The 56933-nt window shown below is 68.6% G+C and carries 50 protein-coding genes (2 of these 50 running past the window's edge); 22 read left to right on the plus strand and 28 right to left on the minus strand.

What is annotated here, in order from left to right; genetic code table 11:
* Positions 1–43, minus strand: the beginning of a protein-coding gene (locus CBM2588_RS27620; protein WP_115683428.1) for a DUF3300 domain-containing protein. The gene continues 1292 nt to the left of window position 1, outside the view; the window shows 43 of its 1335 coding nt (coding positions 1–43); the start codon lies at positions 41–43; its stop codon lies off the left edge, out of view.
* Positions 44–381: 338 nt separating this feature from the next.
* Here CBM2588_RS27620 and ppk2 point away from each other — a divergent pair, with 338 nt between their 5' ends.
* On the plus strand, positions 382–1293 hold the full coding sequence (gene ppk2, locus CBM2588_RS27625) for a polyphosphate kinase 2 (protein WP_115683429.1): 912 nt from the start codon (positions 382–384) through the stop codon (positions 1291–1293).
* A 33-nt stretch (positions 1294–1326) separates the two neighbouring features.
* On the opposite strand, the gene CBM2588_RS27630 is transcribed toward ppk2, so the two are convergent.
* Both CBM2588_RS27630 and CBM2588_RS27635 read right to left on the minus strand, forming a co-directional pair.
* Positions 1327–1713, minus strand: coding sequence for a hypothetical protein (locus tag CBM2588_RS27630; protein WP_115683430.1), 387 nt, complete (start codon positions 1711–1713; stop codon positions 1327–1329).
* 9 nt (positions 1714–1722) lie between these two features.
* Positions 1723–2097, minus strand: a complete 375-nt coding sequence (locus CBM2588_RS27635) for a hypothetical protein (RefSeq protein ID WP_439897470.1) — start codon at positions 2095–2097, stop codon at positions 1723–1725.
* 174 nt (positions 2098–2271) lie between these two features.
* Between CBM2588_RS27635 and CBM2588_RS27640 the strand changes: the two genes are divergently transcribed.
* The gene (locus tag CBM2588_RS27640) at positions 2272–3303 is read left to right on the plus strand and encodes a hypothetical protein (RefSeq protein ID WP_115683432.1); all 1032 of its coding nucleotides are present in this window, start codon (positions 2272–2274) and stop codon (positions 3301–3303) included.
* Between the two features lie 33 nt (positions 3304–3336).
* Here the strand turns inward: CBM2588_RS27640 and CBM2588_RS27645 are convergent, their stop codons facing one another.
* From CBM2588_RS27645 to CBM2588_RS27655, 3 genes are all read right to left on the minus strand, one after another.
* Positions 3337–3849, minus strand: a complete 513-nt coding sequence (locus CBM2588_RS27645; RefSeq protein ID WP_115683433.1) for a GAF domain-containing protein — start codon at positions 3847–3849, stop codon at positions 3337–3339.
* Between the two features lies 1 nt (position 3850).
* The gene (locus tag CBM2588_RS27650; RefSeq protein ID WP_439897375.1) at positions 3851–4819 is read right to left on the minus strand and encodes a Bug family tripartite tricarboxylate transporter substrate binding protein; all 969 of its coding nucleotides are present in this window, start codon (positions 4817–4819) and stop codon (positions 3851–3853) included.
* A 66-nt stretch (positions 4820–4885) separates the two neighbouring features.
* Positions 4886–6715 carry a gamma-glutamyltransferase family protein gene (locus CBM2588_RS27655; RefSeq protein ID WP_115683435.1) on the minus strand — a complete coding sequence of 610 codons (1830 nt, stop codon included), beginning with the start codon at positions 6713–6715 and terminating at the stop codon, positions 4886–4888.
* Positions 6716–6841: 126 nt separating this feature from the next.
* On the opposite strand from CBM2588_RS27655, the gene CBM2588_RS27660 reads away from it, so the two are divergent.
* A complete protein-coding gene (locus tag CBM2588_RS27660; protein ID WP_115683436.1) occupies positions 6842–7792 on the plus strand; it encodes a LysR family transcriptional regulator in 951 nt (316 codons plus the stop codon).
* A 48-nt stretch (positions 7793–7840) separates the two neighbouring features.
* Here CBM2588_RS27660 and CBM2588_RS27665 read toward each other — a convergent pair whose 3' ends face one another.
* Together CBM2588_RS27665 and CBM2588_RS27670 are read right to left on the minus strand one after the other, a co-directional pair.
* Entirely contained in the window at positions 7841–10051 is a 2211-nt protein-coding gene (locus CBM2588_RS27665; protein WP_115683437.1) for an amylo-alpha-1,6-glucosidase, read from the minus strand.
* A 32-nt stretch (positions 10052–10083) separates the two neighbouring features.
* A complete protein-coding gene (locus tag CBM2588_RS27670) occupies positions 10084–11163 on the minus strand; it encodes a glycosyltransferase family 4 protein (protein WP_115683438.1) in 1080 nt (359 codons plus the stop codon).
* 617 nt (positions 11164–11780) lie between these two features.
* Between CBM2588_RS27670 and CBM2588_RS27675 the strand changes: the two genes are divergently transcribed.
* The 5 genes from CBM2588_RS27675 (at position 11781) to CBM2588_RS27695 (ending at position 16433) form a co-directional block, all read left to right on the plus strand.
* The gene (locus CBM2588_RS27675; RefSeq protein WP_111516884.1) at positions 11781–12644 is read left to right on the plus strand and encodes a branched-chain amino acid ABC transporter permease; all 864 of its coding nucleotides are present in this window, start codon (positions 11781–11783) and stop codon (positions 12642–12644) included.
* 10 nt (positions 12645–12654) lie between these two features.
* Entirely contained in the window at positions 12655–13686 is a 1032-nt protein-coding gene (locus tag CBM2588_RS27680) for a branched-chain amino acid ABC transporter permease (protein ID WP_115683439.1), read from the plus strand.
* Entirely contained in the window at positions 13679–14443 is a 765-nt protein-coding gene (locus tag CBM2588_RS27685; RefSeq protein WP_012356559.1) for an ABC transporter ATP-binding protein, read from the plus strand. Before CBM2588_RS27680 ends, CBM2588_RS27685 begins: the two co-directional genes overlap by 8 nt.
* Positions 14430–15137: an ABC transporter ATP-binding protein gene (locus CBM2588_RS27690; RefSeq protein ID WP_115683440.1), complete on the plus strand. Its 708-nt coding sequence runs from the start codon at positions 14430–14432 to the stop codon at positions 15135–15137. Before CBM2588_RS27685 ends, CBM2588_RS27690 begins: the two co-directional genes overlap by 14 nt.
* Positions 15138–15260: 123 nt before the next feature.
* On the plus strand, positions 15261–16433 hold the full coding sequence (locus CBM2588_RS27695; protein WP_115683441.1) for an ABC transporter substrate-binding protein: 1173 nt from the start codon (positions 15261–15263) through the stop codon (positions 16431–16433).
* Between the two features lie 94 nt (positions 16434–16527).
* On the opposite strand, the gene CBM2588_RS27700 is transcribed toward CBM2588_RS27695, so the two are convergent.
* Together CBM2588_RS27700 and CBM2588_RS27705 are read right to left on the minus strand one after the other, a co-directional pair.
* Positions 16528–19197 carry a DUF6600 domain-containing protein gene (locus tag CBM2588_RS27700; protein ID WP_115683442.1) on the minus strand — a complete coding sequence of 890 codons (2670 nt, stop codon included), beginning with the start codon at positions 19195–19197 and terminating at the stop codon, positions 16528–16530.
* 286 nt (positions 19198–19483) lie between these two features.
* Complete coding sequence (locus tag CBM2588_RS27705; protein WP_115683443.1) at positions 19484–20812, minus strand: putative bifunctional diguanylate cyclase/phosphodiesterase; 1329 nt, start codon at positions 20810–20812, stop codon at positions 19484–19486.
* Between the two features lie 237 nt (positions 20813–21049).
* On the opposite strand from CBM2588_RS27705, the gene CBM2588_RS27710 reads away from it, so the two are divergent.
* From CBM2588_RS27710 to CBM2588_RS27745, 8 genes are all read left to right on the plus strand, one after another.
* The gene (locus CBM2588_RS27710) at positions 21050–22702 is read left to right on the plus strand and encodes a HAMP domain-containing methyl-accepting chemotaxis protein (protein WP_115683444.1); all 1653 of its coding nucleotides are present in this window, start codon (positions 21050–21052) and stop codon (positions 22700–22702) included.
* 39 nt (positions 22703–22741) lie between these two features.
* Complete coding sequence (locus tag CBM2588_RS27715) at positions 22742–23215, plus strand: chemotaxis protein CheW (RefSeq protein WP_115683445.1); 474 nt, start codon at positions 22742–22744, stop codon at positions 23213–23215.
* A complete protein-coding gene (locus tag CBM2588_RS27720) occupies positions 23212–24507 on the plus strand; it encodes a CheR family methyltransferase (RefSeq protein WP_115683446.1) in 1296 nt (431 codons plus the stop codon). The genes CBM2588_RS27715 and CBM2588_RS27720 overlap by 4 nt, the downstream gene beginning before the upstream one ends.
* Positions 24500–25210, plus strand: a complete 711-nt coding sequence (locus tag CBM2588_RS27725) for a chemotaxis protein CheW (protein ID WP_115683447.1) — start codon at positions 24500–24502, stop codon at positions 25208–25210. The genes CBM2588_RS27720 and CBM2588_RS27725 overlap by 8 nt, the downstream gene beginning before the upstream one ends.
* Positions 25207–27528 (plus strand): hybrid sensor histidine kinase/response regulator, encoded by a 2322-nt coding sequence (locus tag CBM2588_RS27730; protein ID WP_115683448.1) that lies wholly within the window; start codon positions 25207–25209, stop codon positions 27526–27528. The genes CBM2588_RS27725 and CBM2588_RS27730 overlap by 4 nt, the downstream gene beginning before the upstream one ends.
* Complete coding sequence (locus CBM2588_RS27735) at positions 27525–28562, plus strand: chemotaxis response regulator protein-glutamate methylesterase (RefSeq protein ID WP_115683449.1); 1038 nt, start codon at positions 27525–27527, stop codon at positions 28560–28562. The genes CBM2588_RS27730 and CBM2588_RS27735 overlap by 4 nt, the downstream gene beginning before the upstream one ends.
* Before the next feature lie 53 nt (positions 28563–28615).
* Positions 28616–29641 carry a diguanylate cyclase gene (locus CBM2588_RS27740; RefSeq protein WP_269462446.1) on the plus strand — a complete coding sequence of 342 codons (1026 nt, stop codon included), beginning with the start codon at positions 28616–28618 and terminating at the stop codon, positions 29639–29641.
* Positions 29642–29978: 337 nt separating this feature from the next.
* Positions 29979–30761 (plus strand): DUF4397 domain-containing protein, encoded by a 783-nt coding sequence (locus tag CBM2588_RS27745; protein ID WP_115683450.1) that lies wholly within the window; start codon positions 29979–29981, stop codon positions 30759–30761.
* 72 nt (positions 30762–30833) lie between these two features.
* Here CBM2588_RS27745 and CBM2588_RS27750 read toward each other — a convergent pair whose 3' ends face one another.
* From CBM2588_RS27750 to CBM2588_RS27765, 4 genes are all read right to left on the minus strand, one after another.
* The gene (locus CBM2588_RS27750) at positions 30834–31160 is read right to left on the minus strand and encodes a helix-turn-helix transcriptional regulator (protein WP_115683451.1); all 327 of its coding nucleotides are present in this window, start codon (positions 31158–31160) and stop codon (positions 30834–30836) included.
* 220 nt (positions 31161–31380) lie between these two features.
* Positions 31381–32883, minus strand: a complete 1503-nt coding sequence (locus tag CBM2588_RS27755) for a tripartite tricarboxylate transporter permease (protein ID WP_115683452.1) — start codon at positions 32881–32883, stop codon at positions 31381–31383.
* Positions 32884–32896: 13 nt separating this feature from the next.
* A complete protein-coding gene (locus tag CBM2588_RS27760) occupies positions 32897–33358 on the minus strand; it encodes a tripartite tricarboxylate transporter TctB family protein (protein WP_025585326.1) in 462 nt (153 codons plus the stop codon).
* 434 nt (positions 33359–33792) lie between these two features.
* Positions 33793–35283: an MATE family efflux transporter gene (locus CBM2588_RS27765; RefSeq protein ID WP_115683453.1), complete on the minus strand. Its 1491-nt coding sequence runs from the start codon at positions 35281–35283 to the stop codon at positions 33793–33795.
* Positions 35284–35665: 382 nt separating this feature from the next.
* Between CBM2588_RS27765 and CBM2588_RS27770 the strand changes: the two genes are divergently transcribed.
* Complete coding sequence (locus CBM2588_RS27770) at positions 35666–36460, plus strand: MHYT domain-containing protein (protein WP_115683454.1); 795 nt, start codon at positions 35666–35668, stop codon at positions 36458–36460.
* A gap of 138 nt (positions 36461–36598) precedes the next feature.
* Complete coding sequence (locus CBM2588_RS27775; RefSeq protein WP_115683455.1) at positions 36599–38026, plus strand: NAD-dependent succinate-semialdehyde dehydrogenase; 1428 nt, start codon at positions 36599–36601, stop codon at positions 38024–38026.
* A 66-nt stretch (positions 38027–38092) separates the two neighbouring features.
* On the opposite strand, the gene CBM2588_RS27780 is transcribed toward CBM2588_RS27775, so the two are convergent.
* The 6 genes from CBM2588_RS27780 to CBM2588_RS27805 all read right to left on the minus strand — a co-directional run bounded on the left by CBM2588_RS27780 (position 38093) and on the right by CBM2588_RS27805 (position 43696).
* Entirely contained in the window at positions 38093–38467 is a 375-nt protein-coding gene (locus CBM2588_RS27780; protein ID WP_111516868.1) for a cytochrome C oxidase subunit IV family protein, read from the minus strand.
* A gap of 8 nt (positions 38468–38475) precedes the next feature.
* Positions 38476–39183, minus strand: a complete 708-nt coding sequence (locus CBM2588_RS27785) for a heme-copper oxidase subunit III family protein (RefSeq protein ID WP_115683456.1) — start codon at positions 39181–39183, stop codon at positions 38476–38478.
* A 23-nt stretch (positions 39184–39206) separates the two neighbouring features.
* Positions 39207–39854 carry a bb3-type cytochrome oxidase subunit III gene (locus CBM2588_RS27790; RefSeq protein ID WP_115683457.1) on the minus strand — a complete coding sequence of 216 codons (648 nt, stop codon included), beginning with the start codon at positions 39852–39854 and terminating at the stop codon, positions 39207–39209.
* Positions 39851–41608 carry a cytochrome c oxidase subunit I gene (ctaD, locus tag CBM2588_RS27795; protein ID WP_115683458.1) on the minus strand — a complete coding sequence of 586 codons (1758 nt, stop codon included), beginning with the start codon at positions 41606–41608 and terminating at the stop codon, positions 39851–39853. Before ctaD ends, CBM2588_RS27790 begins: the two co-directional genes overlap by 4 nt.
* A gap of 10 nt (positions 41609–41618) precedes the next feature.
* Positions 41619–42977: a cytochrome c oxidase subunit II gene (locus CBM2588_RS27800; RefSeq protein ID WP_115683459.1), complete on the minus strand. Its 1359-nt coding sequence runs from the start codon at positions 42975–42977 to the stop codon at positions 41619–41621.
* Between the two features lie 215 nt (positions 42978–43192).
* A complete protein-coding gene (locus CBM2588_RS27805) occupies positions 43193–43696 on the minus strand; it encodes a hypothetical protein (RefSeq protein WP_111516864.1) in 504 nt (167 codons plus the stop codon).
* Positions 43697–43977: 281 nt separating this feature from the next.
* Between CBM2588_RS27805 and CBM2588_RS27810 the strand changes: the two genes are divergently transcribed.
* The 3 genes from CBM2588_RS27810 (at position 43978) to CBM2588_RS27820 (ending at position 45864) form a co-directional block, all read left to right on the plus strand.
* Entirely contained in the window at positions 43978–44157 is a 180-nt protein-coding gene (locus tag CBM2588_RS27810; protein WP_041228702.1) for a hypothetical protein, read from the plus strand.
* 44 nt (positions 44158–44201) lie between these two features.
* Positions 44202–44366 (plus strand): hypothetical protein, encoded by a 165-nt coding sequence (locus CBM2588_RS27815; RefSeq protein WP_172583678.1) that lies wholly within the window; start codon positions 44202–44204, stop codon positions 44364–44366.
* Positions 44367–44490: 124 nt separating this feature from the next.
* Positions 44491–45864: a Fic family protein gene (locus CBM2588_RS27820; protein WP_115683460.1), complete on the plus strand. Its 1374-nt coding sequence runs from the start codon at positions 44491–44493 to the stop codon at positions 45862–45864.
* Between the two features lie 15 nt (positions 45865–45879).
* Here the strand turns inward: CBM2588_RS27820 and CBM2588_RS27825 are convergent, their stop codons facing one another.
* Both CBM2588_RS27825 and CBM2588_RS27830 read right to left on the minus strand, forming a co-directional pair.
* Complete coding sequence (locus tag CBM2588_RS27825; RefSeq protein ID WP_018008339.1) at positions 45880–46077, minus strand: rubredoxin; 198 nt, start codon at positions 46075–46077, stop codon at positions 45880–45882.
* 106 nt (positions 46078–46183) lie between these two features.
* Positions 46184–50170: a DUF748 domain-containing protein gene (locus tag CBM2588_RS27830; RefSeq protein WP_172583679.1), complete on the minus strand. Its 3987-nt coding sequence runs from the start codon at positions 50168–50170 to the stop codon at positions 46184–46186.
* A 344-nt stretch (positions 50171–50514) separates the two neighbouring features.
* Here CBM2588_RS27830 and CBM2588_RS27835 point away from each other — a divergent pair, with 344 nt between their 5' ends.
* Positions 50515–51825 (plus strand): MFS transporter, encoded by a 1311-nt coding sequence (locus CBM2588_RS27835; protein WP_115683462.1) that lies wholly within the window; start codon positions 50515–50517, stop codon positions 51823–51825.
* 80 nt (positions 51826–51905) lie between these two features.
* Here CBM2588_RS27835 and aac(3) read toward each other — a convergent pair whose 3' ends face one another.
* The 6 genes from aac(3) to CBM2588_RS27865 all read right to left on the minus strand — a co-directional run.
* A complete protein-coding gene (gene aac(3) / locus CBM2588_RS27840) occupies positions 51906–52733 on the minus strand; it encodes an aminoglycoside 3-N-acetyltransferase (protein WP_115683463.1) in 828 nt (275 codons plus the stop codon).
* A gap of 72 nt (positions 52734–52805) precedes the next feature.
* Entirely contained in the window at positions 52806–53894 is a 1089-nt protein-coding gene (locus tag CBM2588_RS27845) for an extracellular catalytic domain type 1 short-chain-length polyhydroxyalkanoate depolymerase (protein ID WP_115683464.1), read from the minus strand.
* Between the two features lie 176 nt (positions 53895–54070).
* Positions 54071–54949 carry a DUF2950 domain-containing protein gene (locus CBM2588_RS27850; protein ID WP_172583680.1) on the minus strand — a complete coding sequence of 293 codons (879 nt, stop codon included), beginning with the start codon at positions 54947–54949 and terminating at the stop codon, positions 54071–54073.
* A gap of 3 nt (positions 54950–54952) precedes the next feature.
* The gene (locus CBM2588_RS27855) at positions 54953–56299 is read right to left on the minus strand and encodes a DUF3300 domain-containing protein (RefSeq protein ID WP_115683465.1); all 1347 of its coding nucleotides are present in this window, start codon (positions 56297–56299) and stop codon (positions 54953–54955) included.
* A gap of 52 nt (positions 56300–56351) precedes the next feature.
* Positions 56352–56744, minus strand: coding sequence for a hypothetical protein (locus tag CBM2588_RS27860; RefSeq protein ID WP_231942298.1), 393 nt, complete (start codon positions 56742–56744; stop codon positions 56352–56354).
* A gap of 67 nt (positions 56745–56811) precedes the next feature.
* Positions 56812–56933: the end of a transposase gene (locus CBM2588_RS27865; RefSeq protein WP_172583681.1), read on the minus strand. The gene runs 169 nt beyond the window's last position; the window shows 122 of its 291 coding nt (coding positions 170–291); its start codon lies beyond the right edge, outside the window; it ends in the stop codon at positions 56812–56814.

Raw genomic sequence — 56933 nt, forward strand, 5'->3', positions numbered from 1 at the left:
ATGCCCGGCCGGACCCAAGCAGCCGTTTCACCAGAAAGGCCATATTCCCTCCTCGCGACCGGGTGCGGCGCTTGTGCGGCATGGGCGTGCGGCGCATGCCGTTGTCGAATGCGATGGGTGCGGGCTACCGCTGCGCGCCGATTCGACGCGCGCGTTCATGCTGAATACGCGATATGAAGGTAGTACGACATTTATGGGATTTCAACCGATTTACGGCGCACACCGCCACTACCGGAAATTTGTACATAAAATTGATTCGCGTCAGATTCCGTTGACGCCTGGCTTCCATTGCGAAAACGATCCGCCATTCCGCGCCGGATGACTGCGCGCGCGGCGGCACGGCGGAAACAGAAAGCAGCATTGCAAGGCGGAGGAAAAACCATGGCCAAAGGCAAGGGCAAGGGCAAGCACCACGACAAGCACGACATCGACGAGCCGTTGCGCGAGACCGATAGGCACAACCCCGAGACCGGCGCAAACGAGGCCACGGACGAGCCTGCCGAGCCCGGCAAGGAGGCCGGGCGGCTGTCCGAGAAGCAATACCGCAAGGAGTTGTTTGCGCTGCATGTCGAGCTGGTCAAGCTGCAACAGTGGGTGCAGGCGCGCGGCATCAAGGTGTGCATCGTGTTCGAAGGGCGCGATGGTGCCGGCAAGGGCGGCACCATCAAGGCGCTCACGGAGCGCGTCAGCCCGCGCGTGTTCCGCGTGGTCGCCCTGCCCGCGCCTACCGAGCGCGAGAAGACCCAGATGTATGTACAACGCTATCTGCCTTACTTGCCCGCGGCCGGCGAGGTCGTGATCTTCGACCGCAGCTGGTACAACCGCGCCGGCGTCGAGCGCGTGATGGGTTTCTGCACCGAAACCCAGGCCGAGGAATTCTTGCGCGCCGTGCCACTGGTCGAGCGCGCGATCGTGAATTCCGGCGTCATCCTGATCAAGTACTGGCTCGAGGTCAGCCAGGAGGAGCAGACGCGCCGGCTACAGGCGCGCATCCACGACGGGCGCAAGCTGTGGAAGCTCACCGATATGGACCTGCGCTCGTACAGCCGCTGGTACGACTATTCGCGCGCGCGCGACGCCATGTTTGCCGCCACCGATACCGACTACGCGCCGTGGCACGTGGCCAATTCCAATGACAAGCGGCGCGCCCGGCTGAACCTCATCACACACTTGCTGGCGCAGATCCCGTACGAGCAGATCCCGCGCAAGGCGGTCAAGCTGCCTGCCAGGCAGAAAGCCGGCGGCTACCGCGAGCCGAACTACCCATACCGCTACGTGGAGGAACGCTACTAGCCACGCGCACCCCCGCGCCTGACCCGCCCAGCGCTAGTCCGGCAGCTTGCGCGACTTCCAGCCGCCCTGTTCCTTGCAGTACCAACCGGTCCACGATTCGGACTGCCCGGCGCGGCGGAACTCGCTGCGCACCTGGCGACAGGCGTCGCCGCGATCCGTGCGCGTCTGCAACGGCGTGAACGATCCTTCCACCGCGCGGTGCCGCTGGTCGGCCGGCAAGCTGAACGCAACGCTTGCGCCGTCGGCGGCCTCGTCCATGGTCTTGCCAAAGACGCCCCACGCGGAATTCAATTGGGCCTGGCCCAGCGTGCCGACGATGGTGCCTGCCAGGTAGTGGTCAAAGTAGCCCCAGGCCGGCCACGCCGACACGGCCGCGGCAAGCCCGGCGGCGGCGGCTACGCGCCGGCAGCGCATGGCCATGGCGCCTCCTTACTCGAAGCGCTCGGCCAGCACCATGGCGTCGACCTTGCGCTGCTTCCAGAAAATATGGTTGATACGCGGCACCAATCCGCGCAACGTGCCGGCATCGACTTCGTTGAAATGCAGCCTCACGGCCGGCCGCGAGCCATCGCCCTCGACGCGGGTGATGTCGTCGAATGCCGGCAGTCCGTAGCGCACCAGAAAGTCGCGGATTTCGTCATCGGTGGTCCCCGCGTCGATATTCACCAGCATCATTGAACTCATGGCCTTCTCCTTGGCGTTGCGCAACCGCTGCCGCGCCGGTCTGCCCGACGATATGCCGGGACGGATCGGCCGGCGCACATTGATGCGTGAAAAACCAGAGCCGTGCGTACGCATCGTCATCAAAGTCCTGGCGCACTGCGTCAATGAATCATAGATTGAACAGGCAATCAAGGCACGGCATCGCCGCATAACCCCCTGCCAACGGAGGGGTACCTGCGGCTGCCACGACGTATTGGCCAACCGGACCGCCAGCACAGAACCGCGCAAGCGGCATGGGCGGGACAATGCAGGAGCATGCTGATGGGCTTCCTGGGGTGGATGCGCCGGCGCAAAACGCAGGTCCCCGCACGCGAATCGCGGGAGCTTGCCGAACTGACGGAACGCGTCACCCGTCTCAGTCCGCGCCTGCGGCTGGTGCCGCGCTACCAACAGCGAATCCGGCCCGCGCTGGAACAGGCACTCGATTATGTGCAGGGACTCGTCCGGCAACTTCCCGCCGCGCGCGACGCCAGCAAGGAAGCCTGGGCCAGCGACCCGTATATTCACGCCTTTTTCGGCACGCCCCATGACGTGGAACTGGGCTTCAGCCGGTCTCCCGAATTGCGCGAGTTCTTTGCGCAGTCGGCCGATTCGGCGCAGGCCTATGCTGTGCTCGGCATGGCAATGGCCGAGCGGCGCACGCTAGGCGTGGCGCTGGAAGGCGATGTCATGCGCGCGGACGTGCCCCAGACCGTGATCAGTTTCAGCGATCACAAGGTCAGGATCATTGCCCGCACCGAAGCGGCCCTGCGCGAGGAAATCGTGCGGCGGCTGTTCGACCAGTTGACCCTGGAGAGCCTGGCCCGCGTCGCAGCCGGCAAGTCGCGCCGCAACGTGCTCGAGCGCGAACAGGCGCTGCTCGTGGCGCGCCTGCGCCTGCTCGAGCGGCAAGGCACCGGCATGCGCTCGGTGCTCGGCGGCGATGGCAATGGCGACGGCGGACCTGGCGAGCAAGCCACGCTGCGCGCACAGGTCGCGCAAAACGACCGGGAACTGGCGCAGCTCGGCAAGGATGCCGGCGCGCTTGAACGCCAGCTGGAATGCCTGGCCGAGGTACTGACGAACGCGCGCGACTTCCTGTCCATTGAGTCGAGACACCTGCGGCTCAGCGCAATGAACGTGCTGCTGGCACCGGAAAGCACGGCGCCGGCGCACGAGATCGAGCTGCTTACCGCACGCATCCCGGGCGATCCGCCGCTGGTGCGATCCTTTGCGCTGGTGCGCTTCGACCGTGGCGAGATGCTGTCATCGGGCGCCCTGCTCGATGAGGCGGCACGGCTGCTCTGAAGGCGGGGAAGCGCGTGGATCAGATGGCCGCGTTCATGCCCGCGCCTCCAGGCAGTCCCGCACGGCGGACCCGGCCAGCGCCGCCAGCACCCGCAGCGCTGCCAGTTCGGCCGGCGACCATGCGAAGCGATCTGCCAGATAGTTGAAGGTCCCTATGACGCGCGACTGGCAGCACAGCGGCACATTGACCACCGCCGTGCAGCCAAGCGCGCGGATGGCCTGCACGTCATCGAACACCGCCGCCAGCGCGGCATCGCCCTCGCCGACAAAGACCTCGCCGCGCTCGAGCAACTGGCGCCGCCACCGGCTGTCGCCCTTCTGCTTGCGTCCGCCGACCGGATAAGCGGATGGGTGCGACGACCACAGCCGTTCGATCTGGGCCGGCCCGGCATGCCAGGCGTTGATGGTCAGCAGGCCGGGGCCCAGCGCCTGCAGGGTGGCGGCGCCGATCGCGTCGAACGCGGCGCCGGGATCGCGGGCCTGCTGCAGCTGGTCGCACAGCACATTGGCCGCCGCCACCAGCGAGGCGGTGCGCAGCAGGCTCATGTCATTCCCCCTTGATGCCGAGTTCGCGGATCAGCTTGCCGTAGCGGTCGGCATCGCGCTGCAGGATGGCGCCGAACTGCTGCGGCGTGGAGGTCGCGGTCTCGACGCCGATGGCGTTCATCTTGGACTTGACCTCGGGCAGCGACATCACCGCGTTGATCTCGCGGTTCAGGCGCGCGGCCAGCTCTGCCGGCATGCCCTTAGGACCGAAGGCACCGTACCAGACCGCCAGTTCATAGCCGGGCACGGTTTCGGCCACGGTCGGCACATTGGGCAGCAACGGCGAGCGCTTGCCCTCGGTGACGGCCAGCAGGCGCAGCTTGCCGCCCTTCACGTGCGGCAGCGTCTGGGTGCCGGCCGAGAACAGCAGCTGGGTCTGGCCGGCCACGGTGTCGACCACGGCGGGCGCGCCGCCCTTGTACGGCACGTGCAGCATCTGCACGCCGGCCATCTTCTCGAACAGCACCGCGCTCAGGTGGTTGGTCGAGCCCGGGCCGGCGCTGGCATAGGCCAGCTTGCCCGGATTGGCCCTGGCGTAGGCGATCAGCTCCCTGACGTTCTGCGCCGGCACCGACGGATGCACCACCAGCGTGTTGGTGACGTAGGCCAGCAGGCCCAGCGGCGTGAAATCCTCCACACCGCGGAACGGCATGTTCGGCATCAGCGCCGGGTTCATCGCGTGCGTGCTCATCGAGCCGACCAGCAGCGTATAGCCGTCGGGCCTGGCACGCGCCACCATGGCCGAGCCGATATTGCCGGAGGCCCCGGGCTTGTTGTCGACGATCACCGGCTGGCCGAGCGAGCGGGTCAGGTGTTCTGACAGCACGCGCGCCAGGATATCGGTCGAGCCGCCGGCGGCCCACGGCACGATCAGCGTGATGGGCTTCTGCGGCCAGCTGTCCGCGGCGCGTGCGGCGCCGCCCAGGCACATCGCCAGCGCGGCCATGCCGCCCAGCAGGGTCTTGGTCATCCATCGCATGGTGTTACTCCTCCGTCGTCGTTGCTGTCTGTCTATTGGGTGGAACCGGTTGGATCGTCAGCGTCCGGCGGCATAGCCTTGCATGCCGCGCGGATTGGCGCCGGCGCGCAGCACCAGCCGGCCGCGGGCGTCGAACTGGCGCGAGCAGGCCGACATGCGGCCCTCGGACCATGGCTCGCCCACGCGCACGTCGTGGCCGCGCTCGCGCAGTGCCGCCAGCGTGCTGTCGGGGAAGCGCGATTCGACGCTGATGCGGTTGAGCACGGTCTGGCGCGGCCAGAACGAAGCCGGGAAGTGGTCGACATGCCAGGCCGGCGCGTCGATCGCCTCCTGCAGGTTCATGCCATGCACGGCATGGCGCAGGAAGAATGCCAGCGACCACTGGTCCTGCTGGTCGCCGCCGGGCGTGCCGAACACCATGTAGGGTTCGCCGTCGCGCAGCGCCAGCGATGGCGACAGCGTGGTGCAGGGCCGCTTGCCGGGCGCCAGGGTATTGGGCAGGCCGGGTTCCAGCCATGTCATCTGCAGGCGGGTATTGAGCGCAAAGCCGAGCGCCGGGATGGTCGGGCTCGACGACAGCCAGCCGCCCGACGGCGTGGCCGCGACCATGTTGCCGTGGCGGTCGATCACGTCGATATGGCAGGTATCGCCGACAAAGATCTCCTGTTCGGCCCACTCGGCCACCGGCGGCAGCTCGGCAAAGGTGGGCTCGCCCACGCCGAAGCGCACGTCGGCGCGCTGCAGCGTGCGCGTGGCCGCGGCCAGGTCGGGCAGGCGCGGCGCAATGCCGTTGACCGTGCCGGGCTCGAGCGACAGTGCCGCCTGCGCGCCGATGCGCTGCGCGCGCGCGGCCAGGTAACTATCGTCCAGCAGCCCCGCCAGCGGGCTGGCGGAGAAATGCGGGTCGCCGTACCACGCCAGCCGGTCGGCCATGGCGAGCTTGGCGGCCTCGGCAATGCGGTGCACGAACTCGGGTGAATCCGCCGCATGCTGCTCCAGGCCGGCATGGCGCAGCATGCCCAGTTGCTGCAGGAACACCGGACCCTGGCTCCAGATGCCGCACTTGGCCACGGTATAGCGGCCGAAATCCAGGGTCGCGGGCGCCTCGATCCCGGGCGTCCAGCTTGCCATGTCCTCGAGGCGCAGCAGTCCGGCGTGCTTGTCGCCGGTGGTGTCGCGCACCCGCGTATGGCGGCAATACGCATCGATTTCCTGCGCCACGAAGCCGCGGTACCAGCAATCCAGCGCCGCGTCGATCTGGCCGGTGCGGGTATCGCTGCGGCGCTGGGCCTCTTCGACGATGCGGGTGTAGGTGGCCGCCAGCACCGGCAGCGTGTGCAGGCTGCCGGGGCGCGGCACCTTGCCGTCGGGCAGCCAGGTCTGGGCCGAACTGTGCCATTCGTCGCGGAACAGCGCCTGCACCGCCAGGATCGCGCGCGCGATGCGCGGCACCAGCGGAAAGCCGTCGCGCGCATAGCCGATGGCGGGCGCCAGCACCTCGGCGAGGGTCCAGCTGCCATGCTCGCGCAGCATGGTCAGCCATGCGCCGAAGGCACCGGGCACGGCGGCCGGTATCAGGCCGATGCCGGGCACCAGGTCCAGCCCCATGGCGCGCAGCGCGGCGGGATCGGCCAGCGCCGGCGCCGGGCCCTGCCCGCACACCGAGCGCATGGCGCGCTCGCGCTCGCTCCAGTACAGGATCGGCACTTCGCCGCCGGGGCCGTTCAGGTGCGGCTCGACCACCTGCAGCACGAAGCCCGCGGCGACCGCGGCATCGAAGGCGTTGCCGCCGCGCTCCAGCACGCCCATGGCGGTCTGGGTGGCCAGCCAGTGCGTCGACGCCGCAACGCCAAAGGTGCCAACAATCTCGGGACGGGTGGTGAACATGGGCAAGGCTCCAGTAATGCCGGCCAGTATAGGTTTGCGGAATAACCAGCTGTGCCTGTTTGGTTATTGTTGTATTACCATCTGGTAATACCGTTATCGCGCCCGCCCCCGGCGCAGCAAGCCCCCGTGTCCATCGCCCCCGACAAGCTGGTCCACAACCTGGTATCGCGGCTGCGCCTGCGCCACCTGCCGCTGCTGCTCGCGCTGGCGCGGCAGCGCTCGGTGTCGCGCGTGGCGGCCGAGCTCAACCTGTCGCAGCCCGCCGTCACCAAGACCCTGCGCGAGATCGAAGACATCTTCATGGTGCCGCTGTTCACCCGCACCCGGCGCGGACTGGAGCCCACGCCCACCGGCCTGGCGGTGCTGGCGCACGCCCGGCTGACACTGGCCGATGCCGATGCGCTGGGGCGCGAACTGGCGGCGATCGAAGCGGGCCTGTCGGGCCGGCTGCGCCTGGGCGTGATTCCCTACATCAGCCGCGGCGTGCTCGATGCGGCCTGCACCTTCGGCCTGGCGCAGACCCCGCGGGTGTCGGTGCTGGTGCGCGAAGGCACCACCGACGAGCTGGTCGGCGCGCTGCGCGAGCATGAACTGGACTGCGTCATCGCGCGCACCTTCTTTGCGCCGGGCGCCGACATCGTGCAGCAGCCGCTGTATCGCGAAGAGCCGGCGCTGGTCGTGCCCACCGCGGCTGCCACCCGGCTGGCGCGCGGCGCGCTCGACTGGCACCGGCTGGCCGAACGCGACTGGATCCTGCCGCCGCCCAACACGCCGATCCGGCGCACCATCAACACCATCTTCGCGGTGGCGGGGGTGGCGCAGCCGACGCCGATGGTCGAGACGTATTCGATCAAGACCATGGCCACGCTGATGCGCAGGCATCCGGCGGCGACGACCATCGTGCCCAGGGCCGTTGCCAGCGAACTGGCCGAGGCCAGGGGCGCGGCGGTGCTGCCGCATGCGCTGAGCTGGGACCTGCCGCCGGTGGGCGTGATGTGGCGGCGCCAGCCGGTGGAGGACGATGTGGTCGCGGCGCTGGTGGCGTGCCTGCGCGCGCTGCCGGCAGACCTCGCGTAGCGCGCGGCGCGCGCCCCGGCAAGGCGCGCACGCGCTCACCGCCAGAGCCTAATTCCGCGTCAATACCCGCACCGGCCCGCGCCGCTCCAGCACGTCTACCACCACGCGCTCGCCGGAACGTCGCACCGCGACGTCGGCGCTGCCGCCGCCGACGCCGAGGTTGCGGAACACCACCTCGTCCAGGAATGGCGGCAGCGACGGGTTCTCGAACGTGATCGCCGGTTCCTGCGTGTCGAAGTCCAGGCCCAGGCAGGCCTGCAGCATCAGCAGCGGCGCGGCCGCGGCCCAGGCCTGCGGCGCGCACGCCACCGGATAGAAGGTCGGTCCCTGGCTGCGTTGCCGCGCGAAGCCGCAGAACAGTTCGGGCAGGCGGCGCAGGTCGATATAGCTCGAGGCCGCGAACAGGCCCTCGAAGATGCGGCTCGCTTCGGGGTGGTAGCCGTAGCGCGCCATGCCCGCCGCGATCAGGGCATTGTCATGCGGCCAGACCGAGCCGTTGTGGTAGCTCATCGGGTTGAAGCGCGCCGCGTCCGCGGCGACGGTGCGGATACCCCAGCCGCAGAACGACGTACTCTGCATCAGCGTGCCCACGACCGAGGGCGCGCGCTGCGGCAGCGCGATGCCGGTGAACAGCGTATGCCCCGCGTTCGAGGCGCGGATGCGGCACGGCTGCTTCTGGCCATCCAGCGCCAGCACGTAAGTGCCCAGCGCGGGGTCATAGAAGTGCTTGTCGAAGGCGTCGCGCAGCACTTCCGCCCTGGCGGCATAGCGAGCGGCGCCCTCGCTGTCGTCCAGCGCCGCGCGGATCTGTGCCGCGGCCTGCCAGGCGCCGTAGGTGTAGGCCTGCACCTCGGCCAGCGCGATCGGGCCGGCGGCGAGCCGCCCGTCCTCGTGGAACACCGAATCGCGGCTGTCTTTCCAGCCCTGGTTGATCAGGCCCTCCGGCGACTGCCGGCCGTATTCGACGAACAGGTCGCCATCGCGGTCGCCGTACTCGCCGATCCAGTCCAACGCGGCCTGTAGGCGGGGCCACAGCGCGCGCATGGTGTCGACATCGCCGGTGCGCCGCAGGTAGGCGCCGGCCAGCAGCACGAACAGCGGCGTGGCATCGACGCTGCCGTAGTAGAGCGCGAACGGCACCTCGCCCAGGCGCGCCATTTCGCCATGGCGCATCTCGTGCAGGATCTTGCCGGGCTCGGCATCGGCGCCGGGGTCGACGGTCTCGGCCTGCATCGCGGCAAGGTACTGCAGCACGCCGCGCGCGATCTCGGGATCGAGCCATAGCGTCTGCAACGCCGTGATCAGCGCATCCCGGCCGAATACCGTACTGAACCACGGGATGCCGGCATACGGGTAAGGTCCATGCACGGTGTTGGTCAGCAGCATGTACAGGTCGGAGATGCTGCGCCGCGCGACTTCGGTGAACAGCTCGTTCGAGGTGGTGATCGACGCCGCGCGCCCGGACGAGCGCCGCAGCTCGCGCCGGGACTGCAGCAGCGCGCCGAGAAAGGACTGGGCCTCGCGCTCTTCATGATCCACCGACTGGCAGCGGATCTCCATGCGCAGCAGCTGCATGCACGACGGCTTGAGCAGCAGCGTGAAGCTGGCGCGGCTGCCGCTCAGCTCCTGCGGCTTCGGATCGAACGAGAGCCGGGTTTCGCGCCGCGCCTCGTCCAGGCCGGTATAGCTGAGCGTGACCGCGGCGCCGTCGACTTGCGGCGGGTGCAGGGTGCCGCGCCGCAGCCGCTGCGTGCCGCGTACTTCGAACAGGTCGGCAAAGTCCGCATCGAAGGCGATGTCGATGCACACGCGCCGCGGCCGGTCGTCGAAGTTGCGCACGCTCAGGCGTTCATAGCAGGCGCCGTTCCACAGGAAGCGCGAGCGGCGCAGGTGGATCAGGTCGTGCTCGAGCCACAGCGCGCCCTCCTGGTCGAACAGGTCCGGATTGGTCAGGTCGCACGTCAGCGCGGCATTGTCGTCGCGCAGCGTCGACGACAGCAGCATCGGACGCTGCCCTTCCACCGTCAGCCGCAGGAAGGACAGGTGGCGCGTGTCGAAATGGAACAGCCCCTCGGGGCTGCCCGGCGCACCGATCGCGTCGCCGTTATGGTCGAACAGCGCGAAGGTGTCGCCATGCTTGAGCGTGCGCGGGCGCCGCTCCTGCAGCGACGCCGCCGCGGGGATATAGAACTGCGCGACGTCGCCAGCGCCGGCGACCGCCACCGAGCGGTTGGGATGTTCCGTGGATTCTGCAGGCATGAGGGGGTCTCTCCAGCAGTGGTCGTGTGCGGTTATGCGAGCGCCAGTCCGTCGGCCTCGCCATGTGTCTCGCCCGCGTCGCCGGGGTTGGGCAAGCCCTGGTAGATGCGCACGTAGTCGCGCGCCATCCGCTCGGCGGTAAAGCGCGCTTCGAACGCGGCGCGCACGCCGGCGCGCGGCAGCGTCGCCACGCTGGCGACAGCGGCCACCGCTTCGTCGACGCTGTGCACGATATAGCCGCTGATGCCCGGCTCGATCACCTCGGGCACCGAACCGCAGTCGAACGCAATCACCGGCGTGCCGCACGCCATGGCCTCGATCATCACCAGGCCGAACGGCTCGGGCCAGGCGATCGGGAACAGCAGCGCGCGCGCATTGCCGAGGAACGCCGACTTCGCCGACTCGTCGATTTCACCGATGTATTCGACTTCGGCATGCGCCGCCACCAGCGGGCGGATCACTTCCTGCCAGTAGGTGCGGTCGACCCGGTCGACCTTGGCTGCCATCTTCAGCGGCAAACCCGCGCGCGCGGCCACCTCGATGGCATGGTCGGGCCGCTTTTCCGGCGAGATGCGGCCAAGGAATGCCAGGTAGTCGCCCGCCGGACTGGCGCAGTAGTCCAGCAGCGTCGCCGGGATGCCGTGGTGGACCGTGCCTACCCAGTTCACCGGCGGCATCGGCGCGCGCTGCGCGTCGGAGACCGACACCAGCGGGAATTGCGGGAAATGCGCATAGAAGGGCTGCAGCTCCGGCAAGTCCAGCCGCCCGTGCAAGGTGGTCAGCGCGCGCACCGGCAGGCGCCGCAGCAGCGGGCATTGCAGCATGTCGATATGGAAGTGCAGGACATCGAAGCGCGCGGCGGCCGCCATCACGCGGTCCAGCATCATCACGTAGTAGGGCAGATGGTCGCCGACGTCCGCATCGAGGCGCAGCGCCATGTCGCAGCACGGCACCAGTTCGGCGCCGGTGACCGAGTCGCCGCTGGCGAACAGCGTGACCTCATGGCCCTGGCGCACCAGTTCTTCCGTCAGGTACGAAACGATGCGCTCGGTGCCGCCATACAGGCTGGGCGGGCAGCGTTCGGCTAGTGGTGCAATCTGCGCAATCTTCATCGGCTCTCCCCCCTGGTCATCAGCAAACTGCAGGGTGGATAGCCGCGACAGTGCCTTGGGGCTGATGAAGGCACCATAGAAAGCGGCGGGGGCTTTTTCAAGCTGGTCCGGACCATGCAGGCGCGGCATGGAAACCATGTAGCGCAGCGATGATGACGGCCCTGCCCGTCAGGGCTTACCCGGAGGCGCGGCCGCTGCTATTTCGCGGTGCGGAATAGCGGGCCGCTTTCCTTGACGGTGCCTGCGCGCCTATGCAAAAGTCGGCGAAAACGAACGATCGTGCGGGAACGCTTTCCCGACACGGCGTCACCGGACGGCAACGCCGTCCGGCTTGCCGGGCGGCCATCGCGCCGCATCGCACAGGAGACACCGCCATGCAGCATCCGCAGCACCGCATTGCGCACCACCATTGCCTCGTCCCGCACGTGGACGTGGCGCCTACGCGCAACAACGCCCGCACCGTCGCCCGCACTCCGGCACGACCACCCGCGCTGCCGTCCGCCTGACCCACAGCGCCCGAGTTTCACCTGCGCGGCCGCACTTGGCGTCGCCGCGACGGAACACGCACGGCCATTGCCGGCGCGTGCCTGCTTTCCCGAACCGCAAGAGGTACCCCCGTGGCATTGTTCCTTCAACAGTTCCTGAACGGCCTGACGCTGGGCGGCGTGTACAGCCTGGTGGCGCTTGGCCTGACGCTGGTCTACGGCATCCTGCACGTGCCCAATTTCGCGCACGGCGCCTTCTACATGGCAGGCGCCTACGTGTCGTACTACCTGATGACGGCGCTGGGCGTGAACTACTGGCTGGCGATGCTGGGCGCGGCGCTGGTGGTGGCGGTGCTGTCGATGCTGGCCGACCGGCTGGTGTTCCACCCGCTGCGCAATTCGCCCGAGCTGCACGACATGATCGCCGCCATCGGCATCCTGCTGTTCCTGGAGGCCGGTGCGCAGGCGCTGTGGGGCGCGGACTTCCACCGCATGCCCACGCCCTATGGCCAGATCGTCGATGTGTTCGGCCTGACCGCGCCGCTGCAGCGCCTGCTGATCATCGGCGCCGCCTTTGCGCTGATGGTGCTGCTGCACCTGTTCCTGACCCGCACCATGACCGGCGCCACCATCATGGCGATGGCGCAGAACCGTGAAGGCGCGGCGCTGGTCGGCATCGACGCCACGCGCGTAACGCTGCTGGTGTTCGCCATCTCCGGCGCGCTGGCCGCGATCGCCGCCACGCTGTATGCGCCGATCAACCTGGTCTACCCCAGCATGGGCAACCTGGTGATCACCAAGGCCTTCGTCATCATCATCCTCGGCGGCATGGGCAGCATCCCCGGCGCCATCGTCGGCGGGCTGATCATCGGCATGGCCGAGAGCTTCGGCGGCTTCTACGTTTCCACCGACTACAAGGACATCATCGCCTTCGTGCTGCTGGTGGTGATCCTGTCGATCCGGCCGCAGGGCCTGTTTGCCGGCAAGGCAGCCTGAGGAGCAAGACATGAAAGCACTGCAAGGAAAGACCGGCTGGATGCTGTTGCTGGCGCTGGCGATCGCGTTCCCGCTGGTCACGCCCGACAGCTACTACCTGACCGTGATGACGCTGGCCTTCATCTATGCCATCGCCACGCTCGGGCTGAACCTGATCACCGGCTATACCGGCCAGCTCAACCTGGCGCACGGCGGCTTCATGGCCATCGGCGCCTACACGCTGGGGATCCTGACCGTGGACTACCAGGTGCCGTTCTGGCTGGCTTTCGTGCTGGCCGGGGTGCTGTGCATGGTGCTGGGCTATGTGGTCGGCGTGGTGTCGCTGCGCCTGAAGGGCCATTACTTCTCGATCTTCACCATGTGCGTGGGCTACATCATCTACCTGCTGATCGAGAAGTGGGAAAGCCTGACGCACGGCACGGTGGGGCTGATCGGCATCCCGGTGCCGGCGGCGATCGGGCCGCTCGGCTTCGACAGCGTGCAGGCGCAGTATTACCTGGTGCTGGCCTTCCTGGCGGTCGGCGTGTTCCTGATGCACCGCATCGTCACCTCGCTGCTGGGCCGCAGCTTCATGGCCGTGCGCAACAGCGACGCGCTGGCCGAGGCGTTGGGCATCAACCTGATGCGCACCAAGGTGCTGTCGTTCGTGCTGTCGGTGGGCTACGCCGGCTTTGCCGGCGCGCTGTACGCGGGACAGGTGCGCTTCCTGGGCCCGGACATCGCCCGCACCGACCTGACCTTCGACATGGTGATGTCGATGCTGGTGGGCGGCATCGGCACGCTGTTCGGGCCGCTGCTGGGCGCGGTGCTGGTGCCGTGGATCACGCAGTCGCTGCAGTTCATGCAGGACTACCGCATGCTGGTGTTCGGGCCGGTGCTGGTGCTGCTGATCATCTTCGTGCCCGACGGCATCGTCGGCTCTTACCTGAAGAAGCAGGCGCGCAAGGCCGCCGCCGAGCGCCGCGGCAAGCTGGCCCAGCCCGCCGCCGAGAGCCACACCGCCGCTGTACCGACCACCCGCGCCGGAGCCGACCATGCTTGAGATCCGCAACCTGACCAAGAAATTCGGCGGCCTGACCGCCGTGCACGATGTCTCGGTGACCTTCGAGCAGGGCCATATCAACGCCATCATCGGCCCCAATGGCGCCGGCAAGACCACCTTCTTCAACCTGGTCGCGGGCACCCATGCGCCCTCCTCCGGCCAGATCCTGTTCAAGGGCCAGGACGTGGCCGGCCTGCGCGCCGACCAGATCGCACGCCTCGGCGTGGCCCGCACCTTCCAGGCGACGGCGCTGTTCGACCGCGCCACGGTGCTCGACAACCTGATCGTCGGCCACCGGCTGCGCACCCGTTCCGGGCTGGGCGACGTGCTGTTCAACACCCGCCGCCTGCGCGAGGAAGAGCGGCTGTGCCGCGACAAGGCCGAGGCCGCGCTGGACTTCGTCGGCCTGTCGCACCTGGCGCACGAGGTCGCGGCCGACATCACGCAGGAGGCGCGCAAGCGCGTGGCGTTCGCGCTGGCGCTGGCGACCGACCCGGAACTGCTGCTGCTCGACGAGCCCGCCGGCGGCGTCAACCCGGAAGAGACCGTCGGCCTGGCCGAGCTGATCCGCAAGATGGTGCGCCATGGCAAGACCGTCTGCCTGATCGAACACAAGATGGACATGATCATGCGCCTGGCCGACAAGATCATGGTGCTGAACTACGGCGAGAAGATCGCCGAAGGCACCCCCGCGCAGATCCAGCAGGATCCGCATGTCATCGAGGCCTACCTGGGAGCCGACCATGTTGCAGCTTGAACGCGTCTCGCTGTCGTACGGCAGCTTCCGCGCGCTGGACAACATCACCCTGCACGCCGGCGCCGGCGAGCTGGTGGTGCTGCTGGGCGCCAACGGCGCCGGCAAGAGTTCGATCTTCCTGGCGATGAGCGCGATCCACCGCATCAGCGGCGGCAGCATGCGCTTCGACGGCCGCGAGCTGTCCGGCATGAAGCCGTCGCAGATCGTGCAGGCGGGGCTGGTGCATTGCCCGGAGGGACGCAAGCTGTTTCCGGCCATGAGCGTGGAGAAGAACCTGGTGCTGGGCGCCTACGTGCACCGGCGCGACGGCGCTGGCATCCGCAAGACGCTGGAAGAGGTCTATGAACTGTTCCCGATCCTGCGGCAGAAGAAGGACGATGCGGCCGGCTCGCTGTCCGGCGGGCAGCAACAGATGGTGGCGCTGGGACGCGCGCTGATGAGCCGCCCGCGCGCGCTGCTGCTGGACGAACCTTCGCTGGGGCTGGCGCCGCTGGTGGTCAAGCAGATGTTCGAGATCATCCAGCGCATCAACCGCGCGGGGACCACGGTGCTGCTGGCTGAGCAGAACGCTTATGCGGCGCTGGGGATTGCGCATCGCGCTTACGTGATCGAGAGCGGCAGGATCGTGATGGAGGGGGATCGGGATGCGTTGCTGAAGGATGAGGGGATTCGCAAGGCGTACATCGGAGGATAAGAGCGACGGACTTATCCATCCCGAGTGGGTACTCCCTCTCCCGCTTGCGGGAGAGGGGAGAAAACAAGCGGTCGACACGGGCCGCGGAACAAACAAAGCGCAGTACTTTCAGGAGACAACACCATGCAACACAACCTCATGCGCCGCATCTTCCCGCTGGCCGTCACCGCCGTGGCCGCGATGCTGGCTTCGGGCGCCGCGCTGGCGCAGGAAGTGGTCAAGATCGGCTACACCGGCCCGCTTTCCGGCGGCGCCGCGCTGTATGGCAAGAACGTGCTGTCCGGCGTGCAGATGGCGGTGGACGAGATCAATGCCTCCGGCCTGGAAGTCAAGGGCAAGAAGGTCAAGCTGGAGGTGGTGGCGCTGGACGACAAGTACTCGCCCGCCGAGGCCGCCATCAACGGGCGCCGCCTGGTGCAGCAGCACAAGACCCCGGCGGTGTTCGTGCCGCATTCGGGCGGCATCTTCGCGCTGCAGGCCTTCAACGAGCAGGAGAAGTTCCTGGTGATGGCCTATTCCAGCGTGCCGCGCATCACCGATGCCGGCAACAAGCTGACCATCCGCATCCCGCCGGCCTATACCGGCTATATCGAGCCGTTCATCAAGGCGCAGATGAAGCGCTACGGCAAGAACGTGGCGCTGGCCCCGGCCGACCACGACTACGCCAAGGCCTGGGTGCAGGCCTTCCTGCCGGCGTGGGAAGCCGCCGGCGGCAAGGTGGTGGCGAACAACCCGATGTCGTACACCAAGGCCACCGACTTCTACAGCGGCGTGTCGCGCGCCATCAGCGAGAAGCCGGACGTGATGTTCGTCGGCGGTCCGTCGGAGCCGACCGCGCTGGTGGTCAAGCAGGCGCGCGAGCTGGGCTTCAAGGGCGGCTTTATCGTGATGGACCAGGCCAAGATGGACGAGATGGCCCGCGTCACCAACGGCCTGGGCATGCTGGAGGGCTCGATCGGCGTGCTGCCGCTGGTCAACGACAGCCGCCCCGCCACGCAGGCCTTCAACGCCCGGTACAAGAAGCTGCACGACGGGCGCGACGCCACCACCGAGATGTCGCTGAACTACACCATGGTGTATGCGCTGGCCGGGGCGATGAAGCTGGCCGGCACCACCAGCGACGCCGCGGCGATCCGCGCGAAGATGCCGGATGCGGTCAAGGGCCTGGCCAAGGAGGTCAATCCCAACGAAGTCGACGGCATCGACGCCAAGGGCGGCTCGATGGCCGACACCGTGGTCGGCTGGGTGCAGAACGGCAAGATCTCGCAGGTCCGCTTGTCCGAACTGGCGAAGTAAGGCGGCACACGCTGCCGGTACGGCACCGCGCCAGCACCAACCCCGGCATGCCTCGCGGCATGCCGGGGTTTTTCATTGCGACGGCCAGGCGTGACTAGCGGCGATCGCCGTCGCGGCCCTGGCGCGCCTCCATCTGGCCACGCTCGTGCTGCGCGCGCTGCTGCTGTTGCATCTGCCGCTGCTGGTCCATTTGCTGGCGCTGGTGCTCCTGCATCTGGCGTTGCTGCTCGTGCATCTGCCGTTGCTGCTGCTCGGCCTGGCGCTGCATGGCCTGCTGGCGCTGCTGCTCATGCATGGCCCGCTGCTGCTCCTGCATATGGCGCTGCTGCTGCTCGGCCTGGCGTTGCATGGCCTGCTGGCGTTGCTGCTCCTGCATGGCCCGCTGCTGCTCCTGCATATGGCGCTGCTGCTGCTCGGCCTGGCGCTGCATGGCCTGCTGGCGCTGCTGTTCCTGCGCCGCGCGCTGCTGGTCCTGCATCTGGCGCTGCTGCTCCGCTTGCCGCTGCATCGCCTGCTGGCGCTGCTGCTCCTGTGCCGCGCGCTGCTGGTCCTGCATCTGGCGCTGCTGCTCCGCGTGCCGCTGCATCGCCTGCTGGCGCTGCTGCTCCTGCACCGCGCGCTGCTGGTCCTGCATCTGGCGCTGCTGGTCCGCCTGCCGCTGCATGGCTTGCTGGCGCTGCTGCTCCTGCATCGCGCGCTGCTGCTCCTGCATCTGCCGCGGCTGCTGTTCGGCCTGGCGCTGCTGCGCTTCCTGCATCTGCCGCTGCTGCTCGAAGCGCTGTCGCTGCATCTCCTGCGATTGGCGCGCCGGGTCGGGGCGTTCCTGACCGTCGGCCCACTGGCGCGGCGGCATGCGCTGCTGGCGCTGCTCTTCCAGCTGCCGCTGCTGCTCGCGCAGGGCGCGCTGCTGCTCCATTTGCTGGCGCTGCTGTTCGCGCTGCATGGCCTGTTGCTGCCGCTGGGCGTCGCCGGGCACGTCCGGCTGCCCGGCAAAGCCGCGCGCCTCGTCGGGCCGGGTACTCTGGCCGCGGCCAGGACCACGCCACGGCTCGCCCCGCGCATGCCCATCGTTGCGATCCGCGCGGCCGTCGCCGTCGGCATCGATACGCCCGGGGCGCGGCTGGACTGGGGCGTGGTCGCGCGATGCAATCGCGGCCTGGCTCATGCGCACGTCCGGCACCGCCCGTGCGTCGCGGCCGGGCCGGCGCTCGTTGCCGCCGCGCCAGGCCGGGCCGGCCCCGGGCACGACCCCGCCCTCGCGCGCAAAGCGCCGCGCCAGGTCTTCCGTGGCCGGGCGCCCAGGCGCGCGCGCGGCGATGGCCTGGCGCTCGAAGCCGTGGCGCGCCTGCGGCGGCAGCGGCCGCGGCGGCGCCGCGCCCACCAGGCTGCCCTTGACCGGCGCCACCGGCGGCGCGCCGTGGGCCTCGCCCGCCGGCACGTTGCGCCATTCGGGGCGGTGCAGGCCGCGCGCCGGCCGTCCCTCGACAAAATTGCGCGCCGGCATGCCGGTGATGGCGCCGGGCACGTTGCGGTTGGCGTAAGGCGGCGGGCGGCGGTCGCCCATCACGAAGTTGTTGACCGTGACCCGGTTGATGCGGGCGACGTAGGTCGGGCTGGCGCGATAGACCGGCCGGTAGGCGTCGCGCGGCCCCAGCGGATACCAGGCCACGCCCGGGCCGCTGCCGACGCGCACACTCCAGTTGGGCCCGGCGGCGCCGACAAAGGCCACCAGCGCCGGGGCATAGCAGGGGCGCACGCGCGGCCCGGGGACCCAGCCCCAGCGCGAGCCCACATACGCCCAGCGGCCATAGTGCGAGGGCGCGAACCCCCACGGCGCATCATCGATCCAGGTCCAGCCCCAGGGCGCAATCCAGGCCCAGTGGCCGGCGCTGTACGGCACCCATCCCGCGCTGACCACGCGCGGGAACCAGATCGCGCCGTAGCCCGGGTCTTCCTGCCAGTCGCCATAGCCGTCCAGCGCGGCGTAGCCCGGCATCTCGCGCGGCACATAGCGCGCCGATGGCGAAGCGTCCTCGCGCGCGTCGCGCGCCGCGGTCCAGCGGTCGAACGCGTCTTCGGGCACCGCGCCGCCGCCGGCATCGGCCAGGTCGGTGCCGGCAAAGCGCATGCGGTCACCGCGCTGCAGCTCGATGGTGCGGCTGTCGCCGTAAACCACCGCGCTGCCATGGCGCATGGTGACGGTGGTGGTGCTGCCGTCGGGCGCCACGTCGAGGCGGTAGTCGCCGGGCTCGCGCGGCACGAAGGCCAGGTTGGGGGTATCGATCTCGACGGTCTGGCCCGGCGGCAGCGCGCGCACGCGCACCTGCAGCGTGCCCTGGGTCAGCTTGACCTGCGTGGTGCTGTCGTCCAGGTTCAGGATGCTGGCGGCGGTGGCGCCGCCCATGCGCAGCGCCACCGTGCCGGCGTGCAGTTCGGCGCGTCCGCCCTGGTCCAGCCAGAGCCGGTCGCCGGTGGTGACCGGCCGGTTCAGCCCGGCCGCGGCCCAGGCGTCCGAGCCGGCGGGCGCAAAGCTGAGATTGCCGTCGACCGCGGTCAGCGTGGCGATGCGCGAGGAAGGATCGGCCTGCTGCAGCGCGGCGTCGGCCACGGGGGCATCGAGGTAGGGTTCGCCCGGCGCGGCGGGCACCTGCGCCAGTGCAGCAGCCGCCACTGCGAGGCCGGCTGCGGCCGCCAGCGCGGTCAGCGCCAGCCGGCCGCCAAGGCGACCTGAATAGCGGCCAGCGGATTGGAAAGGATCGGACATGGAAGGGCAGGAGCGGGACCCGGCATGGGTCGGCGGGCAGGCCGGCCCACGCCGGCGGCCACCCTATTGTCACCATACATGGCCCGGGGTGCCGCGGCGCGTCCGGGGCGGTCACACTTTGTAAGCTCGTATTTCGCCAGGCGCTGGCACCAGCCGGCCCGGCCGGTGTGCGCGGCAGGCTGCGGGCGGGCCGGCGGTCGCCGCCGCCGTGGCCAGCGGGAATCGGCCGTCAAAGGTGGAAACAACTTCGGTGCGCGGGCGCACGGGCCCAAAACTCGCTGCCGGCTCAGCCGGAGGCTTGCTGGCGCAGCATCTCGGTCAGGCGCTCGGCCGGCATCGGGCGCCCGTACAGGTAGCCCTGCGCCTCATGGCAGCCGTTGGCGAGCAGGAAATCGCGCTGCTCGGGGGTTTCCACGCCTTCGGCCACCACGCCGATGTGCAGGCTGGCGCCCACATTGATCACCGAGCGCACGATCGCCGCGTCGACCGGGTCTTCGGTCACGTTGCGGATAAAGGACTGGTCGATCTTGAGCCGGTCCACCGGGAACGACTTGAGGAAGCTGAGCGAGGCATAGCCGGTGCCGAAGTCATCGCAGGTCAGCGTGATGCCGTCGCGGCGCAGCGCCTGCAGCTGGTCCGAGACCTCGTCGCCCTGCTGCAGGGCGATGGTCTCGGTGATCTCGATCTCGAGGCAGTCGGGCGCCAGCTCCAGCGCCCGCAGTACGTGGCGGACCTCGGTCAGCAGCCGGCTCTCGGACAGCTGGGCCGCGAACAGGTTGATCGCCACGCGCGGCGGCCGCGGAAACGCCAGCGCCCAGGCACGAGCCTGGGCGCACGCGGTCTGCAGCAGCCACATGCCGACATCGCTGGCGATGCTGCTGCCGGCCAGCGCGTCGATGAAGGCGGCCGGCGACAGCAGCCCGCGGGTGGGATGGCGCCAGCGCATCAGCGCCTCGGCGCCGTGGACTCGGCCGTCGCGCAGGTCGACCTGGGGCTGGTACAGCAGCTCGAACTGGCGCTGGGCGTAGGCTTCGTGCAGGGCCTGCACCAGCGACAGCCGCGTGGTCACGTCCGAGCGCATCTGTGGCTTGAAGAAGCGGATGGTGCGGCCGCCGTCGTGCTTGGCCCGCGCCAGCGCCAGGCTGGCCGCCGCCAGCATGTCCGAGCCCTGCTCGCCAGCCGCGGGCGCGACGCACGCGCCGATGCTGGCCAGCACGTGATGGCGGCGCCCGGCATGTTCGTGGGGAGAGGACAGCATCGACAGGATCGCGGCGCTGACGTGGCGTACCAGCGTGGGATCGGCAATGGAGGGCAGCATCACGCCGAATTCGTCGCTGCCGACGCGGCCGATGATGGCGTCGCGGGGCGACGCATCGCGCAGGCGGCGGGCCACGCGCTGCAGGACGATGTCGCCTTCGGCATGGCCATGCATGTCGTTGAAGGCGCGGAAGTCGTCAATGCCGATCAGCAGCAATGCGCAGCGCGGCACAGCCTCGCTATGCAGGCGTGCCTCCAGCCGTTTCAGAAAGCCCTGGCGATTGTCAACGCCGGTCAGCGGATCGAGATCCGAGCCTGGCGAGGCGCCAGCCGACTTCGCCCCCGACTTGGCCACCATCCCTGCCCCATCTGTAATTGTCGACATTGTTACCTGCTAGCAATTTAGCAAGTGTGACGAAAACTTGGAAAAAATCAAGCAGTTCCGATACACGCCAATACCCCTAGGCGCCGGCGCAACGCCAGGTCTGCCGCAACCATGCCGCGCGTTGAATCGGGCGGCCGCATACAGTACCCTACCGCGCATCGGCGCCCGCCACCGCCCCCGAACTGCCCCGGCGGCCCCTGGCCGGCATCGTTGCGCCTTCAACAAGAACATCACCGGGATCTCACCGTGAATGAATGGACCATCCGCACGCGCATCCTGGCAAGCTTCTCGCTGATCCTGCTGGTCATGGCGCTGATGGGCGTGGTTGCCTATACCCGCCTGGTTGCGATCGAACGCGAAACCGCCCTGATGCGGGATGACGCACTGCCCGGACTGAACTACAGCACGGCCATCCGCGGCGTCTGGGGCGAGCGCTATGTGCTGGCCTGGCAGGCCATCAACGCCATCGATGAGGCCGAGCGGCGGCGCCTCCAGCAGCAAGCCCAGGAGGCGGCCAGCCGCCTCGACAAGCTCGAGCAGCAATACGACACCACTATCACCCGCGACGAGGACCGGGCCAACTTCCAGGCCTATCGCGACATGCGCGCGCGCTACGAACAGGCGGCCCAGGTCCTGTCGCGCCAGGGCGACTGGGACAGCGCCGCCGCCGCGGCGGCGCTGCGGGGCGAAACCCATGACCGCTGGCTCGACGCGCGCAAGGCGAGCCAGCGCGTGGTGGACGACAACAGCGCGGTCAGCGCGCGCGCGGCGCAAGGCATCGACGATGCCGTCAATGCCGCCAAGATCGGCATCGAAGCGGCGCTGATCGTGGCGGTGGCGGTGGCGCTGCTGTGCGGCTACCTGCTGCTGCGCGCGATCACGGTGCCGATGCAGTCGATCGTCAGCCTGCTGGCCGGCATCCGCGGCGGCGACCTGCGCCTGCGCATGGCGCTGCGCCGCAAGGACGAATTCCATGAAGTCGAGGAAGGCTTCAACCAGATGACCGGCGAGCTGACCTCGCTGGTAGGCCAGGCCCAGCGCACCGCGATCCAGGTCACCACCTCGGTCAACGAGATCGCCGCCACCGCGCGCCAGCAGCAGGCCACCGCCACCGAAACCGCCGCCACCACCACCCAGATCGGCGCGACCTCGCGCGAGATCTCGGCCACCGCGCGCGACCTGGTGCGCACCATCCACGAAGTCTCCAGCGCCGCCGAGCAGGCCGCGGGGTTGGCGGGCACCGGGCAGGTCGGGCTGTCGCGCATGGAAAGCACCATGCAGCATGTGATGGATGCCGCCGGCTCGGTCAACGCCAAGCTGGCCACGCTCAACGAGAAGGCCGGCAATATCAACCAGGTGGTGACCACCATCGCCAAGGTGGCGGACCAGACCAACCTGCTGTCGCTGAACGCCGCGATCGAGGCCGAGAAGGCCGGCGAATACGGCCGCGGCTTTGCCGTGGTGGCCACCGAGATCCGCCGCCTGGCCGACCAGACCGCGGTGGCCACCTACGACATCGAGCAGATGGTGCGCGAGATCCAGTCGGCGGTGTCGGCCGGAGTCATGGGCATGGACAAGTTCTCGGAGGAAGTGCGCCGCGGCATGTCCGAGGTCACGCAGGTGGGCGACCAGCTGTCGCAGATCATCGCCCAGGTGCAGTCGCTCGCGCCGCGGGTGCTGATGGTCAATGAAGGCATGCAGGCCCAGGCCGGCGGCGCCGAGCAGATCAACCAGGCGCTGATGCAGTTGTCCGAGGCCGCGCAGCAGACCGTGGAATCGCTGCGCCAGTCGAGCCAGGCGATCGACGAGCTGACGCTGGTCGCCAACGACCTGCGCAGCGGCGTGTCGCGCTTCAAGGTCTAGGCTGCCGATTCCCGTACCGGGCCATTGCGCGCCGCCGCCATGAAACTCTTCCTGCTGTTCCGCCTCGGCGCCGACCACTACGCGCTCGATGCCGCCGAGGTGGCCGAGGTGCTGCCGCTGACGCGCCTGAAGCAGATTCCCGGCGCGCCGGCGTGGGTGGCGGGACTGATGCAGCGGCGCGGCCAGCCGGTGCCGGTGGTCGACCTGCCCGCGCTCGCCACCGGCGTGCCCGCGGCGCTGCGCACCAGCACGCGCACCGTGCTGGTCCATTACCGCCGCGCTGAAAGCGAGCCGGTGCGGCTGCTCGGCCTGCGCCTGGAGGCTGCCACCCAGACCCTGCGCTGCCCGGCGGAATCGTTCGTCGATGCCGGCATCGCCGGCGCCAGCCCGCGCTATCTCGGTCCGGTGCGGCATGACGCGCGCGGGCTGGTGCAATGGGTCAGGGTCGGCGCGCTGCTGCCGGACGACGTCCACGCCATGCTGTTCGCCGACGCTGCCGGGGAGCCCGCGTGAGCACCGCCGCGCATATCGAAGCGCTGCTCAAGGCCCGCATCGGGCTCGATGCCGGCGCCATCGGCAGCGGTGCGGTGGCGCGCGCCGTGCGCGAGCGCCAGCAGGCACGGCAGGCGCCCGATACCGAGACCTACTGGCAGCTGCTGCAGGGCACCGCCGACGAATTCCAGGCGCTGATCGAGGCCGTGGTGGTGCCCGAGACCTGGTTCTTCCGGCATCGCGAGGCCTTGCTGGCGCTGGGCCGCTTTGCCGCCGAGCGCGCCTTTGCCGACGGCAGGCGCACGCTGCGGCTGCTGAGCCTGCCCTGCTCCACCGGCGAAGAGCCGTATTCGATCGCCATGGCGCTGCTCGACGCGGGCGTGCCGCCGGGGCGCTTCTATATTGACGCGGTCGACATCAGCGCATGCGCGCTGGCGCGCGCGCGCCAGGCGCAATACGGCCCCAATGCCTTCCGCAGCGCGCCGCTCGACTTCCGCGACCGCTATTTCACCGCCACGCCCACGGGCTATGTGCTGGACCCGCGCGTGCGCGCGCAGGTGCGGCTGCTGCAGGGCAACCTGGTCGAGCCCGGCCTGCTGGCGGGCGAAGCGCCCTATGACTTCGTGTTCTGCCGCAACCTGCTGATCTACTTCGACGCCGCCGGCCAACGCCAGGCGGTGCAGACGCTGGTGCGCCTGACCATGGCCGACGGCCTGCTCTTCGTCGGGCCGGCCGAGGCCAGCGTGCTGAGCGCGCAGGGGCTGGAGCCGGTCGGCATCCCGTTGTCCTTTGCCTTCCGCAAGCCGGCGGCAGCAGTGCCGCGCGCCCCGGCCCCGTCCCACCCGCCGGTCCACGCCGCCCAGCCGCCCCGCATGGCCGCGCCGCCGCGGCTGCCGCGCCCGCCCGTGACCATGCGTCCAGCTGTGGTGCGCGCGCCCGCGCCGGCCGCAAGGCCTGTGGCCGGCGCGCATGCCGACGAGCATGCCGACGCGCTGGCCGCCATCGCGGCCATGGCCGACCGCGGCGAACTGGACGCGGCCACCGCCGCCTGCCTGGCGCTGCTCGACCGTGCCGCGCCCGATGCCGATGGCAGCGCCCTGGCCGATGCCTATGGCATGCTCGGCGTGCTGCACGACGCCGCCGGCCGCACCGCCCAGGCGCACGCGGCCTACCGCAAGGCGCTGTACCTGGATCCGTCGCACCAGGAAAGCCTCTATCACCTGGCCGCGCTGCTCGACACCGAAGGCGACCACGACGGCGCCACCCGCCTGCGCCAGCGCGCGCAGCGCCAAACCCGCAAGCACCATGGCTGAGACCCAGGCCCATCCCTTTGCCACCGTGGTGCGCGCCGCGGGCGTGGACGACTGCTGGCGGCGCATCGGCGTGCGCGGAGACGGCAGCTGCCCGGCGCTGGCCGAGCACGCGCACTGCCGCAACTGCCCCACCTACGCGCGGGCCGCCGCGATGTTGCTGGACGCGCAGCAACTGGACCAGGCCCTGCAGGAACTGCCGGATGCCGCCGACGACAGCGCCGACGACAGCGGCAACGACAATGCCCAGGACGCCAACGCGCTGGCATGCCTGGTGTTCCGCATCGGCGAGGAATGGCTGGCGCTGCCCACCGCCGCGCTGGGCGAAGTCACCGCGCCAAGCCCGGTGCATTCGCTGCCCCACCGGCGCGACGCCGCGGTGCTGGGGCTGGCCGCGGTGCGCGGCAACCTGCTGGCCTGCCTGTCGCTGGCGCACCTGTTCGACACGGGCGCGGCCCAGGCCGAGCCCGATGCCGGGGGCGGCCGTTTCCTGATCCTCGGACAAGGCCGCGCCGCGATCGCCCTGCCGGTGGCCGAGATCGCCGGCATCGTGCGCGTGCGGCGCGCCGCGTTGCAGCCGCTGCCCGCCACGCTGGCACGGGGCTCGGCCCGCTATGCGCAGGCGCTGTTCGTCGACCAGGGCCGCAGCGTCGGCCTGCTCGACGCCGCGCAAGTCCGCCAGGCGCTGGCACGGAGCCTGGCATGAACCCCGAACAACTGCGCGACGCCTCGCTGCTGGAACTGTTCGCACTCGAGGCCGACGCCCAGGCCGAGATCCTCAATGCCGGCCTGCTGGCGCTGGAGCGCTCCCCCGGCGCGTCCGGGCAGCTGGAGGCGTGCATGCGCGCGGCCCACTCGCTCAAGGGCGCGGCCCGCATCGTCGGCCTCGATGGCGGCGTGCGGCTGGCGCATGCGATGGAAGACTGCCTGGTCGCCGCGCAGGGCGGCATGCCGCTCGCCGCCGCGCATATCGATGCGCTGCTGCAGGGCACCGACCTGCTGCTGCGCATCGGCCATCCGCCCGGCGGCGACCCGGACTGGTCCGAGCAGGCCGGCCGGGCCGAGATCGACGCGGTGATACAACGGCTGAGTTCGCTCGACGGCGGCGGCGCGCCGGCACAGCCCGCGGCAGCGGACGCGCCCGCATCCGTGGCGGCGCCGGTCCGCACCCCTGCCCCGCCGCTTCCGCCCGAGCCTGAAGCGGCACCATCGGCACCATCGGCACCGATGGCCGCGCACGCCGCCGACGGCCCCGAGCGCATGCTGCGCATCAATGCCGATGCGCTGGACCAGTTGCTGGCGCTGTCGGGCGAGGCCATGGTCGAATCGCACTGGCTGCGGCCCTTCGGCGCATCGCTGCAAAAGGCGCGGCGCCAGCAGGCGCGCGCGCTGCGCGCGGCCGACACGCTGCAGCAGGCCCTGCGCGAGACGCAGGATGGCGACGGCGCGCATGCCTTGTCTGCAGCCTATGCGGCGCTGGCCGAACTGCGCCAGCTGCTCGACGATGGCCACCGGCAACTGGCGGCCCGGCTGGACGAGTTCGAGCAGTACGACCATCGCGCCACGCGGCTGGCGCGCCGGCTCTACGACAGCGCGCTGGCCTCGCGCATGCGCCCGCTGTCCGACGGCCTGGCCGGCTACGCACGCATGGTGCGCGACCTGGGCCGCGCGCTGGGCAAGTCCGTGCACCTGGAACTGTCCGGCGCCGGCACGCAGGTAGACCGCGACATCCTCGAGGCGCTCGACGCGCCGCTGGCGCACCTGCTGCGCAATGCCGTCGACCATGGCATCGAGGCGCCGGCGGTGCGCGCGGCGCAGGGCAAGCCGCCCGAGGGCGTTGTCACGCTGCACGCGCGCCACAACGCCGGCCGGCTGCAGATCGAGATCTCCGATGACGGCGCCGGGGTCGACCTGGATGCGCTGCGGCGTGCCATCGTGCGGCGGCGGCTGGCCTCCGAGGACACGGCGGCGCGGCTGTCGCAGGCCGAGCTGCTCGACTTCCTGCTGCTGCCCGGCTTCAGCATGCGCGACACCGTCTCCGAAGTCTCCGGGCGCGGCGTCGGCCTCGACGCGGTGCAGGAGATGGTGCGCCGCGTGCGCGGCAGCCTGCGCCTGACGCAGCAGCCTGGCCACGGCCTGCACTTCAGCCTGGAACTGCCGCTGACGCTGTCGGTGGTGCGCACGCTGCTGGTGGACGTGGCCGGCGAAGCCTATGCCTTCCCGCTGGGCCGGGTGCTGCGCGCCACCTCGGTGGCGCGCGGCGAGATCGAACAGACCGAAGGCCACCAGCATTTCCGCCACGAGGGCCGCGCCATCGGCCTTGTCAGCGCGGCGCAGGTGCTGCAGCGGGCCGGCGCCGACGCCGCGCCGGCCAGCGAGCAGGTCCCGGTGGTGGTCATCGGCGAGGGCGAGCGCACCTATGGCATCGCGGTCGACCGCATGCTGGGCGAGCGCCTGCTGGTGGTGCAGCCGTTGCCGGCGGCCCTGGGCAAGATCCGCGACATTGCCGCCGGCAGCCTGACCGACGACGGCACGCCGGTGCTGATCTTCGATGTCGAGGACATGATCCGCTCGGTCGAGAAGCTGGTCTCCGAAGGCCGCATCGAAGGCGTGCGCCAGGGCGCGGCGGCGAGCGTGCAGGCGCGCGCGCGCCGGGTGCTGGTGGTGGACGATTCGCTGACCGTGCGCGAGCTGCAGCGCAAGCTGCTGGCCGGGCGCGGCTATGACGTGACGGTGGCGGTCGACGGCATGGACGGCTGGAACGTGCTGCGCGCCGAGCCCTTCGACCTGGTCATCACCGACATCGACATGCCGCGCATGGACGGCATCGAGCTGGTGCGCAGGATCCGCCAGGACGCCGCGCTGCGCCAGCTGCCGGTGATGGTGGTGTCGTACAAGGACCGCGAACAGGACCGCCAGCGCGGCCTCGAGGCCGGCGCGGACTATTATCTGGCCAAGGGCAGTTTCCACGACGCCGCGTTGCTCGACGCGGTCCAGGACCTGATCGGCGAGGCACGTCCATGAAAATCGGCATCGTCAATGATTCCGCGCTCGCGGTGGCCGCGCTGCGCCGCGCGCTGGCACTGGATCCGGCGTTCGAGATCGCATGGATCGCCGGCGACGGCGCCCAGGCGGTGCAGATGGCCGCGCACCAGACCCCGGACCTGATCCTGATGGACCTGCTGATGCCGGTCATGGACGGGGTCGAGGCCACGCGCCGGATCATGGCCGCCACGCCGTGCGCCATCGTGGTGGTGACCATGGACCTGGGCCGCAACGCCACGCAGGTCTTCGACGCCATGGGCCATGGCGCCATCGACGCGGTCGACACCCCCACGCTGGCCGAGGCCGACGCGCAGCTTGCCGCCGGGCCGCTGTTGCGCAAGCTGCGCAATATCGCGCGCCTGCTGGCCGGCCGGGTAGCACCGCAGCATGCACTGGCGGTGGCACCGCGCGCCGTCAGCGCGGCGCGGCTGGTGGCGATCGGCGCCTCGGCCGGCGGCCCGGCCGCACTGGCAGCGCTGCTGGGCGCGCTGCCGGCGGACTTCGGCGCCGCGGTGGTCACGGTGCAGCATGTCGACGAGGCCTTTGCCGCCGGCATGGCCGAGTGGCTCGACGGACAGTGCGCGCTGCCGGTGCGCATTGCGCGCGCCGGCGAGACTCCGCAGGCCGGCACCGTGCTGCTGGCAGGCACCAACGACCACCTGCGCCTGGCCAGCCCGAGCCGGCTGGCCTACACCGAACAACCCTGCGACTACCTTTACCGCCCCTCCATCGATGTGTTTTTCGAAAGCGTGGTGGAACACTGGCGCGGCGACGTGATCGGCGTGCTGCTCACCGGCATGGGGCGCGACGGCGCACTGGGCCTGAAGGCGATGCGCGACCGCGGCTTCCTGACCATCGCCCAGGACCGCGCCACCAGCGCCGTGTACGGCATGCCCAAGGCCGCCGCCGCGCTCGGCGCCGCCGCCGAGATCCTGCCGCTGCCGCGCATCGCGCCGCGGCTGGTGCAGGCGTGCGGCCCGGCGGCACTGGCCTGCCCTGCGCCGCCCGCCTGAAAGCATGCAACCGGTTCCAGGCCGTGCCGGGACCGCGAGAACAGGAATTGAACATGCAACCCGAATCCTCCAACCCCGCCGGCATGCCCGCCGCGACCGACAAGCAAGAGTACCTGGCCATGGTGCTGCTGGTGGACGACCAGGCCATGGTCGGCGAAGCGGTGCGCCGCGCGCTCGCCACCGAGCCCGATATCGACTTCCACTACTGCTCGCAGCCCGATGAAGCGGTGGCGGTGGCGCAGCGCACAAAGCCCACGGTGATCCTGCAGGACCTGGTGATGCCGGGCGTGGACGGGCTGACGCTGGTGCAGCGCTACCGCGACAACCCGGCCACGCGCGATATCCCGATCATCGTGCTGTCGACCAAGGAAGAAGCCGCGACCAAGGGCGCGGCCTTTGCCGCCGGCGCCAACGACTACCTGGTCAAGCTGCCCGACAGCATCGAGCTGATCGCGCGCATCCGCTACCACTCGCGCTCGTACCTGAACCAGCTGCAGCGCGACGAAGCCTACCGCGCGCTGCGCCAGAGCCAGCAGCAACTGCTCGAGACCAACCTGGAACTGCAGCGCCTCACCAACTCGGACGGGTTGACTGGCTTGTCCAACCGGCGCTATTTCGACGAATACCTTGGCGCCGAATGGCGGCGCGCGCAGCGCGAGCAGACCCAGGTGGCGCTGCTGATGATCGATGTCGACGCGTTCAAGGCCTACAACGACACCTACGGCCACGTCGCCGGCGACGACGTGCTGCGCCGCGTGGCCACGGTGATCCGCGACAATTGCGTGCGCGCCACCGACCTGCCCGCGCGCTTCGGCGGCGAAGAGTTCGCCATGGTGCTGCCGGCCACCTCGCCCGGCGGCGTGCGGCTGCTGGCCGAAAAGGTGCGACGCGCGGTGCAGGCGCTGGCCATCGCCCACAGCGGCTCGCCGACGCTGGACTGCGTCACCGTCAGCATCGGCGGCGCGGTGCTGGTGCCCCAACCCGGCGCGCAGCCAAGCCAGCTGGTGGAGGCGGCCGATGCGGGCCTCTACCAGGCCAAGCGCAATGGCCGCAACCAGGTCATGATGTCGCAAGCCTGAGCCGCGGCCAACGCTGCGGGCAACCGCGCGGCAACAACCGGTTACACATCTGCGCAGGCGGCAGGGCGGCGCGCGGCCACGTCCTGTCGCGCCGCCGCGCCCGCGCTGCCAAGGCACGCCGCCAGGAAGCTCCGCGCAGGCATCACTTCCTGTGGGAATCGTCCGACATTGAATTCGGAGCGTTGCGCCTGTCTGGCCCACCGGTTCAAACCTATCGTTGCATCACGGCAAGCGTGATCCCGCGCCTGCAAACCAGATAGCAACTGGCCACGCGGCCGCCGCGATCCGCGCCGGCATGGGCCAGCTCGTCTCTGACTCTAACAGCAAGAGGTGACCCATGCTTCGATCCAAGACCCTTTTCCTCGGCCTGGCGCTGGCCGCGACCGCGGTGCTGACAGCGTGCGGCGGCGGCGATGACGGCATCGACGACCGCATCGGCCTGAGCAAGCCGAGCGTGCGCGTGATCCATGCCGTCACCGGCGGCCCCAATGTCGACGTGCTGCAGAACGGCTCGCTCACCAGCATGGTCAACAAGCCCTACAAGTTCGTCTCGACCTACTTCAACGTTGAAACCGGCAACCAGCTGATCTCGTTCAACGCCGCCGGCACGCAGACCGAACTGGCCCGCGGCAGCCTGGTGGCGGCCACCGGCCACAAGTACACCGTGGTGGCGGTGCCGGGTGCGTCGGTCGCGGAAACGGTGACGATCGACGATCCGTTCGGCAAGGGCCTGCTGTCGAACAAGGCGCGCGTGCGCTCGCTGAACGCCTCGTTCAATGCGCAGAACATCGACATCTACGTGACCCTGCCCGCGATCGACCTGAACTCGGTCGCGCCGACCTTCGCCGCGGTGGGCTACAAGCAGGCCTCGCCGGCATCGGGCCAGGATTCGATCGACCTGGACGGCAACACCACCTATCGCCTGCGCATCACGCCGGCCGGCTCCAAGACCGTGATCTTCGACTCGGGCGCGTTGACGCTGGCCAATAACGCCGACTGGCTGATCACCACCATCCCGTCGGACGGCATTGCCGGCCTGACGCCTAACAAGATCAAGGTGCTGGTGGCGCGCGGCGACGACGAATCGCAAGCCGGCCTGGAGCTGGTGACGACGCAATAACGCTGTCGCGGTTGCCCGTGGCAGGCGGGCAGCATGCGGGAGGCCGGTCCGGAGGGACCGGCCTCTTTTTTCTTAAGGTTGGGCGTCGCGCTGCGCCGGCGTTTCATCGGCGGGCTCCAGCTCCGCCTTCAGCACGGCCAGGTGCGAGATATACGACTCCAGTTCGGCCCGCCCCTGCGCGGTGATGCAGTACACGCGGCCGCTGCCTTCGACCAGCTCGGCGGTGATGGCGCGGGCCATCATCAGGCTGCGCAGGATCGGCCGCAGCGAGCGGATGTTCTTTTCGATGCCGCGCTCACGCAGCCGGTCGACCAGGCTGAGCACCGTCGACGGGCTCGACTGGACCAGCTTGAGGACATAGATTCTGGAGAAAAACCGGTCAAGGGTAGGCGGTTTCATGGGCGCTGTCGGCGCACCCAATGGTGCGGGAATCCTGATCATCATGCGCAGCCCATGACTGCTGCCGCAGTCGGGCACTCTCTGGGAAACAGGGCGGGCGGACGCGCGGCGCGCGCCGTGCCCGCGAAAGACAACGGGGTGCGCGAAGGCACCCCGAAAGCTTGCGTTGCTCGCGCCGGCCGCTTGCGGGGCCGGCGCCATTCCGGGGCGCTCGCTGGCGCTAGTCTTCCTGGAACGCTTCCTCGCGCTTGGCCTTGATCGACGGCAGCGCCACCACCGCCACCAGCGCGGCGGCCGCGATCAGCAGGCCCACCGACAGCGGCCGGGTCACGAACACGCTGAAGTCGCCACGCGACAGCAGCAGCGTGCGGCGGAAGTTCTCTTCCATCATCGGCCCCAGCACGAAGCCGAGCAGCAGCGGCGCCGGTTCGCACTTGAGCTTCAGGAACAGGTAGCCGATCACGCCAAAGCCCGCGGCCATGAACACGTCGAAGGTCTGGTTGTTGACCGAGTACACGCCGATGCCGCAGAACACCAGGATCGCCGGGTACAGGAAGCGGTACGGCACGGTCAGCAGCTTCACCCAGATGCCGATCATCGGCAGGTTCAGGATGATCAGCATCAGGTTGCCGATCCACATCGAGGCGATCAGGCCCCAGAACAGCGACGGGTTGCTGGTCATCACCTGCGGGCCGGGCTGGATGTTGTGGATGGTCATCGCCCCCACCATCAGCGCCATCACCGCATTGGGCGGGATGCCCAGCGTCAGCAGCGGGATGAACGAGGTCTGCGCCGCGGCGTTGTTGGCCGATTCCGGACCCGCCACGCCTTCGATCGCGCCCTTGCCGAACTCATGCGCATTCTTGGAAGTCTTCTTCTCCAGCGAGTACGCCGCGAACGAAGCCAGCGAGGCACCGCCGCCCGGCAGGATGCCCAGCGCCGAGCCCAGCGCGGTGCCGCGCAGCACGGCCGGGATCATGCGCTTGAAGTCCTCCTTGGTCGGGAACAGGTTGGTGACCTTGTTGGTGAAGGTCTCGCGGGCTTCCTTCTGCTCCAGGTTGGCGATGATCTCGGCAAAGCCGAACATGCCCATCGCCAGCGCGACGAAGTCGATGCCGTCGGTCAGCTCCGGCACATCGAACGAGAAGCGCGCGGCGCCCGAGTTCACGTCGGTGCCGATCAGTCCCAGCAGCAGGCCCAGCACGATCATCGCGATGGCCTTGGGCAGCGAGCCGGAAGCCAGCACCACGGCACCGATCAGGCCCAGCACCATCAGCGAGAAATACTCGGCGGGGCCGAACTTGAAGGCGATTTCCGACAGCGGCGTGGCAAACGCGGCCAGGATCAGCGTGGCGACGCAGCCGGCGAAGAACGAGCCCAGGCCGGCAGTGGCCAGCGCCACCCCTGCCCTTCCTCGCCTTGCCATCTGGTAGCCGTCGATGGTGGTCACCACCGACGACGATTCGCCCGGCAGGTTCACCAGGATGGCGGTGGTCGAGCCGCCGTACTGCGCGCCGTAGTAGATGCCGGCCAGCATGATCAGCGCGGCCACCGGCGGCAGCGTGTAGGTGATCGGCAGCAGCATGGCGATGGTGGCCAGCGGTCCCAGGCCCGGCAGCACGCCGATCAGCGTGCCCAGCACGCAGCCCAGGAAGGCATAGGCCAGGTTCTGCAGCGACAGCGCGGTCGAAAAACCCAGCGCGAGGTGTTCAAACAATTCCATGATGCGGCGCTCCTTAACCGGTGATGAAGGCCGGCCACACCGGCATCTGCAGGTTGATGCCGTACACGAAGGCGCCCAGGCTGATCAGCACCAGCACCACCGCGTTGAGCAGCGCGCCCTTCCAGCTGAACTCATGGCTGGCCATCGACGACACCAGCACCAGCACGAACACCGACAGCACCATGCCCAGCGGCTTGAGCAGCAGGCCGAACAGCACCACCGAGCCGAGGATCCACAGCAAGGTCTTCAGGTCCCAGCGGGCCAGGTGGTCCTGCTCGCCCTTGGGCGACAGCGAGGTCAGCAGCACCACCGCCCCCAGCACCGCGAGCACCAGGCCCAGCAGGAATGGAAAGTATCCGGGTCCCATCTTGGCGGCCGTCCCCATGGAATAGCCGCGAGCGACCCAGGAAAAGCCCAGCCCGACCAGAATGAACATCAGGCCGGAGGCAAAGTCCTTTTGGCTGCGTATGCGCAAAACGATTCTCCTCAAAGTTCACGAAATGCCGTGCCGGGGGCGCACTGGCTCAGGCGCAACAGGCATGCAAGCGGGCATGCTCCCCGACGGTTGACCCGAACCTTAGAGACGTGATCTTTCAGGTGCCTTTCATTTGTCCTGTTTTAGGGGTATTTACCAATGAACCCTTAAAACAAGGCAAATCCGGCGATGACGCGCGCGCAATTACCTCACGTTGTGATGTAATTTGACGCAAGAAATACGAAGGAAAAGTCAACAGGAACGTCAGGCGAAACAAGACGGCGCGCGCCCTTGCATCAACGCAGGGCGCGGCCGCAAAGACGCGTGCCGATGCCCTGGCGGCAGGGCACGCGTGTGCCGGGAAGGAGTGTCAGCGGTGACACGATGACACATCGATCTTTCGGAAGGCTTTCAATGCGGGGCTCGCAGGGCGATCAGCGCGCGGCCTCGGCCGTTGGCCTGGCGCTGCTGGCCGCATCGACGGCCTCGCCGGCGTCTTCGCAGGGCGTGCCCATGCTGGTATCGGGCGCCTGCCCCACCGCCTCGGCCGGATGCGGCGCGGCGGGCAGGATCTGGCTGCCACGCCAGTTGCCGAAGCGGTAGTAGCCGAGCGCCAGTGCCAGCGACACCACCGAGCCGAGCGGGAAGCTCCACCAGATCGCGTCGGCGCCGATGCGCGGGCCCAGCGCCCAGGCAAACGGCAGCCGGATCACCCACATCGACAGGAACAGGATCACCAGCGGCGCCATCACCGCGCCGGTGGCGCGCACCGTGCCGAAGATGACGATGGTGAAGCCGAACAGGATGAACGACCACAGCACCACCACGTTGATATGCTGGGCGATGCCGATGGCAACCCCGTCGGTGCCGAGGAACAGGCCCAGCGAATGGCGGTTGAACAGGTAGATCAGCGCCACCAGTGCGCCGGTCATGGCGACGTTGAACAGCAGCCCCATGCGCGTGATGCGCGCCACGCGCTGCCACAGCCCGGCGCCGACGTTCTGCGCCACCATCGACGACACGCTCGCGCCCACCGCCAGCGCGGGCATCTGCACATAGGTCCACAACTGCGACGCCACGCCATAGGCGGCGGTGGTCTGCGAGCCATAGGCGTTGACCAGCGCCATCATCACGATCGCGGACGACGAGATCACCACCATCTGCAGGCCCATCGGCAGGCCCTTGACCACCAGCGCGCGCAGGATCGCCGGGTCCGGCACCAGCAGCGCCAGCTGGCCGCGATGCAGCAGCAGGAAATGCCGGCGCCGGTACAGCAGCGCCAGCATCGCCGCCAGGCTCGCCAGCTGGGCGATCAGCGTGGCCAGCGCCGAGCCCGCGATGCCCATGGCCGGGACCGGGCCCACGCCGAAGATCAGGATCGGGTTGAGCACCACGTCCAGCACCACCGACAGCAGCATGAACCAGAACGGCGTGCGCGAGTCGCCGGCGCCGCGCAGCGTCATCATCACGAAGTTGTAGAAGTACATGAACGGCAGCGCCAGGAAGATGATGCGCAGGTAGGCCACCGCCAGCGGCGCGGCATCGGGCGGGGTCCGCATCGCCGCGAGGATGTCCGGGGTGTAAAAGTAGCCGAGCGCCGAGGCCAGCACCGACAGCGCGACGAAGAAGGTGGTGCTGGTGCCGACCACGCGGCGCGCCTCGTCGACGTCGCGCGCGCCGACGGCCTGGCCGATCATGATGGTGTTGGCCATGCTGATGCCGAACACCACGCCCAGCAGGAAGAACAGGATGATGTTGGCGTTGGAGGTGGCGGTCAGCGCGGCCTCGCCCAGGAAGCGCCCGACCCAGATCGAATTGATCGAGGCGTTCAGCGACTGCAGGATGTTGCTGCCGAGCACCGGCAGCGAGAACAGCAGCAGGGTCCGGCCGATCGGGCCGGTGGTCAGTCTGGCATCGGGCTTCATGAGGCGTCGCGCGAGGGAAATCCGCCCAGTCTATTCCTGCCCCCCGGCGGCCTACAAGCGTGCCGAGCCTTAACCCCGTCGTTCCCGCGAAGGCGGGAACCCAGTGACTTTTTCCCCGGAGGGGACGTGAAAGACGCTGGATTCCCGCCCGCGCGGGAATGACGGTGTGTTTGATGCCTGTACTGAACGGCATACGGCTCCGCCCGCCCCTTTTTACCTGAATGAGTTATTTCCGGCCGATGGCCGGCGACGCATACTCCGGCTGGGACCAGCGCGTCCCGGGCCGGCTGCCGGACGGGGTAATCCGGGATTATCCGGGCTTATCCGGATCGATCCGGCATGCGAGCGCCTTCCGCCGCAGTCAAAACAAGGAGGTGGGGTCATGTTTGTCGGTTTCGAGCCTGTTGCCGGCGCCCTGGTGCCGTTTGCCTATGACTGGCCGATGGTGGGCCTGTCGTTCCTGATCTCGGTATGCGGCGCCTACGTCGGCCTGCGCTGGTCGCGCCGGGTGCGCCAGCCCGACGGGCGCCTGGACGTCGACCGGCTGCTGTGCGCCAGCGTGGCGCTGGGCGGCGGCGCGGTCTGGTCGATGCACGTCATCGGCATGGTGGCCTACCAGACCCCGACCCATCGCGAGTTCGGGCTGTTCACCACGCTGGCCTCGCTGCTGGTGGTGATGGTGCTGGCCGGGGCCGGCCTGGCGATCGCCTCGCGGCCGCGCGGCAGCCGCAGCGCCAACGTGGTCCAGGGCGGCGTGCTGACCGGGCTGGGCGTGGTGGCGATGCACTACACCGGCATGGCCGCGATCCGTTCCAACACCCGCTTCGACTGGGATCTCGCCATCATTGGCTTGTCGGTGGTGATCGCGGTGGTGGTGTCGGTGGTGGCGCTGTGGCTGGCCACCACGGTGAAGACCGGCGGCAAGCAGCTGGCGGCGGCCGTGGTGATGGGCGTGGCGGTCTGCGGCATGCACTACACCGGCATGTCGGCCGGCACCATGATCTGCACCAGCCCGTCCTACGCGCCCAGCCTGTTTGCGATCGAGGGCGACAGCATCGGCTATGCGGTGTTCGGGCTGAGCCTGATCACGCTGCTGGTGATCCTGGTGGTGGAAGCCACGCGCACCGGCGCCGTGGCCGCCCCCGCCGCGATGGCACGCACGCGCGACCCCGCCTGACACCGGGCTCACGGGCCGGAGGCTGACGGCCCGGCGGGCCCGTTCCCGCACATTCCTGGCTGGCACCGACCCGGCGCGCTGCATGAACGCGGCGGCCGGGTTAAGCTTGCGCTTTCACCGCCCACCAGGAGAACACGCATGTACCAGGATCTCGCCCTCTATATCGACGGAGAATTCATCAAGGGAGGCGACCGGCGGGAGCAGGAGGTCATCAACCCGGCCACGCAGGAAGTGCTGGGCCAGCTGCCGCACGCCACGCGCGCCGACCTGGACCGCGCCCTGGCCGCCGCGCAGCGCGCCTTCGAAAGCTGGAAGAAGACCTCGCCGCTGGAGCGCGGCAAGATCCTGCGCCGCGTCGGAGAACTCGCGCGCGAGCGCGCCCGCGACATCGGCCGCAATATCACGCTGGACCAGGGCAAGCCGCTGGCCGAGGCGGTCGGCGAGATCATGGTCTGCGCCGAGCATGCCGACTGGCACGCCGAGGAATGCCGCCGCATCTACGGCCGCGTGATCCCGCCGCGCCAGCCCAATGTGCGCCAGCTGGTGGTGCGCGAGCCGATCGGCGTCTGCGCCGCGTTCACCCCCTGGAACTTCCCCTTCAACCAGGCCATCCGCAAGATCGTTGCCGCGGTGGGCGCGGGCTGCACGCTGATCCTGAAGGGCCCCGAGGACTCGCCCAGCGCGGTGGTGGCGCTGGCGCAGCTGTTCCACGACGCCGGCCTGCCGCCGGGGGTGCTCAACATCGTCTGGGGCGTGCCGTCCGAGGTCTCGACCTACCTGATCGAATCGCCGATCGTGCGCAAGATCTCGTTCACCGGCTCGGTGCCGGTGGGCAAGCAGCTGGCGGCGCTGGCCGGCGCGCACATGAAGCGCGTCACCATGGAGCTGGGCGGGCATTCGCCGGTGCTGGTGTTCGACGATGCCGACATCGACCCGGCCGCCGAGATGCTGGCGCGCTTCAAGCTGCGCAATGCCGGCCAGGTATGCGTGTCGCCCACGCGCTTCTACGTCCAGGAGAAGGCCTATGACCGCTTCCTGGCGCGCTTCACCGAGGTGATCGGCTCGATCAAGGTCGGCAACGGCCTCGAGGACGGCACCCAGATGGGCCCGCTGGCGCACGAGCGCCGGGTGCTGTCGATGGAGCAGTTCCTGGACGATGCCAGCCATCGCGGCGGCAAGGTGGTGGCGGGCGGCTCGCGCCTGGGCGACAAGGGTTACTTCTTCGCGCCGACCGTGGTCACCGACCTGCCCGACGACGCGCGCCTGATGACCGACGAGCCCTTCGGCCCGGTGGCGCCGGTGACGCGCTTCAAGGACACCGCCGAGGTGCTGCGCCGCGCCAACAGCCTGCCCTACGGCCTGGCGTCCTACGTGTTCACCAACTCGCTGAAGACCGCGACCGAAGTGTCCAACGGCCTCGAAGCCGGCATGGTCAACATCAACCACTTCGGCATGGCGCTGGCCGAAACCCCGTTCGGCGGCATCAAGGACTCGGGCATCGGCAGCGAAGGCGGCCTGGAGACCTTCGACGGCTACCTGGTGACCAAGTTCATTACCCAGGTCTGAGCGCCCGGGGGCGGCGCAAGGCGGCCTGCCGCCGGCGCCCTCCCCGGGGCCGGCGGCGCCTCCCCGTCAGCGGAAGAAGATGCCGCGCGTCAGGAACGTATGATTCGCTTCTTCCGCCATCAGCCAGACCAGCACCAGCAGGCACAGCGGCGGGATCAGGATGGCGCAGATCAGCGCCATGCGCTCCCATGCCATGTGCATGAACACCGCCACGATCAGCCCCGCCTTCAGGCTCATGAACAGCAGGATCAGGGTCCAGCGCAGATAGCCGCTGACATGGAAGTAATCGACCATGTAGGACAGCGCGGACAGCACGAACAGCAGCAGCCAGATCTTCAGGTACAGCCCGATCGGATGCTGCTGGCCGTGGTGCGCGGCGTCCGCGCCAGTGGCATGCGGGGGCGTTGCCGGCGCCGCGGGGGTTGCAGGGTTCGATGCCATGGCCACCCTCACCAGAGATAGAACAGCGCAAAGATAAACACCCACACCAGGTCGACGAAGTGCCAGTACAGCCCGGCGATCTCGACGATCTGGTAGTTGCCGGTGGCCTCGTAGCGCCCGCGCAGCACGCGCATGGCCACCACCAGCAGGTAGATCACGCCGCACGACACGTGCAGGCCGTGGAAGCCCGTGATCATGAAGAAGGTCGAGCCGAACTGCGCCGCCCCCATCGGGTTGCCCCAGGGCCGCACGCCCTCGTCGACGATCAGCTTGGTCCATTCGAACGCCTGCATGCCGACGAACAGTGCGCCGAACGCCGCGGTGACGAACATCAGCGTCGCGCATTCGCGCCGCGCGCGCCGGTAGGCGAAGTTGACCGCCATCGCCATGGTGCCGCTGCTGGTGATCAGCACGAAGGTCATGATGGCGATCAGCAGCAGCGGGATGTCGGCGCCGCCCACGTGCAGCGCGAACACCTCGCTCGGGTTGGGCCACGGCACCGTGGTCGACATGCGCACGGTCATGTAGCCGGTCAGGAAGCAGCTGAAGACGAAGGTGTCGGACAGCAGGAAGATCCACATCATGGCCTTGCCCCACGACACCTTGAAGGCCTGCTGGTCCGACGACCAGTCGGCCAGCATGCCGCGCACGCCGCCCACCGGCGGCGCGGGCGCCACGCCGGGGGTGGCCGAGGGTGAAGACAGTTGCGTCGACATGCCGGTCCTCCTTGCCGCCGGCGCTAGGCCGTGCCGCAGATATAGCGCACCAGTTCGGGCGTGAGCCATCCCAGCGCCGCCAGCAGCACCGCCCACACCGCCAGCAGGAAATGCCAGTAGCGCGCGCACAGCCGCAGGCGCAGCACCGCGGCCGTGCCGCTGCCGCGCGCCGTCATGGCAAAGCCCCAGCCCGCCAGGCCGCCCAGCACGTGCAGCCCGTGCATCGCGGTCAGCAGATAGAAGAAGCTGCCGGCCGGATTGCCGGCCGGCATCACCTGCATCGCGCCCAGCGCCTGCCACGCCCACAGCTGCGAAGCGACGAAAGCGGCCGCCCCCAGCCCGCCCAGGCGCAATGCCCGCCGGGCCGCGGCCATCTCGCCCCGGCCCGCGGCGCGCGAGGCCACCGCCATCGCCACGCTGCCCGCGGCCAGCAGCGCGGTCGACAGCCATACCTGCCACGGCAGCGCGATGCGGTGCCAGTCAGGGCTGTCCATGCGCAGCGCATAGGCGGTCAGGAACAGCGCGAACAGCGACGTGACCACGCCCATGAACACCCACAGGCCGATGCTGGCCGGCGCGCGGCGCTGCGGGTGGCGGTTGGCGGCGTTCTCGCCCGAAGGGTTGCCGCCGAAGTCGTCGCGGCTGACCTTGTAGACGGCGTCGGCGTTCATGCTACGGCTCCACGGCTGGCGTGCGGTTCAGGCTCGGACCCGCCCTGCTCGGGCGGCGCGTTCTGCGCGATAAAGTCGTCGCGCGCCCCCGGCACGCTGTAGGCATAGGCCCAGCGGTACACCACCGGCAGGTGCGGGCCCCAGTTGCCGTGCGCCGGCGGCGTCTGCGGCGTCTGCCATTCCAGCGAGGCCGCGCGCCAGGGGTTGCCGTCGGCCTTGCGCCCGTGCCGCAGGCTCCAGAACAGGTTGAAGACAAAGATCAGCTGCGCCGTGGCAACGACGAACGCCGCCACCGAGATATACATGTTCATCACATGCGCCGATTCCGGGATAAAGGCGTAGTTCTCCCAGGCGTAGTAGCGCCGCGGCATGCCCAGCACGCCCAGGTAGTGCATCGGGAAGAAGATGGCATAGGTGCCGACGAAGGTCACCCAGAAGTGGATGCTGCCCATGGTGTCGTTCAGCATCCGCCCGGTCACCTTGGGATACCAGTGGTAGAGCCCGCCGAATACCACCAGGATCGGCGACACGCCCATCACCATGTGGAAGTGCGCCACCACGAAGTAGGTATTCGACAGCGGGATGTCGACGCTGACGTTGCCCAGGAACAGCCCGGTCAGCCCGCCGATGATGAAGGTGCTGATGAAGGCGATCGCGAACAGCATCGGCACGGTGAAGTGGATATCGCCGCGCCATAGCGTAATGACCCAGTTGTAGACCTTGATCGCGGTCGGGATCGCGATGATCAGCGTGGTGGTGGCGAAGAAGAAGCCGAAGTACGGGTTCATGCCGCTGACGAACATATGGTGCGCCCACACCACCACCGACAGCACGCCGATCGCCAGGATCGCCCAGACCATGGTGCGGTAGCCGAAGATGCTCTTGCGCGAATGCACGCTGATCAGGTCCGAGACGATGCCGAACGCCGGCAGCGCGACGATATAGACCTCGGGGTGGCCGAAGAACCAGAACAGGTGCTGGAACAGCAGCGGGCTGCCGCCCTTGTACTGCAGCTGCTGCCCCATCGACACCATTGCCGGCATGAAAAAGCTGGTGCCCATGGTCTTGTCGAGCAGCATCATCACCGCCGACACGAACAGCGCCGGGAACGCCAGCAGCGCCAGGATGGTGGCCATGAAGATGCCCCACACCGACAGCGGCATGCGCAGCAGCGTCATGCCCTCGGTACGCGCCTGCAGCACGGTGGTGACGTAGTTGAGCCCGCCCATCGTCGCCGCGACGATGAAGATCGCCAGCGACACCAGCATCAGGATGATGCCCCAGTCGTGCCCCGGCGTGCCGGGCAGGATGGCCTGCGGCGGATACAGCGTCCAGCCCGCACCGGTGGGTCCGCCCGGCACGAAGAAGCTGGCCAGCAGCACGATCACCGACAGCAGGTAGACCCAGAAGCTGAGCATGTTGAGGAAGGGGAACACCATGTCGCGCGCCCCCACCATCAGCGGGATCAGGTAGTTGCCGAAGCCACCCAGGAACAGCGCGGTCAGCAGGTAGATCACCATGATCATGCCGTGCATGGTGACGAACTGGTAGTAGCGGTTGGCGTCGATGAACTCGAAGCGGCCGGGGAAGCCCAGCTGCATGCGCATCAGGTTGGACAGCGCCACGCCCACCAGGCCCACCACGATCGCCACGATGGTGTATTGCACGGCGATGACCTTGTGGTCCTGGCTCCAGACATAGCGTGTCCAGAAGCTCTGCGGCGCGTGATGGGCGGCGTCATCGGCGTAGGCCATGCAGGTCTCCTCACTGGCGCGGCGGTGCGGGCGCGGCCGTGGGCGGCACCGCGACGGCCGTCGAAGTGGTGTAGGTGCCGGACGCGGCGCCGGCCGTGGCCGCGGGCGCCGCGGAACCGGCGGCCGCCGTGGTCGCGGCGCTGGTGGTGGCGGCCGCGCCGGCGGGCACGTCCACCGGCGCCACCGGCGCCACCATGCCGGCGTCCGCGGCACCGCTGCCAACGGACTTGATATACGCGGTCAGCGCCGCGACCTCGTCGTCGCTGACCGGCACCTTCGGCATCACCGGGCCGTAGCCCTTGACCAGCCGCGCATGCGGGTCGGCGATCTCCTTGTGCAGGAAGGCATCGTCCACCCTGGCGCTGCTGCCGTCGGCAAAAGTCTCGGTCTTGCCGTACAGGCCCTTCCAGGTCGGCCCCACGCCCGGATTGCCGTCGATGCTGTGGCAGCCGACGCAGCCCTTGCTCTGCGCCAGCGCGCGGCCCTTCTCGATGGTGCCGGCCGCACCCGCCGCACCGGGCGCGGCCGCGGCCATCGCAGCAGGCGGCGCCGCGGCCTTCGCCAGCGTCATGGCAAAGGTCTGCTGCTTCGCCAGCCACGCCTCGAACGCGGCCGGCTCTTCCACCACCACCGTGCCGCGCATGTTGTAATGCCCCACGCCGCACAGCTGCGCGCACAGGATGTCGAAGCGCCCCGCCTGCGTCGGCGTGAACCAGAACGATGTCACCATGCCCGGCACCATGTTCATGCGCGCGCGGAACGGCGGCACGTAGAAGTCATGCAGCACGTCCTTGGAACGCAGCAGCACCTTGACCGGCTGGTTCAACGGCAGGTGCACCTCAGGGCCGACGATGACGATGTTGTCGAGCCCGCGCGGATCGTCCGGATCCAGCCCGAGCGGATTGGCGCCGGTGACGAAGCGCGCGTCCGACGCGCCCAGCTGCCCGCTCTTGCCGGGAAAGCGGAACGCCCACGACCATTGCTGCCCGACCACTTCCATCACCATCGCCTCGCGCGGCGGGCGCACGTAGTCGGCGTAGACGAACAAACCCGGCGCCAGCAGCAGGATCACGCCCAGCGTGGTGCCGCCGATCAGCCACAGTTCCAGCCGGCTGTTCTCGGGGTGGTAGGACGCGCGGTGGCCGCTGCCGCCGTTGGGATGCGGCGCATCATGGCGAAAGCGCCAGACGATGTAGCCAACGAACAGGTTGATGCCGATAAAGAAGATGCCGGTGATGACGAGGGTAATGGTCAGCGTGTCGTCCATCTGTTTCCAGTTGGACGCCAGCGGCGTTGCCCACCACGGGCTCAGGAAATGAAAGAGCACCGATGCGGCAACCATGACGACGAGTGCGATGGCCATCGCCATATCCACCCTCCTCCTCGCGCGCGGCGAGGGATGCGCAAGTCACGCAGGTAGAGATAAGACTAGTGCATGCCGTCAGGTCACTGCAAGGCGACACGCCGGGGCATTGGTGTCGCAATGCACAAGTGCGCCGTACAAGGAAAAAGCGGCGGCGGGAACCCGTGGTTCCCGCCGCCGCAGCTGCTGTGTGCCGGTCCGGTGTGCTGGCCGGCTTGCGCTCAGTGCGAGACGTCCTTGCTTTCCAGCTTCCAGTAGCACGCCGCCGCCGCGATGCCGAAGATCAGGTGCCCGACGAAGGTGTGCCAGCCGCGCACCTCGACAAACCACGGGAACGCCCGCGTCATCACATAGAAGTTGAAGACGTAGACCAGCACCCCGAACACCGCGCCCGCCAGCATGGCCAGGCCCAGGCTGGAATCGAGCGTGAACGGCGCCAGGATCGCCGCCAGGATCATGCCCAGCACCGCGCCCAGCACGAAGTGGATCACCAGTGCCGCGGCCACGGTGCCTACGCTGAACAGCGAGGTCTGCAGCACCTCCGGCCCCATCACGATCGCCGCGATCATGCGCGTGGCCACCCACGGGTTGACGCCCGACACCATCGACGACCAGAACAGTTCCAGCACCAGCAGCAACGCGCCCGCCGCCAGCCCGGACACCGCTGCCGCGGTCCAGTCCGGCAGTCGTCGCACGTAGTGGTGCGATTGCATGTGAAGTTCCATAGCCACCTCCGTCTCTCTCGTCGGCGGGGCATCGCACGAAAGGGGAAACACGCCCCGCGTCTCTGCTCAGCATAGGACAAGCGTTCAGCGCTTCGAGAGCGGCCAGCCGAAAAAAGGCTCGGATTGCGTACGTCGCGCAACGGCCGCCTAAGGCAAGTGCGGCCGCCGATACCTGCTGGCGCCGGCACAAGCGCCGCATCGGGGACAATCCCGATGCGCACACCGTCCATACGGCACACACTGCCTATACTGGACTCACAAAAGAGAGACAGGAGACCGCCATGCACTTCACCGCGCATGATCTTGTATTCCTGATTCCGATGGCGCTGGTAGGCGTGATCGCCATGGGCTCGATCCCGGTGACCGCCAAGTTCCTGCGCATCAGTTGCCGCACCATGGGCGCGCTGATCGGCGCACTGGTCGCGGTGCTGGTGCTCGAGGCATTACCGCTGCTGATCTGACTCCCGCGGGAGTCGGTTCACACGTAGTGGGAGGAGGTCCCGCTATGTCGATCGGCCTGCTTGCCGCCATCATGGTGGCGCTGCTGTGCATTACCGTGTGGCGGGCGCTGTGGCGCTGCAGTCATCCGGACCGGATGCGGTATCGGAGGTGCGCGGTGCAGCGGCAGCGCGCGGGGCTGTGCCGGCACGCGCCGCGCAGGCAGGGCTGAAGGTGACGTATCGCCTAAATCACTTGGTTGACATAACTGCGCCATATTTGGCGCAGTTTGTGGCGCAGTTCATAAAACTGCGCCACAATCGCGCCACCGCTCAAGCGAACTGCGCCACGCCCCAATGTCGACCGCCCATTCCCTCCTTGAAAGCATCAGGAACGCCTCTGGCGGGTTGATGCTCGCCGAGTTGCTGGCACAGCATCCCGATGTTGCACGACGGACCGCCCAACGCTGGATCAGCCAATGGATCGAGGACGGACAAGTCACTGCAATCGGCGAAGGGCGCGCACGTCGTTATTTCAGGGGGGGCACGACAGAGGCTGCCGCACCTTTACCCGAGCGAGACCGCTTCCCGGATTACATCCCACTTTCGGCCGACAGCCGCGACATCGCGGCGTATATCGATCAGCCTCCGGAAGCACGCAAGCCCGTGGGCTATCAACGCGACTTCCTTGACACCTATCAGCCCAACGTCACACGATACCTTTCGGAATCGCTCCGGCGTCAGTTGCACAAGATGGGCAAGACGGCGCAAGCTGATGCGCCCGCCGGAACCTACAGCAGGGCCATCCTGAACCGGCTGCTGATCGACCTGTCATGGGCATCGAGTCATTTGGAGGGCAATACCTATTCGCGCCTCGACACTCGCGAGTTGATCGAGCATGGGAAGGCGGCGCAAGGCAAGGCGGCCATCGAAACACAGATGATCCTCAACCACAAGACAGCCATCGAACTGCTGGTGGAGAACATCGGCACGGTCGGTTTCGACCGTTATACGTTGATGAACCTGCATAGCGCGTTGTCGGAGAACCTGCTACCCAACCCCGCCGACGAAGGCCGGATTCGACAGCATGTCGTGGACATTGGCCAAAGTGTTTACCGGCCCCTGTCAGCACCACAGCAAATTGAGGAGGCACTAGAGGTTCTGCTCGGGAAAGCGGACCAGATCGATGATCCTTTCGAACAGTCATTCTTCGTGCTGGTGCACCTGCCATACCTGCAACCATTTGCGGACGTCAACAAACGCACCTCGCGCCTCATTGCTAATCTGCCGCTGTTCCGAGCAAACCTCTGTCCCCTGACTTTCCTGGATGTACCGGAGCAAGCTTATAGTCGCGCCATCCTTGGCGTGTATGAGATGACCCGCGTCGAATTGCTGCGCGATGTCTTCGTTTGGGCCTACGAGCGCTCAACCCAAGAGTACGTTGCCATCAAGCAAGACCTGTCGGAGCCTGATCCGCTCCGCCTTGCCTGGCGTGATGTGATCAAACAATCCATACGGGACGTCGTACTTCACCCCGATCAGGATGCGCTGGCCGTTATTCGGCAGGTCGTCCTGGCAAAGGTGCCGGAGGTCGATCGTAACAACGTGCAAGCGCTGATCATAGATGAGCTCCGGCGGTTGCATGAAGGCGTGCTGGCCCGCTACGGATTGCGCCCCTCGGAACTCACAGCGTGGAAGGCAAACCAGGTGGCTGCGCCTTCCAGCTCTTGAGAAGTGCCTGCAGCGTTACAGCTCGATCATCGCGAATTCGCCCTTGCCGACGTCACATTCCGGGCAGCGCCAGTCATCGGGGATATCCTCCCAGCGCGTGCCGGGGGCGATGCCGTCTTCCGGCCAGCCCTGCTCTTCGTCGTACACCCAGCCGCAGATCACGCACACCCACGTCTTGTAGGCGACGGCGGCTTCCATTGGCTCCTGCTGCAAAATTCACTCCTGATTCGGCGATGGAACGGATTGTCCGGGCCGAATCATACCGGTTTTCCTGGCAGTGCCCGTGGCGGCGCCGCGCGGTGCGGCGCCGCCACCCGCGCTAGCCGCGGATGGAAAAGTCCACGCGGTTGGGCGTGCCCTTGTCCTTGATGCCCTCGGCGCTGAGCTTGGGCGCCGTCAGGAACAGCCGGCTCTCGGGCACCTTGCCTTCGCGTTCGAGCGACTGCTTGACCACCAGCGCGCGCTGCTCGGCCAGGCGCTTGAGGTCGGCCTCGGTCACGGTGGCGTTGGCCATCAGCAGTTTTTCCATCTCGTCGGGCGGCAGGGTCTTGGCAAAGCCGACGAAGTTGCGCGGCTTCTTCATCGAGGTGCGCTTGTAGACCTGCTCCAGGTACTTCGGGTACTCGGCTTTCGACACCTTGACCTCGGCGCCCTGCTCGCCGGCCTCGTCGTCACCCGCTGCGGCACCGGCCTGCGCGTTGTCGCGCAGGTCGCGCCGCTTCTGCTCGGCCACGCGCGCATCCAGCCAGGCGCGGCGCGCGCCGGCTTCATCGGTGGCGGGATCGATGCGGCCGCTGATTTCCAGCCGCAGCGAGGGCCGGTCATTGAGCGCCTGGCCCAGCTTGGCGATCTTGTCCCGGGCCGCCGGGGTCAGCGTGGCGGTGCCGGGCGCGAACTCGACATAGCCCAGCTCCTCGCCGCTGCCGCCGAAAGCCGAGGCGATCAGCGAGAACGGCGAGGTGATCGCCTTGGTCAGCAGGTTGACGATCACGCGCACGATCACGCCGCCGATGCTGAACTCCGGATCCGACAGCGAGCCCGACACCGGCAGGTTCACATCGATCACGCCATTGCGGTCCTTGAGCAGCGACACCGCCAGCAGCACCGGCAGCTTGGTCGCATCGGGGCTGTCGACGCGCTCGCCGAAGGTGAGCTGGTCGAGGAACAGGTGGTTGCGCGCGTCGAGCCTGCCGTTCTCGATCTTGTAGGCCACGTCCACGGTCAGCTTGCCCTTGGTGATGGGATAGCCCGCGTACTTGGCGGCATACGGCGTGAGCCGCGTCAGCTCGACGCCCGCGGCCTTGGCGGCAATGTCGAGGAACAGCTGCTCGCCCAGCGGATTGAGCTTGCCGCTGATATTGACCGGCGCGTCGTCGTCGATGCGGCCGTCCAGCACCAGGTCGGCCGGGGTGGGATCGCCCGACGACACCTTCGACACCGAGCCCTTCATGCCGGTCAGGTTGGCGGTGTAGTTGGGCTTGACGAAGAAGTCCGAGAAATTGATGTTGCCCTTGTCGACCGAGACCCCGCCGATGCGGATCTGCGGCTTGGGCCCGCCCGGCTTCTGCTCGACCTGCGCGGTGCGCGTGTCGCCGGCCTGCACCGGCGGCGCGGCCGGCGCCGAGGCCGGGTTGGCTTGCGTCAGGCTGGTGGATGGCGCCGCCTCGCCTTTTTCCGCGCCGCCGGCCAGCACGTCCTGCAGGTTCAGGCGGCCGTTGGCGTTCAGGATCACGCGGGCGTAGAAATCGGACAGCGCGATATTGCCCAGGCTTACGCGCATCGGCCCCTTGCTCTCGTCCATCGCGAAGTCGATGCCGGACACCGCCAGCGAGCGCCAGCGCAGGAAGTCGTCGCCGCTGACGCGGTCCACCGTGCGCACGTTGCCGGTCTGCACATTGCCGTTGAAATGCGCGGCAAGCGGCTTGCCGGCCGGCGCGTCGACATTGAGGCGGCCCTTGACCGTGAGCGTGCCGCTGCGCAGGGCGGCGTTGAAGCGGTCAGCCAGGTAAGGCTGCAACGGGCTCACGTCGACCTGGCGCAGGTCCAGCTGCAGGCGGCTGGCCGGCAGCGCCGGCAACACCGTGCCATCGATGCCGATCACGCCGCGGCGGCCGGATTCGGCATGCACCTTGACCGGCACCGCCGCCGGCGTCAGCGGCCAGGCCAACGCGCCGGTGCTCAGGCCGATATTGCGGAACTGGTGGATCACCGGGCGGCCGCGGTTGGCCTGCGCCGGCTGGTAGTCCGCGAGGCGGGCGCTGCCGCCTTCCACCACGACCTTGCCGATATTCGCCCTCCAGCCACCACCGGCAGCAGCGCCGTTGGCACCATTGGCACTGGCCTGCGGCGTGCGCCGCGGTGCGGGGCGTGCCTGCTGCGCGGATGCGCTCGCCCACAGCCGCGCCATCTCGAGCAATTCGCCGCGATGATCGCGCGTGGCGGCGATTTGCGGCTGCGCCAGCGTCACCTGGCTGGTGGCAAAGGTCTGTTTGGCGAGGTCGAACTGGATATCGTCCAGCACCAGCTTCTGCGCCTGCAGCAGCGGCAGCGCAGCACCATCCCGGTCGCTGCCGCGGTCGCCGGCGCGATCGCGCGGGCGGCGGCCGACGCCCTGCGGCCGGTCCGCGGCATGCGCATCGGCTGCGCTGGCACGCGGTGCGGCGGCCGCCGGCATCACCACCGGGTCGCGCGTGGCGACGTACAGCGGCGCCAGTTCCAGCCGCGATTTTTCCAGCACGAACTGGAACTGCGGCGCGCCCCAGGCCATGCGGTAGTGCAGCTCCGCATTGACCGCGGTGGTGCCGAACTGGCTGCGCAGCTCGCGCGGCCACCAGGCGGCAAAGCCCTGCGGGCGCAACCCGGTGGTTTCCAGCGTGCCGGCCATCGAGCCGTCGCGCAGCAGCAGGTCGCCGGTATGGTGCAGGGTCTGGCCGTCGGCCACGGTCAGCGTGGCCTCGACGCGCACGGGCTTGTCGCCGTCGATGCCGGCAAAGCCCTTGACCTCGGCATCGAGCGGCCCCAGCGCGAGCTTGCCCGGGCCCGATGGCGCCAGCGCATCTTCGAATCCGACCCGGGCCTGCCTGATCACGATGCGGTCGACCGCATAGCGCCACGGCACCTCCTTGGCCGCGGCCGTCGCCGGGGCTGCCGGAGCGGCCGGAGCGGCCGGAGCGGCCGAAGCGGCGCCGGGGGCCGAGGCCGGCGCCGGTGCCGGCGCCACGCCATCGGTGGACCGGCTCACCGCCTGCGGCAGGAATGCCGTGGCCAGGTTCAGCGAGCCGTCCGCGCGCCGCGCCGCCTCCACCGCCAGCCCGTCGATCTCGACGCTGCGCAGCTGCGCGCGGTGCGCCAGCGGCTCCAGCCTGGCGATATCGACCGCCAGCTTGCCGCTGCGGATCAGCGGCTGGCCGGCGCGCGTGCGTACCTCGGCTTCGCGCAGCGCGGCGGTGCCCAGTACCACCATCTCCTGCGTGTCCTTCTGCTGGCGGAACGCCACCGTCAGCCGCGTATCGAGCTTGCCGGACTTGACCTCGGCATCGCGCAGCGGCGGTGCGAACGCCATCATCCGCGCCACCTCGAGCCCGTCGAGGTTGATGTTGAGCCGGGTCTGGCGGGAATCGGCGAAAGGCAGCACTTCGCCGTCCAGCGCCAGCGGCGTGCCGTTGACCTGCGCGCTCAGCGTGGGCCGGGTCACGATCTCTACGTCGTGCGGCAGGTTGGACAGGAACGGCAGCGTCAGCGTCAGGTTGTCGACGCGCAGGGTGGTGTCGAGCAGCTTGTCGTCATAGCGAACGCTGCTGCCGGTCACCGCGATGTTGTTGACCGAGAAGCGCGCCGGCTTGGCATCGGCCGGCTTGGGCGGCAGCGCCGCGAACTTCTCCTGCACATCGGCAAAGCTCATGCGGCCGTCGGCGCCTCGCACCACGTGCACGGCCAGGCGGTCGACATGCAGGTTGTCCACCACGGGCGCCAGGTGCCAGACCGAGGCCAGCGAGGTATTGGCCTGCGCCTCGCCCAGCGTCAGCGCCGGCGTCTTGCCGTCGCGCTCGTAGATGGTCAGGTCGGTCAGCGTGGCCGCCAGCTCGAACGGCCGCACATGGGCCTGCCCCAGCGTGACCTTGCGCCCCAGCGCCTCGGTCGCGTTCCGTTCGACCAGGTACTTGATCAGCGGCGGGCCACCGAAATAACCCGCCAGCCCGAACACCGCCAGCGCCGCCGCCACGCCGCCCGCAATGCGCACGGCCAGCCGGCCGCGCGGCGTGGCAGCCACCGTGGCTGCCACCTGGATGGATTGCTTGAATGCCATGACGTTCCAGAAATTCCGACCCCGCAATCCGGCGCTGCACGCTTCTTTGTGCCCCGGATTTCACATTTTTCGACATTATCGCAACGGTTTCGGACAAAGCAAAGAAATAGACTAGGCCAGACCCGCCCACAGACCGGCGCTGGGTCCACGTCCGGTTTTGACCGCTCAACGGCGCGTGCAACGATCTGGTATCTTTACGTCCTTTGCGAAGCGTTCCGTCGCAAGCCTGTGGCTTACCCGCCGCGCCGTGCCTGCCTCTCCCGCGCTGTACCCTCCGGCCACCCCCATCACGTTATTCCGTGCTGTGCGCTTCGCATGCGTTCTCTTCCATGCGAGTCCATTCCATGTCTATCACCAGCAGTACCGCCGCGGGTGTCGGCACGCCGCGCGCCGGCGCGCGCGCCCTCACCGGCCAGGATTACAAGACGCTTTCTCTTGCCGCCCTGGGCGGCGCGCTCGAATTCTACGACTTCATCATCTTCGTGTTCTTCGCGACGGTGATCGGCCAGCTGTTCTTCCCGCCGTCCGTGCCCGACTGGCTGCGCCAGTTGCAGACCTTCGGCATCTTCGCGGCGGGCTACCTGGCGCGGCCGCTGGGCGGCATCATCATGGCGCACTTCGGCGACCTGCTCGGCCGCAAGAAGATGTTCACACTGTCGATCCTGCTGATGTCCGTGCCCACGCTGCTGATGGGCCTGATGCCGACTTACCAGTCGATCGGCCTGGCCGCGCCGGTGCTGCTGCTGGTGCTGCGCATCCTGCAAGGCGCGGCCGTCGGGGGCGAAGTGCCGGGCGCCTGGGTCTTCGTTTCCGAGCACGTGCCCGCGCGCCATGTCGGCTACGCGTGCGGCACGCTGACCGCGGGGCTGACCGCCGGCATCCTGCTCGGCTCGCTGGTGGCAACCGGCATCAACACCGCCTTCACCCCGGCAGAGCTGGCCGACTACGGCTGGCGCGTGCCGTTCCTGATTGGCGGCGTGTTCGGCATTGCCTCGATGTACCTGCGCCGCTGGCTGCACGAGACCCCGGTGTTCGCCGAACTGCAGCAGCGCAAGGCGCTGGCCGCCGAGATGCCGCTGAAGTCGGTGATGCGCGACCACGGCGGCAGCGTCGCGGTGTCGATGCTGCTGACGTGGATGCTGTCGGCCGGCATCGTGGTGGTGATCCTGATGACCCCCACCTTCCTGCAGAAGCTGTATGGCTTCGACGCGCGCACGGCGCTGGTCGCAAACAGCGTCGCCACGCTGTGCCTGACGGTCGGCTGCATCGTGTCGGGCGCGCTGGCCGACCGCATCGGCGCGCGCCGCACGCTGTTCTTCGGCGGCCTGCTGCTGGCGGTCTGCGCCTACGCGTTCTACACCACCATCTTCACCCGCCCCGACCTGCTGCTGCCGCTGTACGCGCTGGCGGGCTTCCTGGTCGGCACCATCGGCGCGGTGCCGTTCGTTCTGGTCAATGCGTTTCCGGCGCAGGTGCGGTTCTCGGGGCTGTCGTTCTCGTACAACGTGTCCTATGCGATCTTCGGCGGCCTGACCCCGATGGTGGTGACGTTGATGCTGAAAAACGACCCGCTGGCGCCGGCGCATTATGTGGTGGCGTTGTGTGTGGTGGGGATGGTGACGGCGCTATTTGTGAAGGAGCGGTCGCCGGGGTGATAGGGCCATCGCGGCAGGTAAAGCGGGATGGGTGGTGAAATGCCGTTCTGTTAAGGGATCAATCACTGAACGGGATGCGATCAGCGTCCCGGTTTCGCGGACGGCGCGAAATAGTGCTGTTCCAGGTAGCTGACGCCGAACGCCACGATATCCCGGGCGTCGATCAGATAGCAGTGTGCACAGCCCACCTGGCCTTCGGTGTGCCGGCCCAAGGGAACATAGGCCCTGGCGATGGTTTCTACCCCGTCCGGCTGGCCTTCGATGGCAAAGCAATCCAGAATCCCGTTCGAGTCAAAGTCCTCTGCGGCCTTCCACACGGCCTCCCCGTCCGCGCCTTGCAGGGGCATCTCATAGGTGACGCGGCGCTTGCCGGGGATCTCGGCAATGGCCTCGGCGTAGTGCAGGACGGTCAGAGCATCGAGACCAGCGCCAAGCAGCAGCACCTTGCCGCCCTCATTGACAAAGCGCTCGATTGGAGAGCCTTTGCCAAAGGCTTCACCAAGCCGATGTGGCTCGATCAGGAATCTTGCGCGTGGTCCGAGCGCGACCATGGAAGCGTCCGGATGGGCGCTTCGCAAGGCACCCGGGGATGTGGCGAGGTAATGGTTGAGCAAGCCGAAGCCGCGATACGTGCCTGCCGTTGCAGGATCGAAAGGCGGCCAGTTGCGCCGCTGCTGTTCGTCCATCTTCGCACCGTGCAGTGTCTCTTCGTAGGGAGACCGATCCCATGAGGCATAACCTAGCAGCGTGCCTTCGGGGCCAACGGCGTCGCGAAGTGCTGCCACAAGGGCAACAGCGCCTCCGTCGATAGGGCCGATGGCCTTTAGCGAGGCATGTACCATCACAAGGTCGCCGGCATGGACTCCGAGCGAGCGAAGTTCGCAGGTGATTGTGGTTTGGCTTCGCATTGTCCGCTTTCCATGTGCCGATCGGTGCGACGCCGGGCGACACAAACTCAGGCGCCTGCGACGCACTGCGCCTCAGCGCCGATACTGCCGAAAAAACCCCCACATCATCGCGCTCGCATCCGGCCCGATATCGCTGTGGTAACTGTAGCGGTCGTCGCCGCCGCTCCAGGCATGCCCCAGGCCTTCCACCTCGACCAGCGTCACCAGGTCGCGCTGCCAGCGGCCAAAGCGGTATTCGTGCGAGCGGCCCGGCATGTCGCCTTCCGGATCGAAGCGCGCGGGGCGGCCGGCGAGGCGGTCTTCCAGGCCGTTGTAAGCCAGGAACTGCCGCGCCAGCAGGCGGCCGTTGACCGGATGCACCGCTTCGTCGGCCAAGCCATGGATCACCAGTGCGGGTATCTGTGGGCCACCCGGCGTTACGCCGGCGGCATCGAGCAGCCAGGCGGGCTCGGCCTCGGAGCCTTCCTGCATCGCGCGCAGGCCAGCGCGCGGATTGCCGGCCGCGCCGATGACCACGCCGGAATGGAGTGCCACGGCGGCCACCTTGTCCGGGTAGCGCAGCGCCACCACCGCGGCCATGGCCGCGCCGGCGGACATGCCCGCCAGGTAGATCTCGCGCTCGCGCACGTCGTGGCGCGCCGCCAGCGCGTCGACCAGCGCGGCCACGGCCTGCGCCTCGCGTCCGCCGTCGGCCGCGCCGAGGTCGAACCATTGCCAGCAGCGCTGCACCTGGCGGCGCAATGGCTGTTGCGGGTAGGCGACGATAAAGCCCTCGCGTTCGGCCAGTGCATTGAGGCGCGTACCCGCGGCCAGCTCGTCCGGCGTCTGGCGACAGCCATGCAGCGCCACCACCACCGGCAGCGGGCCGCGATGGGCCTTCGACGGGATGTAGAGGTGATAAGACAGTTGCGGCACCAGTTCGCCCGGCATGGGTGCCAGGCGCAGCCGGTGGGCCTGCCAGGTGCCGGGCAGGATGCCGGGATCGGCGACCGGGCGCGCGGGCCGGGCAGGCCGGGGCGGGTCGGGCAGGCGCGTGGGCGTGAGCGGATTGAGCGAATCCATGCGCCGGAGCCAGGATTTCACCTGGGCTTCCGTGCGGTTTTGCACGCGGCTCAAACGCCGCATGCGAGCATGCCAGTCTGCTGCAAGGCTCTTCGTCATGAGGACTCCTTTGTGACGGAATCTCCCCCTATGCCTTTATTGTTGCGTTGCAGCATACCACAGACGTGAGTCGTCCACCCCAATGGGGACTGTGAGTGGGGAAAACGAAACGGAGCCTTGACGATGCCGGTGGGCGCCGGCCGCCCATGATTTCCGGGCGGCCCAAGCGGAAGATGTCAGCGATCGGCCACCCGCTTCCAGCCTTGGGGCGAGAAGCTGCGCATGGCCCGGGCGCGCGATGCGGTGCCGGACCCCAGGTCCCGTTCGTAGAACACACGGTCGCTTCCAAGCAGGAAGGTATGGACGCCGGTATCGCCGTAGCGAGCCGGCCAGGCGACCAGACCGTAGCCGCCGTCGCTACCCGGGGCGGCCGGCAGGATGCGGTAGTGGTAACCGTAAAACGCGTCGGCGGCAGGCGTTTCCGGCGCCATCGCCAGTGCATCGGGCCCGAGCGGGCTGGCGTCCTGCTCGCTGTCGGCCGGCCAGTAGAGTCCGTCGGTCTTGCCGGGCGTGCTGATCAGCCGCCTGGCGTAGCGGCCCTGGCCCACCTGCTCGGCATAGCGCTGCTGGGCGTCCGCCAGTTGCAGCAGGGTTTCCATGGTGACCAGTTCGTTGCGACCAAGCCGGCGGCGGCGCACTTCCTGCTGGCCGGCAGGCAGGTCGAACTGCCAGCCGCCCTTCTGCCGGGCAAGGGGCACCGGGAACGTCCATCCGCTCTCGCCCACCGCAATGCGCGCGCGGTTGTCGCCTTCCGGCTGCACGGCATGATGGCGCGCCCATGCGCCCAGGAAGTCATAGACGTCGTCCTGATCGATCGAGCCTTGCGGCACCAGCAACTGGTATTGCCTGCCAAGCACACGCTGCAGTGCGTCGCCATCGCTGCGTGCGATGGCGTCGCCGAGCGCGTCGGCTGCCGCTTGCGGACTCGGAAAGACCTGTTGCGCCGCCGCCGGGACGGCCAGCGACAGGGCCAGGGTCGCAGCCACCAGCGACAGCATGCGCGCACCGCGAAGGCAGGCGACGGCGGGAATCAGGTTACCGGTCTTGCGCATCATGCATTACCTCCGGCCATGGCCAAAATGTTCACCGCCGCCGAGCCGGCCTCCGCCCCCTGGCCCGCCGCCGTGGTGCATGACGCCCTGGTTGAACCCGGCCGGATGCACCGGTGCCGCCTGGTGCTGGGACAACCCGGCGCGCTGCGTCTGCTGGCGCATGCGATCGCCGTTGCCGGCGTCGCGCAGTGCGCTGTCACGATTGGCATTGCGCGCACGGTCGCGCGCCGCGGCCTGATCGGCGCGCTGGTGCTCGGCACCGGCGGGACGCGGATTGCGCGTGCCGGCACTGCCCGCGCCCGGCCGCGCGCCCTCGGTGCGGCCGGCCACGCCGCCGGCATGGCCGGGAATCGCCTGGCCGGTACGGCCTTCGAACGAGCGCGCGGCGCGATCGCGAGCCTGGTCACGCGCCGACGCTTCACGCTGCACGGCGCCGGCGCCGCCGACGCGCTGGCCCGGCTGCGCGCCCGCCTGGCGGTTGGCCAGGCCGGCCTGGCGCTGCTGGTCATAGCGGCCGCGCACCACCGCGTTGTTGTAGGGCACGTTGCCACGCCGGGCCGGATCGTGCTGCCAGTTCACGTTGGCACGGTTCACGTCCAGGCGCTGGTTGACATTGATGTTGTTGTAGCGATTCACGTTGATATTGACATCGTGGTCGTGCCAGTCGAATCCGCCCCACATCGCATCGACCGCTGCCACACCCAACCCGAAGCCGATGCCCGACACCAGCGCCGTGGCGAACACCGAGCCCGGCGGCGGCGGATAATACGCCGGCGGATAGGCCGGATACGGCCAGGTGCCGTAAACCGTGGTCGGGTTATACGCAGGCACATAGACCACTTGCGGATTGGCCGGCTCGATTTGCACGATGGTGGTGCCGCCGGTACTCTGGGTCACCACCTTCTGCTGTTCGGTGGTCTTGAGCGTGCCCGCTTTCTGCGCCTGCAAGCGCAAGCGCTGCACCGAGTCCATCACGTCATTGGGCTGCGCCAGGAAGGCATCGCCGATCGACTGCACCCATTGCGGCTGGCGGCCCATCATGTCCAGCACCGACGGGAAGGCGGCGAGCGATTGCACGCTGGGATCCCAGGCCTGGCTGGCCACCGCCTTGGTGGCGGCGTCGCCCGACAGGCTGGGATTGGCCTTGGACCATTGCGCCGCCGCGGCCACGTCGGCCGGATAGGTGGCGGCCATCAGCACCTGGGACAACAGCGCATCGGGATACAGCGCCACCGGCGCGGTGAGCTGGTCCAGTTGCGCCTGGCTCAGCGTGGTTTGCGCCAGCGCGGGCTGCAGCGGAGCCATCAGCACCAGTGCCAGGCACCATGCGAAAAGCTGTTGAAGACGATGCATGTTGACGCTCCACAAGTTCGCAAGTGACAGCCCGCCCCCGCCAGGGCACCGCTCAGCGGCGCTCCTGCGCGCACTGCTGGCGATACGCTTCTTCCAGGCGCTTCCGATCCGCCTGCCGCTCCAGTGTCGGGTAGGTGCGCCCGTCAGCCGTGGTGACCGAACCTTTGCCGGTGGACCATTGCGGTCCGCCGGGCAGTGCGTTGATCTGGTCGAGCAAGCCCTGGCAGTGCTGCCGCTGCGATGCCGACAGCGTGCCGCCAGGCCCTTCCACCACCGCGGTGGCCTCATCCAGCATCCGCGGCGGTGGCGGCGCCACCATCGGCGTAGCGGCCGCCGAAGCGGCTACAGCGGCCGCAGCCGCACTGGCATTGCCAGCCGCCCACAACGGGGCAGCCGCCATGGCGGTGCATGCCAGCATGCCCGCCTTGATCAGAAACTTCGTCAAACCCATGACTCCAGAGCCGTCCACGGCGAGTCGTCTGCCGTGGGCATGTTGCGGGAACCGTCCGTCGCTAGCGGTCCTTGATATTGCCGCCGCGGCGGCCGGTGCGGTTGCGCATCAGCTCAAGCTTGAGCAGCGCGTCCGCAAGCATACTCTTCAGCTTGGCATTCTCTTCCTGCAGTTCGCGCAGCT

The sequence above is a fragment of the Cupriavidus taiwanensis genome (genome assembly GCF_900250075.1).
Lineage (GTDB): Bacteria > Pseudomonadota > Gammaproteobacteria > Burkholderiales > Burkholderiaceae > Cupriavidus > Cupriavidus taiwanensis_C.

What these genes read in the sequence shown, in the direction of transcription:
- CBM2588_RS27655 (WP_115683435.1), bottom strand. Translation starts at nt 6,715, where the DNA reads ATGTTCACCACCCGTCCCGAGATTGTTGGCACCTTTGGCGTTGCGGCG.
- CBM2588_RS27835 (WP_115683462.1), top strand. Translation starts at nt 50,515, where the DNA reads ATGTCTATCACCAGCAGTACCGCCGCGGGTGTCGGCACGCCGCGCGCC.
- CBM2588_RS27700 (WP_115683442.1), bottom strand. Translation starts at nt 19,197, where the DNA reads ATGTCCGATCCTTTCCAATCCGCTGGCCGCTATTCAGGTCGCCTTGGC.
- CBM2588_RS27810 (WP_041228702.1), top strand. Translation starts at nt 43,978, where the DNA reads ATGCACTTCACCGCGCATGATCTTGTATTCCTGATTCCGATGGCGCTG.
- CBM2588_RS27820 (WP_115683460.1), top strand. Translation starts at nt 44,491, where the DNA reads ATGTCGACCGCCCATTCCCTCCTTGAAAGCATCAGGAACGCCTCTGGC.
- CBM2588_RS27770 (WP_115683454.1), top strand. Translation starts at nt 35,666, where the DNA reads ATGTTTGTCGGTTTCGAGCCTGTTGCCGGCGCCCTGGTGCCGTTTGCC.
- CBM2588_RS27745 (WP_115683450.1), top strand. Translation starts at nt 29,979, where the DNA reads ATGCTTCGATCCAAGACCCTTTTCCTCGGCCTGGCGCTGGCCGCGACC.
- CBM2588_RS27685 (WP_012356559.1), top strand. Translation starts at nt 13,679, where the DNA reads ATGCTTGAGATCCGCAACCTGACCAAGAAATTCGGCGGCCTGACCGCC.
- CBM2588_RS27845 (WP_115683464.1), bottom strand. Translation starts at nt 53,894, where the DNA reads ATGACGAAGAGCCTTGCAGCAGACTGGCATGCTCGCATGCGGCGTTTG.
- CBM2588_RS27765 (WP_115683453.1), bottom strand. Translation starts at nt 35,283, where the DNA reads ATGAAGCCCGATGCCAGACTGACCACCGGCCCGATCGGCCGGACCCTG.
- CBM2588_RS27755 (WP_115683452.1), bottom strand. Translation starts at nt 32,883, where the DNA reads ATGGAATTGTTTGAACACCTCGCGCTGGGTTTTTCGACCGCGCTGTCG.
- CBM2588_RS27735 (WP_115683449.1), top strand. Translation starts at nt 27,525, where the DNA reads ATGAAAATCGGCATCGTCAATGATTCCGCGCTCGCGGTGGCCGCGCTG.
- CBM2588_RS27705 (WP_115683443.1), bottom strand. Translation starts at nt 20,812, where the DNA reads ATGGTGGCCAAGTCGGGGGCGAAGTCGGCTGGCGCCTCGCCAGGCTCG.
- CBM2588_RS27850 (WP_172583680.1), bottom strand. Translation starts at nt 54,949, where the DNA reads ATGATGCGCAAGACCGGTAACCTGATTCCCGCCGTCGCCTGCCTTCGC.
- CBM2588_RS27740 (WP_269462446.1), top strand. Translation starts at nt 28,616, where the DNA reads ATGCAACCCGAATCCTCCAACCCCGCCGGCATGCCCGCCGCGACCGAC.
- CBM2588_RS27645 (WP_115683433.1), bottom strand. Translation starts at nt 3,849, where the DNA reads ATGAGCCTGCTGCGCACCGCCTCGCTGGTGGCGGCGGCCAATGTGCTG.
- CBM2588_RS27630 (WP_115683430.1), bottom strand. Translation starts at nt 1,713, where the DNA reads ATGGCCATGCGCTGCCGGCGCGTAGCCGCCGCCGCCGGGCTTGCCGCG.
- CBM2588_RS27650 (WP_439897375.1), bottom strand. Translation starts at nt 4,819, where the DNA reads ATGACCAAGACCCTGCTGGGCGGCATGGCCGCGCTGGCGATGTGCCTG.
- CBM2588_RS27775 (WP_115683455.1), top strand. Translation starts at nt 36,599, where the DNA reads ATGTACCAGGATCTCGCCCTCTATATCGACGGAGAATTCATCAAGGGA.
- CBM2588_RS27830 (WP_172583679.1), bottom strand. Translation starts at nt 50,170, where the DNA reads ATGGCATTCAAGCAATCCATCCAGGTGGCAGCCACGGTGGCTGCCACG.
- CBM2588_RS27635 (WP_439897470.1), bottom strand. Translation starts at nt 2,097, where the DNA reads ATGACGATGCGTACGCACGGCTCTGGTTTTTCACGCATCAATGTGCGC.
- CBM2588_RS27665 (WP_115683437.1), bottom strand. Translation starts at nt 10,051, where the DNA reads ATGCCTGCAGAATCCACGGAACATCCCAACCGCTCGGTGGCGGTCGCC.
- CBM2588_RS27690 (WP_115683440.1), top strand. Translation starts at nt 14,430, where the DNA reads ATGTTGCAGCTTGAACGCGTCTCGCTGTCGTACGGCAGCTTCCGCGCG.
- CBM2588_RS27640 (WP_115683432.1), top strand. Translation starts at nt 2,272, where the DNA reads ATGCTGATGGGCTTCCTGGGGTGGATGCGCCGGCGCAAAACGCAGGTC.
- CBM2588_RS27670 (WP_115683438.1), bottom strand. Translation starts at nt 11,163, where the DNA reads ATGAAGATTGCGCAGATTGCACCACTAGCCGAACGCTGCCCGCCCAGC.
- CBM2588_RS27855 (WP_115683465.1), bottom strand. Translation starts at nt 56,299, where the DNA reads ATGCATCGTCTTCAACAGCTTTTCGCATGGTGCCTGGCACTGGTGCTG.
- CBM2588_RS27725 (WP_115683447.1), top strand. Translation starts at nt 24,500, where the DNA reads ATGGCTGAGACCCAGGCCCATCCCTTTGCCACCGTGGTGCGCGCCGCG.
- CBM2588_RS27680 (WP_115683439.1), top strand. Translation starts at nt 12,655, where the DNA reads ATGAAAGCACTGCAAGGAAAGACCGGCTGGATGCTGTTGCTGGCGCTG.
- CBM2588_RS27780 (WP_111516868.1), bottom strand. Translation starts at nt 38,467, where the DNA reads ATGGCATCGAACCCTGCAACCCCCGCGGCGCCGGCAACGCCCCCGCAT.
- CBM2588_RS27730 (WP_115683448.1), top strand. Translation starts at nt 25,207, where the DNA reads ATGAACCCCGAACAACTGCGCGACGCCTCGCTGCTGGAACTGTTCGCA.
- CBM2588_RS27785 (WP_115683456.1), bottom strand. Translation starts at nt 39,183, where the DNA reads ATGTCGACGCAACTGTCTTCACCCTCGGCCACCCCCGGCGTGGCGCCC.
- CBM2588_RS27815 (WP_172583678.1), top strand. Translation starts at nt 44,202, where the DNA reads ATGTCGATCGGCCTGCTTGCCGCCATCATGGTGGCGCTGCTGTGCATT.
- ctaD (WP_115683458.1), bottom strand. Translation starts at nt 41,608, where the DNA reads ATGGCCTACGCCGATGACGCCGCCCATCACGCGCCGCAGAGCTTCTGG.
- CBM2588_RS27790 (WP_115683457.1), bottom strand. Translation starts at nt 39,854, where the DNA reads ATGAACGCCGACGCCGTCTACAAGGTCAGCCGCGACGACTTCGGCGGC.
- CBM2588_RS27800 (WP_115683459.1), bottom strand. Translation starts at nt 42,977, where the DNA reads ATGGCGATGGCCATCGCACTCGTCGTCATGGTTGCCGCATCGGTGCTC.
- CBM2588_RS27750 (WP_115683451.1), bottom strand. Translation starts at nt 31,160, where the DNA reads ATGAAACCGCCTACCCTTGACCGGTTTTTCTCCAGAATCTATGTCCTC.
- CBM2588_RS27715 (WP_115683445.1), top strand. Translation starts at nt 22,742, where the DNA reads ATGAAACTCTTCCTGCTGTTCCGCCTCGGCGCCGACCACTACGCGCTC.
- CBM2588_RS27805 (WP_111516864.1), bottom strand. Translation starts at nt 43,696, where the DNA reads ATGGAACTTCACATGCAATCGCACCACTACGTGCGACGACTGCCGGAC.
- ppk2 (WP_115683429.1), top strand. Translation starts at nt 382, where the DNA reads ATGGCCAAAGGCAAGGGCAAGGGCAAGCACCACGACAAGCACGACATC.
- CBM2588_RS27695 (WP_115683441.1), top strand. Translation starts at nt 15,261, where the DNA reads ATGCAACACAACCTCATGCGCCGCATCTTCCCGCTGGCCGTCACCGCC.